Here is a 44,848-nt window from a genome sequence, read left to right as displayed (position 1 = left end):
GGGTGTGAATGTTGACCACACCACAATTTATCGTTGGGTTCAGCGTTATGGGTAATCCCCCCTAAAAATAAAAGGATCTAAAAGTAGAATTTTCTCTTAAGATACGAGCAGGAGATTCTGCATGAAAACATCTAAATTTACTGACAGCCAGATCATGTCCATTTTAAAACAGGCGGAGTCTGGCACACCTGTAGCCACCCTTTGTCGTGAACATGGCATGAGTAATGCCACGTTTTATAAATGGCGTGCCAGATATGGCGGTATGGATACCTCATTGATGGCTCGACTGAAAGAGCTGGAAGCAGAAAATACCAGACTAAAAAAAATGTATGCTGAAGAGCGATTAAAGGCAGAGATTGTTCAGGAAGCAATGTCAAAAAAGTGGTGAAGCCATCTTGCCGACGTCAGATGGCTCAACAAGCCGTTGCCCTGCATGCGGTTAGTATCCGTTTAGCTTGCTCTGCATTTGGCATTAGTGAAACCTGCTACCGTTATCAGGCTAAACTTTGCGATGACAATGCATTAATTGCTAAACAGCTCATTGAACTCACTGAGGCAAATTCCGATTGGGGATTTGGTCTGTGCTTCTCATATTTACGACATGTTGAGAATCACTGCTGGAATCACAAGCGGGTTTACCGCATTTACTGTGAGTTGGCACTAAATCTGCGTATTAAACCGAGAAGAAGACTAAAACGGCACGCGCCTGAACCATTGAAAGAATCAATCCGAGAAAATCAGGTCTGGTCATTAGATTTTATGCATGATCAGCTGATCGATGGTCGAAAGTTCCGATTATTAAATGTGATTGATGACTACCGTCGAGAAGGCTTAGCGATTGAAGCAGGATTCTCATTACCTACAATCCGAGTTATTCGTACGTTGAATCAGTTGCTGGAGTGGCGAGAAAAGCCGTTAGTTATTCGGTGTGACAATGGCCCGGAGTTTATCAGTCATGAATTTGTACGCTGGGCTACTGAGCACGGTATTCGTATTGAATATATTCAACCAGGTAAGCCACAGCAGAATGCGTATATTGAACGTTATAATCGGACTATACGTTATAGCTGGCTAAGCAAGCATCTATTTGACACACTGGAAGAAGTACAAGATTATGCAACAAACTGGTTGTGGCATTACAACCATGAAAGACCACATCAAGCTAACAAAGGAAAGCCACCTCTAAGGGCTGCTTAACCTCTACTTTTAACTTCGGTTATTTATGGGAGGATTACCATAACTTAAAGCAGAATAGGGAGGCTTTAAGGATGTAAATAAGATATGTGAAGGAATTTCTTTTCGGATTTCATTTATATAGATTTGAAGAATTCTGTAGTCTCGTTCCTGCAGTTTAATTACTCGGTACGAATATTCATTTTTGATTTTTGGCTTTTTTGATCGATCATCGAACTCATCATCTGTATTTGTAATAATTAAACTAAAACTATGATTTTGAATTGATTTTTTAATAGAGTTGGTTGTTAGTAGCATAAGCTCACCAATTCTAAGACCATAGTTGAGCATGAGATGTATGATCAGAAAGTTTCTGAGTTGTACATTTTTAGATCTAAAAGGATTTAATTCATTGTATTTATTAGAGTTACTTGGTGAAATGACTGAATACAATCCTTTAATCATTTCCTGATTCATGCTCTTAAAATTATGATTTATCTCACTTTTAATTGTCTTATTGGCTTTTGAAAAATTATTTATAATTTTTTTCTTTATTGTCATATATTTATTCAAGTTTTCTTTAATTTTTTGAATTTCCTTCAACGTAAGTTGTGGCTGTGATTGCATGCTTAAGTATTCATTAATCAAGAAGTTGTAAAACTTTAAGAAGGATCTAACTCTATGACCAATTGTTGTGTAATTAATATGTTCTGAATTGCTTAGCCGTATAAGATTACTTTCAAGTTTTTTATTATTTTCTAAGTAAACAATGAAATTATCAATTTCACATTGAATGATCTCAAAATTATAGGATGTCGAATAGAACGACTCACAAAAGGACGTGGCAAACTTTTCAAACCAAAATTCATACCAAAATTTTATTGCGATTAAATCTGCATGCTGCGTAGAGATACTTTGAAATCTAAGAAATTTCATGGTGTACAGCATAGGGTACATACATGGACAGAATGAATCTAAATCAAATAAAAGAATAATTTGATTTTCGTTTGAGACTTTCTTTTCTAAATGAATTGTTTTTAAAGCAAACATAGTAAAGTTTATGAATTATTCTTAAGGTCAACATATCATATTTTATGATTGAAATAGAAATTAGTTAAGTTATTGAATCTTAGTTCAAGAAAGAAAAATATGAAGTTATTGTTAGGTGTATCGGATTTAACATAATATACATTATGCGAAATCAATATGGTTAAATAATTGTATTTAAAAATAATATTATTTTAAATTTCATTAAAATTATTTAAATTAATATTATGTTTAAGACTTTAAGGATATTAATAAAAAACCCTTAAAAATGAATCTTATCTCGATGAAGATCCACGATATTTAACCAAGCTTTGGTTGCCGGACTCATCGCTACAGTTGTATTCCACGCCATACTTAAAGTCCAATTGAGTTGAGGCTCATCCAATACTGCCCAACAAAATTTATCCCTATCGAGCTGTTCACAATAAATTTTAGGTAAAATGGCGATCCCCATATTAAATTCAACCATTTTTGCAATGAAGTCCCACTGGCTACTTTTACACACCACTTTTGGGTCAAAACCAACTGAGTTTGCCGCTTGAATAATCATCTTATTCAAAGTAAATGAATCTGCATAAAGCAAGAATGTTTCCTCACTTAACTCAATTAAATCAACCGAGTCTCGATAATCCCAATGAGAATTTCTCTTTGCTAACAAGCACATTGGAGAATCTAACACAGGAATTGCTGCAAAATTAGGTCTTAAATTTCCCAATAAAATCCCAACATCAATGCTTTTATCTGCAATCGATTCCTCAATACCATTTGCACCAACTTCTAAAAATTTTAGTTGAATATCGGGATAGTTTTGATGAAATAACGCAATCAAAGGGCTGAGTAATACAGAGCCTAATGGTGGTAAGCCTATAATTAATTGACCTTTTTTTAAATTTTTAACTTGATCTAAGCTCTCTAAAAGTTGTTTTTGTTCGTTTAGCATTTTTAAAGCATGTTGATAAATGAGTTCTCCCTCATAAGTCAGTGCGACTTCCCTTTTTCGTCCGGCTTCACCTTTTTTAAATAACGCCGTGCTTAAATCTTCTTCTAAGTTTTTGATTGTTTTACTAATCGTGGGTTGTGTCATGAACAAGTGTTCCGCAGCCAAAGTGAAGCTTTTACAATTCACAATTTCAACAAAGACTTTTAGTGCTTTAATATCCATAAACATTCCCAAAAAGCATAATTTAAAATTTATTATTCATAATTTAGCATGAGAATTATCATTAAAATATCCCATCTCCTGAAAAAATCAGTCATTCATGTCTACATCCGTACACAGCTTCCAATTGAAATCTATTTTCACCAACTGTCTACAAGTTATATTTTTAATCCTAATTTGGTGGATCGGTTCAATCATTCAAACCCGTTTTAATTTACCTGTTTCAGCAGCTGTGATTGGATTATTTATGCTATTGATCGGGCTAATGACTGGTCTATTAAAACTTGGTTGGATTAAATCTGGATCAGACTTTATTCTTGGTGAATTGGTTTTATTCTTCATTCCTTGTTTTATTGGTTTGATGAAATATAAAACTTTATTTATGACTGAGGGCTGGCAATTAATTATCGTTGTTGTACTTGGCACAATTTGTGTGATGGTGTTTACAGCATATAGCGTGCATTTGGGTTTTAAAATTGAGCATAAATTAAAACAGCATCAGTCAAATAAAACGATGCATGTCATGCATGGAGATAAATAATGTCTATTATTTCAATCCTTTGTTTTATGGGTACATTGATCGCCTATGTTTTAGTTAAACAACTGTATCGTAAATATCCTTATCTTGTTTTATCTCCAGCCATTTTTGTACCAACAATTTTAATCATTATTTTACTGTGCACACATGTATCTTATGATACTTATATGCTTGATAGTCAATGGATTATCTGGATGTTAGGTCCTGCAACTGTGGCTTTTGCGATTCCGATTTATGAATATCGTGCCATTATTAAAGAACATCTAATTTCAATCAGCATGGGGGTTGTGATTGGTATGCTTGCAGGTATGATCAGTGCTTTTTATTTGGCGAAATTATTTCATTTCGACCAAACTACGACTTATAGTTTAATGGCTCGTTCCATTTCCACACCATTTGCAATGGAACTCAGTACACATATTGGCGGTTCTGTCGAATTGGTGATTTTATTCACTATGATTACAGGTGTGACTGGGATGCTAATCGGAGATTTGGTTTTAGGTGGTTTAAAACTTAAGTCACGTTTTGCACAAGGTGCTTCTTTGGGCAATGCAGCGCATGGTTTTGGAACCAGTAAAGCGTATATGCGTGATAAAGAAGAAGGTGTAATTGCAAGTTTAACCATGGTATTAGCAGGAATTTTTATGGTTTTAGTTGGACCATTTATTGTCCATTTGATTGTGAAAATCTTTGGTTAATCACTCATTTTCTGTTGAATAAAAACCTTCTCGATACTTGAGAAGGTTTTTTTATATTCTGAATACTTTTATCTAGCAGGTGTTTGAATAGTTTTTGGTAGGAAATTCACCAACAATAAACCGATTAGTGCAGATAAACCTGCAATGATAAAGACCGATTCACCACTGAATTGTTCCCAATATTGTCCTGCTAAAATACTGCCCGAAGCCACACCCAATCCCCACATGGTGCTATACAGTGCTTGCCCTCTGCCCTGTTGTTTTGCATTGAAGTTTTGTAGGATGATACGCATGGCAATAATATGAAATAAGCCAAAACTAAATGCATGAAATGTTTGGGAAATAAATTGTATGGCGAAGCTTTCATGAAAATAGCCCGCCAATAGAAAGCGAATGCAGGTCATCACGAGGCAAAGCGCCACTAAATTACGCCAAGAAAAACGGCTTAAAAAGAAATTGGCATAGTTAAACATGATTATTTCTGCAATCACACCAACTGACCATAAAAAGCCAATTTCAGTTGTACTAAAACCGCCTAATTTTAAGTAGTTACTATAAAAGCTATAAAATGGTGCTTGTGCAAAAAGCATAATAAATTCAATTGCAAAGAATGCAACAACCACTGGTTTTTTTAAGATGGGCAATAAGGGTTCTAATATTTTTTGTGAACTTGGTGCAGTGCTAGGTTCTTTGATGGTAAATGACCAAATAAATGCGGTAAATGCAATACATAACAGCATGATCGGTAAATAGTGAATATCGACGACATCCAATAATGCACCAATGCTGAATACCCCGACAATAAATCCGATTGAGCCCCATTTTCGTATTTTTCCATAAGATTCAGTGTGTTTGTCACCCAACCAAAATAGTGTGACGCCTTCAAATTGTGCAAGAATCGCATTTTGGAAGAAGCTAAAAATCAGCATGAGTAATGCAATAGATTGCATATTATTGGGAATGATAAAAATCAGGAACCAAATGGTGGCTTCCATCCATGTGGCGATCCGAACCAGTAGCATTCGTTTGCCTGTTTTATCTGCGATAAAACCCCAGATAAACGGTGCAAAAATCCGTGTCAGGATGGCAATGGATGATAGTAATCCAATTTCTTTGTAGTTAAAGCCTTGATCTTGTAGGTATAAACTCCAATACGGCAAAAACGTCCCAACGATTGAATAGTACCAAAAGTAGAATCCACCAAGTTTAGTTTGGATTGTAAGAGGTCGCATAGAGTTGCATTAGCTTGTATTTTCAACATGTTAACATATTCAAAGGTTGTATGTATTTGTACTGAATTGCTTACACTTATAATACAACAGTCTACAAATAAAAATTATTGATAAAAAAGGCCTAACCTTAGCTAGGTATTGCTAATTATCCATTTTTGGGATATTGTAGTAACAATCTCAACTAGGACAATTCATGAGAGTAATTGCTAAGCGTTCTTTATGCCAATTTTGGGAACAAGTAGGTTATGAAGACTCACAAACACCTTTAGAATTGTGGTATCACGATGTAATAAAAGCAACATGGACAACACCACATGATGTCAAGCAATATGCAGGTAATGCCAGTATTTGTGGTAGCAATAGAGTTGTCTTTAATATTGGTGGTAACAAATACCGCTTAGTCGTAGAAATCCAATATCAAGCCAGTATTGTATGGGTTAAATTCATAGGTACTCATACCCAATACGATAAAATAGATGTGGAGACAGTAAATGAATATTAAGCCCATTCGTAATGATGATGATTTAACAGCAACATTTATTCGTTTAGAAAGTATATTCCAAGCTGAAAATGGTACACCCGAAGCAGACGAACGAGAAGTGCTTGTTACACTCATCGAAGCTTACGAGAACAAACATTATCCAATTGCTCAACCCGACCCAATCGAAGCAATCAAGTGTCGAATGATAGAACGAAATATGACCCCAAAAGATTTAGAACCATATCTAGGTGGGCAAAGTCGAGTATCAGAGGTATTAAATCGTAAACGCGGTTTAAGTTTACGCATGATGAAACAGTTACATCACAATCTTAATATTTCATACGATACTTTAATGGCAGCAACCTTATAAATAGCCACCTTTCGGTGGCGACCATTAACTCATCCTTGACGAAAAATGCATACAGTCACGTGCATCAAGATGATTTAAAACCTCACCTTTCAAAAGATGAGGTTTTTAAAATTTTATTATCCAATAAAACCCTTAATCAACCCATTCACTTCCGCTGGCTTCTCCGCATGTAACCAATGCCCTACGCCCTCAACGGTTTCAATTTGAAGATTGCTAAACTGTGTATTGACCGCTTCAAAATGCTCAGGCTTAGAAAGATAAGGTGAATTTCCACCTTTAATAAATAAAGTTGGCACAGCATTTTCAGGCTGAATATCCCAACTCAAAATATCAGCATAATGATGATAAAGTGCCTTCACATTAAACAACCACTGTCCTTTATTCCATGATTTCAACAAGAACTGAATCACCATTTCTTCATTTAAAAACTGACGCATGATTTCAGTCGCTTCTTTACGAGATTCAACTTGTGCTTCTTCAACAGCAAATAAAGCCTTAAAGATTTGATCATGGTGATTTTCTTGATAAGCAAAAGGCGTCATATCTAAAACGATTAATTTTTCTAAGCGATCTGAAGCTGTGTGTTGCATTAAATTAGCCAATTTCATGGCAATTTTTCCACCCATCGAGTGACCAATCACAATGAAATTTTGAATATTTAAATGATCAATGGTTTCTAAAACATCATTCGCCATCAAATTATAATTCATCTCATCAGAATGACCTGAATGCCCATGATTACGCACATCTATTTGTAAAATATTGAATTTACCCTGAAAAGCACGTGTAATAATGCCCAAATTACTCAAACTACCAAATAAACCATGAATCAGAACCAAAGTTTGGGTTTCAACTGTAGATTCAATACAATCAAATTGATAATTGAGGAGCATGAACAAACCATCCATTGGGAAATTTAAACTTTATTCAATGATGACAAGAAGTTGCTAGATGAACAATGCTTTTATGTATATAAAATGATGAATTATTTTTTGTATAAGATGAAACTATAACCTAAAGTTGATCAATTAAACAAAATTGGCGAAGAAGTACCTAAAATCTCCCCTAACCCCTCTTTAATAAAGAGGGGGAACTAATCCAAACTAAAAATATTTTAGTAATGAAAAATCCCCTCCTTTGGAAAAGGTGAGGAACATTTTCCGCAAGAGGGAGGATTTAAATTATTTCAACTGACCCACAGTCAACTCTTGATTGAGAAGTTTCTTAATCTTTTCATCCATTTGCTGTTTAGTTGCTTTTTTATCTGCAAACTCTTTGGCTTGATTCATAAACTGAATGTAATGCGCTTTTTTATCATCATCTTTTTGACGCGTGAATTTCAAACCTAAAGTTTCATTTTGTTGGAACGCTTTATCCCAAGCAGCACGAACTTCTGCCCAGTATGCTTTATTTTTTTCCCAATATTCATACGCAGGTTTAAAGTCAGTTTTGCTGACACGCTCGTATTGGTTCAAGCCAAGTTCACGTGCTAAAGGCTTTTGAGTCTTTGTATCAAACTTAATGTTATTTTGCTCATGTACCCAACCATCAGCGGTGATCGCTTGGCGGTTGATGCCTGAAATAATGTCATAATCATCACGTGTAGTCAGCTCACGACGCGGTAAAGGACGATAAGTTTCCGCAGAAGTCCAAGCTTCTATACCATGATCACTTGTCCAATCGCCTAAAGCTGCATAACGTGGAGAATCATCAACTTGCCATACGGTTTGTAACCATTTACCTTTACTTTGCTCTTTAGTCAGTTGAACTTTTTTCCACTGATAATTCCCCACATAGCTCCACATACTGGTTGGTTCATATTCCCAGTCTTGACGCCAATGTTTAACGACATGCTCACCCGCTAAAAGCAAATGTTGTAGAGATACTTTATTCGGCGTGTCTTCAATCACAAAAACAGTTTCAAAACCTTTAGAAATGTCTGGTGGCAAAATATCATAGCCATTTTTTACCGAATAAATTTCCTCAAAACGGAATGTTACTTGGTACTCGCCCACCATTTTTAAAATCGCTTGGTGCGCTTGAGCTTGACTTAAATTCTGAATGAAATCTTGCTGTTGTGTAGTAGGCTGAGTTGTGATTACTGTTTTTTCTTGAGCATGCACACTCGTCCCCCCGAGTACGATTAACGTCAGTAAAGTAGGTATAAAACGTAAATTCATAAAAACAAATCCATATTGTAATAAAACACGCATTTATTTCAGTTGCACTGTTCTTTTGTGGAGAACAAGTTGCTTTTTTGAAATAAAAATCGAGGGTATTGTAAATAATAAAGATAATGATTACTATTTATAAATGATAATTATTTTCATTGATGAAATTTTAACGTGAATATCTGCTCCCTCTACCCGCTACATTTCAAACGTAATCTTTTGCTTCTTAGCCTTTTTGCAAATGGATGCACCATCCATCAATCAGCTTTTGCTGAGATGGCAACAGAAGAATCAGTAAAATTAAATACCATCGTCGTCACAGCCACACGTTCAGAAAAGAAATTGGTCGATAGCCCAATTCGTACTGAGATTGTGGATGAGCAAGAATTGATTCGTACCAATGCCATTACCCTAAAGGATGCTTTAGAAAATATTCCGGGTATTCTGTTACGTGAAATTCATGGAAAATCAGGTTATGAAATTTCTCTGCAAGGCTTAACCAGTGATCAAGTTTTGGTGCTGATTGATGGGCTTCCTTTGGCAGCAAGTACCAGTTCTACTGTTGATTTAGATCAATATTTAGTGTCAGGTATAGATCATATTGAAGTGGTCAAAGGCGCAGCTTCAGCACAATACGGTTCTTCTGCAATGGGCGGTGTAATCAACATCATTACCAAAAAAGTCAGTGATGGTTTTTCAGCTTCTGGGCAAGTAGATATTGGTTCTTATGGTAAACAGAATGCTAATGGAAAATCAGTTTCGATTAATAATCATCATGAAAAAGTCCAACTCGAAGCAAAACAAGGCAGTTTTCAAGGACGTTTGATTGCAGACCAATTTAAAAGTGACGGTTTTGCAGTAAATCCTGACAATTATCCCTTACAGGGCGATATTCAAAAACGCCAACAATATGCTTTATATGGTGCGTGGCAACCTTCAGATCAGTTCTCGATATGGGCAGATTTCAATGATTATCAAGAAAAAGATCATCAACGGAGTTTAGTGTTTATTTCCCCATCCAATCGTGAACAAGCCAAAGTTGAAGATATTGAACGTCAACGTTTCAGTGCTGGTGGTCAATATAAAACTGCCAATCAAATTGCTTTCGATGTCAAAGCAGTACATGAAACTTATGACACCACATCGACGCAAACAACTGATGGATATTTATCGGCTTTACGAAACTCAAATCAAGAAAATAACCATTTTAGTTCGCAAGTTTCATTACCGACATGGCTTAAACAAAACTGGCAATTGGGCTATGACTGGCACGAAGAACAATTAGAACAAAGCAATAATGGCAAATTTGAAATGCAAGGTGGCAAAGTTTCACGCGATCGCCATGAATTTTATCTCCAAAATGATGCTGCACTGACGGACAAAATAGATGCAGTCTTCGGTTGGCGTTTCCAAGATGACCAAGATTTTGGTGATCACAATGCATTTAAATTCAGTACAAAATATCGTTTTTATCAAGAGAATGATCTATTTGCAGATTTAAGATTGAGTTATGGTCAGGGCTATCGTGTACCAAACTTAAAAGAACGCTTTTATTCATTTGATCATAGTCATTTAGGTTATATCGTCATTGGTAATCCAAATTTAAAACCTGAATCTTCAGATAGTTATCAATTGGGTTTAAGTCTAGTTAAAAATGAGCTTTGGAACGCTGATTTCAATCTATTTTGGAATGACCTCAAAGATCTAATTCAGACTGATTATGACAATGCCATGGTATCGAATGGCATTACGCAATATTCATATAGCAATGTTGCAAAGGCTGAAACTAAAGGTTTTGAAACATCTGCACAATGGAATATCACGCCCTATTTGGCTTTAAACGGTTCATATACTTATGCAGAAGCAACCGATAAAACTACAAGTTTAGATTTGACGCGCCGTCCTAAGCACATTGCACGTTTAGGCAGTAATTATTCCGTTAATGATCAATTGGATGTGACCCTGCGTGCGCGTTATCAAAGCAAAGAATATGGTGACAGTGCCAATCAATATTCATCACCAGATTGGTTCACCTTAGATAGTCAACTGGACTACAAAATTTCCCCTTATGTCAGTGCCTTTGTTGGTATGGACAATATTTTTAATGAACAACGTGATTTCTCTGCTTTATTCGATTATCGCCCGATTTCAGGACGATATAGCTATATGGGCTTACGTTTTAATTGGAATAAAAAAGCTTCATAACCCTTTATTTACGATCAATTTAGTGATCAATCTAAATCATCAATTCAGTCATAGACTTAATCAACAAAAGGATTATTCACACTCATGTTAAATACGAATTTAACTCGACTTTTTGCCGTTTCAACGTTGGGACTTTTGCTGACTGCTTGCGGTGGAGGCGGTGGCGATAGTAGCACTGGCGGTTCAACGACGACTCCACCTGTAACCAATACAGATTTATTCACCATCAAAAACAAGGAATGGGTTATTCAGCCTGCTTCAAATAGTTCATATTGCTATGATATTGATACCCAAGCTCAAATTACTTGTGAAGGTACAGATTGGGATCTTAAATTTGCAATGGGTACACGTACACCGATGCTATTTACCAACAGTGGTGTCAGTGGTTCAGGACAAGGAGGTGCATTATATTCACCGTTTGATGGACAATGGGATACCCTTTCAAAAGAATTAGACGCAACACAAAAAGGAAGTTTACCAAGTGCGGCTTGGTTGGTAGATAGCTATAGTAATGCCTTTATGGATACCACAAATGGTGGTTTCAATAGTTTCTTTGAATATGATTTATTTGGTGATCACCGTATGTCACCAAACTTTAAGACTTATTTACTCACTACTGATAAGAGTAAAATCGATACGATTGGCACAACGGACAAACCAGTTTTTGCCTTGCAAATTGTCGATTATTATAAAGGGACAGCTTCTGGGAATATCACTTTACGCTATTTAAATACACTGGATAATAATGTTAAAACCTTATCTGTTGATGCAACTCAAGGTTGGACTTATGTCAATTTAATCACTGGACAAGTCAGCAACAATAGCACTGGTACATGGCAAATTGCCTTTAACCGCTATAATGTACAATTAAATAGTGATATTGGTGCTACTGTCGCATCACAACCTGCTGGTTTCTATGATGTAAATGGTAAAGTGATCTTAGAAAAATTTAAAGATACCAATGCTGTAACAGCAACATTAACTGATTTACAAAATGCAGTTTCAGCAAAAGGGTTTAAATGGGGTTCAAATACTGTAACTTCGGTATTAAATCCGAGTTTCCAAGGTACTTATCCAAGTAAATTGAGTTATGGATGGTATTACTATTATCCAACACTGGCATCAGCTCAAGCAGATGGATTACAAGCTCAACATGTATTAGGCGCGAATCCAAATGGTGCAAGTATGATTCGTGGTAATAAAGGCAATAGCTATGCACGCATGCATTTAAAATCCATTGCCTATGCAGATCCAACCAATAATGCTAGTGCAACCACATGGACCTTTGAATTTGATATTCAACCTACAAAATAAGTGCATTGAAATAAGTTAAATTTACCTGTTAAAACGGAGTTCCCGCTCCGTTTTATCGTTTCTCCCTTCTCACTTATAGTTTTAAGCGCTAAGTTCAGGACTCAGCGGCTTTATATAAGCTAAAGTTGAATGAATTATTCAAATTATTCTTCAATCTGCTGTTGAGTGAACCTTTAAAATACATATATGATCAAGGCTCAATAACTTCGTTTGATTTAGGACTTTGAACCATGTTTCAACATGTAGATCCTTATGCAGGTGATCCAATCCTGTCCCTGATGGAAGCTTATGGTAAGGATGAACGAACCAATAAAGTAAATTTAAGTATTGGTCTTTATTATAATGAGGATACGATCGTTCCTCAGTTAAACTCAGTCCGTGCTGCTTTAAAAAATATCGAACCAACAAATGATAAAGTAAAACTTTATTTACCTATGGATGGTTCAAAGTCTTATAACGAAGCGACCCAAAAGTTAGTTTTAGGTGAAAATAGCCAAGCGCGTAAAGATGGTCGTGCAGTCACGATTCAAACTTTAGGTGGTTCTGGTGCGCTGAAAGTTGGTGCTGATTTTCTTAAAAAATATTTCCCTGAATCAGATGTTTGGGTAAGCCAACCAACTTGGGAAAACCATATTGCGATCTTTAATGGTGCAGGTGTGAACTCGCATTTTTACCGTTATTTCGATTCAGCGACCAATGGCGTAGATATTGAAGGTATGCTTGCGGATTTAAAAACAATTCCAGCAAAAGGTATTGTACTGCTCCACCCTTGTTGTCATAACCCAACAGGTGCAGATTTAACGCCTGCTGAATGGGATCGTGTGATTGAGGTATTAAAAGCACGTGACTTGATTCCTTTCTTGGATATTGCTTATCAAGGTTTTGGTCAAGGTTTAGAAGAAGATGCGTATGCAATTCGTGCTTTAGACCAATCAGGCATGAACTTTATTGTCAGCAATTCATTCTCTAAAATCTTCTCGCTTTATGGTGAGCGTGTCGGTGGTTTGTCATTCATTTGTGATGATAAAGAAACTGCGCAAAAAGTTTTAGGTCAATTAAAAGCAACTGTGCGCCGTATCTACTCTAGCCCACCTACCACAGGTGCTTTAGTTGTTGATAATGTATTGAACAATGCAGATTTGACTGAACAATGGCATGCTGAATTAAAAGAAATGCGTGAGCGTATTATTCAGATGCGTGAGTTGTTTAAAGCTAAATTATCAGCTGCTTTACCTGAGCGTAATTTTGATTATTTAACCGCACAACAAGGCATGTTCAGCTATACAGGTCTAACTGCTGAGCAAGTGGATATTTTGAAAGATAAATATGCAATTTACTTAGTGCGTAGTGGTCGTATGTGTGCTGCTGGCTTAAATCTTAAAAATATTGATTATGTGGCTGATTCTGTTGCAGAAGTGATTAAAGCGACATCTTAATCATTGATCAATAAATTTCAAAAGACCCAAGTTCACTTGGGTTTTTTATTCATAAAATCAAAAGTCATCTTGCGCAATTTTATTGACAAATTGAGTTGATTTTATACAATACTAAATATTCCCTCCTCATATAAAAGAGTAACGCCAATGAAGTAAGTCATTTTCCCATCAAATTATTTGTTCTTTTTTGATGTGTAAAATAGACCACACTTTATGCTTTGCTTACTCATGCTCTACAAAAATATCTTTAAACTTTTGTTATTTACGGCATTCATTTTACTATTTTGCACATCCTGTTTTTTATAAGGATGCGTGTATATGACTCAACAAGCGTGTATCGTTTCAAATCTAAGTTTAGCTTTCCCTACTCAAAGTATGTTTGAACAATTGAATTTTGTGCTGCATGCGGGGAAAACTTCAGCTTTGATCGGTCGTAATGGTTTAGGTAAATCATTACTTTTTAAAATTTTAAATTCTCCATCACAAGCTGAAATTCCTTATTCAGGACAAGTGTCGTGGAATATGCCACATGAATATTTAGCGCAAATTCAAAGACTAAATGCAGAAAATATCGCTCAAGCCTTAGAAGTAGATGTTTTATATGATGCTTTTCAACGTATAGAAAATAATACTGCAAACTTTTCAGATTTTGATTTGGTTGAAAATCATTGGGATGCACCACAACAGTGGCAGCAGATATTGTCCAATGCCAATTTACCGACCGATTTAAAATTTCCAATTCAGCAACTGAGTGAGGGTCAAAAAACTAAGCTAGCATTATGTCGCTTATTTTTAAAGCAAGAATATTATCTGCTTTTAGATGAACCAAGTAACCATTTAGATATGGAATCAAGGCAATGGCTTATTCAATCTATTCATGCACATAAAGCAGGTGTCTGTGTGATTAGTCATGATCAGAGATTATTGAACGAAGTTGAGTATATTTATGCTTTGAGTGAGTTGGGTTTGCAGCAGATCACTGGAAACTATGAAGTATATGCTGTGCAACATCAGCAACAATTGAATGCTTTAAGTAAATCTGTTGAGCAAGAGAAACGTGATATTCAACACCTGAAACAGCAACAACATGAAAGTTTGATGAAAGCTCAAAAGCGTCAACGTAAAGGCAATCAATTACGTGACTCAAATTCTCAAGCAAAAATCTTACTCGATTTTAATAAAGAACAAGCCAGTCAAAGTCTTGGGAAATTAAAAAATCAACAGATCAGACAGCATGAAGATAGCCAAGCTCAACTTTCGGAAAAGAAAAGTCGCTTAGAAAAAATCAAGCCACAAAAGTTTGATTTTCAATTTAAAACGACTAAACATGGTGAAATTTTAAGAATTAATGATTTGAAATTGCCCTACGCTTCGCAACAAAAGATAAAACTTTCGCTTCAAGCGGGTGAAAAAATTCATCTTAAAGGTGCGAATGGGATTGGTAAATCAACTTTGCTTAAGCACATTGTTCAGCACGTAAATAATTTTGAAGTTTCACCAGAAATTTACATCTCCGGAAATGTGCTGTATTTGGATCAGAATTTTAGCTTATTGAATGATGAGCTTTCTGTTCTGGAAAATTTAGCGCATTTTAATTCGACTTTACTAGAAGTTGAATGGCGAAATTTACTTGGACAATTACGAATTCGTCGTGAAAAATCATTGCTCAAATTGGCACAACTGAGTGGTGGTGAAAAACTGAAAGTTGCGTTATTGGCAATCAGTCATAGTCAGGAAAATATTGATTTATTGCTGTTGGATGAACCTGAAAATCATTTAGATTTGGAGTCCAAACAACTGTTGGCTCAAGCCATTCAACAATTTCAAGGTGCAATAATTCTAGTTTCACATGATGAATATTTTGTTGAGCAATGTGGAATCAGCAGAGAGTATAAAATGCTGTAAAAGCATATAAAAAGATGATTGAATACTTGATTCAATCATCTTTCATTCTCGTGCTATACGTGATGTTCTAAATTCACTACTTTTAAATTAACCACATGAAGCATTAGTAATTTTTTTCGTTGCAGGATCTACAGTAACCGTAACACGTTCAATACGATAGTCCATCGTCATTGGTTGATTTGGCGCTAACTTACGAACAATAGTCGCTTTGGTCAATTGTTTAATTTTAGCTTCTGATAAATCATTTTGGCCAACAAGTTTCGCAGCCTCTGCTGCAACACATTCTGTCGGTTTACTTGGTGTTGAGTTTGTTGGCTCACTTGATGGTACAGATGAACAAGCAGAAACAGCAAAAGCCATACAACCTAAAAGTGCAATTTTTTTAATCATAATTTGTATCCCCAAAAATTGTATCAACTACACCATAACAAAAATATTCTGAATCGTAAAATTTATATATAAAACTCATATTCTTGCGATTAAAACCAGTGCAGAAAAACTAAACACTGGCTTTATATCGTTTTAAAAATTAGAAGTGAATCACAGTACGAATTGATTTGCCTTCATGCATTAAATCAAAAGCTTCATTGATTTTATCGAGGCTCATAGTATGAGTGACAAATGGCGCAAGTTGAATATCACCTTTCATGGCATCTTCAACCATACCTGGAAGTTGTGTACGTCCTTTCACGCCACCAAATGCAGTTCCCATCCACTTACGACCTGTGACCAATTGGAATGGACGAGTTGAAATTTCTTGTCCTGCACCAGCAACACCAATAATCACAGATTGTCCCCAACCACGGTGCGCACACTCAAGTGCCGAACGCATGACATTGGTATTTCCAATACATTCAAATGAATGGTCTACGCCCCAGCCTGTCATTTCTACAATGACTTGTTGGATTGGTTGATCATAATCTTTTGGATTTAAGAAATCAGTCGCACCAAATTCTTTGGCAAGTTCAAATTTATCTGGGTTAGTGTCGATGACGATGATGCGTCCTGCCTTTGCTTGGCGAGCGCCTTGAACAACAGCCAAACCGATTCCGCCTAAACCAAATACTGCGACAGAATCACCTTCCTGAACTTTAGCAGTATTGTGAACAGCACCAATACCTGTAGTTACACCGCAACCCAATAAGCAGACATGTTCAGGATTCGCTTCAGGATTAATTTTTGCCAAAGACACTTCTGCAACGACGGTATATTCACTAAATGTTGAACAGCCCATGTAGTGGTAAATCGGTTCACCATTGTATGAAAAACGTGTTGTGCCATCTGGCATTACACCTTTGCCTTGTGTTGCACGTACAGATGTACACAAGTTGGTTTTACCAGATTTACAGAATAAACATTCACCACATTCAGCAGTATATAAAGGAATCACGTGATCGCCTGGTTGAACTGAAGTGACACCCTCACCCACTTCAACCACAATTCCTGCACCTTCGTGTCCTAGTACTGCTGGAAATACACCCTCAGGATCATCACCAGATAAAGTAAAAGCATCCGTATGACATACGCCTGTGTGGGTGATTTTTACAAGGACTTCACCTTTTTGAGGTGGAGCGACATCAAGTTCTACAATTTCTAAAGGTTTCCCTGGACCAAATGCAACAGCAGCACGTGATTTCATAGCTCAATATCCTAATGAGTTTGCTTTTTAACAGTTGGACTACATTAACCTTTTTTGCTTTACAGATTCAACCATTAACGAGATGATATGATTTAGTATATTTTAAAGTACTCATTTCAAAAAAATGAATTATTTGAAGCCTACACTCGTAATAATGCTATGCACATTTATCATTTCTGGATGTAGCCTACCTATGAATCAATCAACAGAAGTACAACAAATTGCAGAACATCCAGAACAATGGATCAATGAACCACAAGTAAAAAATATGCTTACTCAAGGGCTAACTGCATATCTTGCTATGAATGATGCCTATCAGAGTATTGCATCTCGTATTCACTTAATTCGTAAAGCTAAACATAATCTTGATTTGCAATACTATATTTGGGCTGATGATTTTATTGGCAATCTTATGTTGCATGAATTACTTAAAGCGGCTGATCGCGGTGTTAAAGTCAGACTGCTGATCGATGATCAAAATGGTACTAAAATTGATGATCAACTAAGTGCATTACTCAGCCATCCCAATATTTCGATCAAACTCTATAACCCTTATAAATATCGAAAATTCCGTGTGATGGATTATTTGCTCCGTATGAATCAAGTTAACCATCGTATGCATAATAAATTGATTATTGCCGATGGTGCGATTGCTGTGACAGGTGGGCGTAATATCAGTAGCGAATATTTTGATGCCAGTGAATCTTTTCAATTTACTGATATGGATATTTTATTTTTTGGTCATGCAGTGCATCGTGCCAATGAGGTTTTTACAGATTTTTGGAACTTTGAACTAAGTTATCCAGTTGAACAATTTATTCCGAAAGGTACAACACAAGACCTTCTGCGATTACGTGGTCATTTTGAACAATTAGAACAGAAAGACAAAGCGACCGATGAAAAAGTTGATCTTGAACAAAAAGAACTTGCGAATGAATTGAATCAAAATAAAGTCAGTTGGGCAAAAGCAGAGTTTCTTGCAGATTCACCAAAGAAAAGTTTAGGGCATGCCCAAGGAAGTGAATTGATTTCTCATCAAATTCGAGAACATCTTGGCGATCCTAAAGAAGAAATGGACTTGATTGCTGCTTATTTTGTCCCGACAAAAAACGGGGTAAATTTTATCAATCAATTTCCCAAACAGAATGTAAATGTCAGAATATTAACCAATTCTTTTGTGGCAAATGATGTTGCTTTGGTACATGCTTTTTATCAAAAATATCGTGTGGATCTACTTAAAGGCGGTGCAAAGCTTTATGAATTTAAGCCTTATATAGAGCGTAAGCGCCGTACTTGGTATGAAGTTGTTACGGGTAATGTGATTCCCAAGAAAGGGAAAAATAAATCGAGCTTACATGCGAAATTTATAGAAATAGATAATAAAGTTTTTATTGGTTCATTTAATCTCGACCCAAGATCTTTCAATATCAATACTGAGGTGGGTTTGGTTGTTGAATCCGACCCATTACAAGAACAGATTTCGCATTTATTAGATCGTACGTTGTTGACGGTTGCTTATGAACTTAAACTTGATCCCAAAGGGCAAATCATTTGGCGAGATCATCGTTCAGATGGAAAAGTCGTTGAATATAAAGTTGATCCTGAAACAACAAGATTCCAAAGATTCATGATGTATAGTGTGTCATATTTACCCATTGAATGGATGATGTAATATGTATTAGTTCCGACTTGATCTGACACAGGTCTTGAAAAAGAGAAAGTTACCCGTTTTGATAAAGGTGTCGAATCTTAACAAAACAAAGGTAACTTTCTATGATGCATACTAACAATCAAATCATTAAACACAAAGTAGGCTTACTCAATTTAGCTGAAGAACTTCCAAATGTTTCCAGAGCTTGTAAAGTGATGGGTGTATCTAGAGATACATTTTATCGCTATCAAGAACTCACCGAATCAGGTGATATGGATGCTTTGATCAATAAATCCAAGCGTGTACCTAATTTAAAAAATCGAGTCGATGATCATATTGAAAAGGCTGTTATGGATTATGCCATTCAATACCCTGCATATGGACAACACAGAACAAGCAATGAACTACGTAAACAAGGCATATTTGTATCAGGTAGTGGAGTTCGATCTATATGGCTTCGCCATGATCTAGAGAACTTTAAGAAAAGGCTCAAAGCATTAGAAGCGAAAGTTGCTCAAGAAGGTATTCAGCTGAATGATCAGCAAATAGCCGCATTAGAACGTAAACATGAAGACGATGTTGCATGTGGTGAAATTGAAACAGCTCATCCAGGCTATTTAGGCTCACAAGACACTTTCTATGTTGGAAATTTAAAAGGCGTTGGTCGTATTTATCAACAGACTTTTATTGATACCTATAGCAAAGTTGTACACTGTAAACTCTATACAACTAAAACACCGATTACTTGTGCTGATTTATTGAATGATCGTGTACTGCCTTTTTATCAATCACAAGACTTACCAATGCTACGTATCCTAACAGATAGAGGAACTGAATATTGCGGAAAGATAGAACATCATGATTATGAATTATATTTAGCAGTCAATGATATAGACCATACAAAGACGAAAGCTGCATCTCCACAAACCAATGGTATATGTGAACGCTTTCATAAGACAATTTTACAGGAGTTTTATCAAATCACTTTCAGGAAGAAACTTTATAGTTCATTGGAAGACTTACAAATAGACCTAGACGAATGGTTAAAGTTTTATAATACTGAACGAACCCATCAGGGCAAAATGTGCAATGGTCGAACACCATTTGAAACATTACTTGATGGAAAACGAATTTGGGCTGAGAAGAATTTAGCTCAAATTTAAACTGACAGTCACCATTAAAAAATGGGTAACTGTCAGATCAGGTCTGAGCTAGTACATGTAATATGAATGTCATTACATTAAACTTACTCATAAAAATGACTATACATAACATTCAAATAAACATAAGCCTTTAATTTCTTTAACTAAAGCTACATCATTGAATCCCGCATTCTTTAATGCCTGAAAATGTTCATGTTGAGACATATAAAGTTCGTTATTTTTCATCGCGTCTGGTGCAAAGATATGGTCACAAACAAAATACACAGCTTGCGGTTTCAAAAGTGATTTCACCTCTTGATGAAATTGAGTTGCATAATGCTTATGTCTCAGTTCGTGTAAAGCTTGATGAATAATCACCACATCATATTGAGCTAACCGCGCTCTCCATTCAGCTGTTTTAAAATCACAAAGAATATATTCAGTTCTCTGTAACTCATTGGCTGATAACTTGCTTTTAGAAAGTGCATGCATAGTTTCTGAAAAGTCAGCTGCTGTGTATTGAATATCACCACACTGAGTTAATAAATGTTTGGCTAAAAATCCAGGTCCTGAACCAATTTCAAGCAAATGGATTGCCCTATTTTCATTATTCATTTTTTGACTGATCTTTTTTGCAAAATCGACATAATAGTCAAAGAATTCATAACGCCACGGTCGTTTCTCATTGACTTCATTTGCCCACACTAAAGCATCTTGCGGATTCTTTAAATCAATCGGACTTGGTACTTCTTTTACATCCATAACTTGATCCTACATTTATTTTCTTCAAGATAAGTTGAATCTTACGATCATTATTCGCTTCCTGTTTATACATATTTTGAATCAATAAGGTGAATCGTTTTACTCAACTTTGTAAATGTTTTATTATGCCGTCCTATTCTTTTGCTCCTCTTTTATTTGTTTAAGTTTCTCCCTACATGCAATTTTTTGATTTAAGTAAACAGTTCAATCTTGAAGATATTTTAACGCCCCGTAAAACATTAGATGATTTAAAAGGTCAACACTGGCATCTCAGTAAAGTTCGTGTGGAATATGATTGCTTAGCAGATCAAGATATTTTGCAGGGTCAAGCTGTACTCAAATCTGATGAAAACATTCAAATCGAATTGGAATGGCTCATTTTAGATACAGGTCATGAATTACAAGTGTTGTTTAAAGGGATTGAAACGACAACTCCTGAAGAAACCTTATTGATGATAAAAGGCGCTCAACTGGTTGATGCAGATAACAATAAAATCAATACTCAAGCACTCAGCTTATGGATTGATGGCACATTATTACCGCTGATTCCAAATATACGTAAAGAAATTAAATCACGTTTAAACCTGTGGGATTATGTCGAATATGATGGATAAATGATTCAATATTAAAGTCATATCATTTAATTACTTTGAAACCACAGACTGAATTTGTGATGTTGAATAACTAAGTTTTAATTGCTGTATTGCCTGATCAAGTACATCAAAAACTTTTTTATCAATACATTGTGCGACATTAAATCTCATATATTGCCCTGCGTTTTCAGCTTGGCTAAATGAATTTCCTGGTGCCAAAATTACATCGCTTTTAAGACATAATTTGGATAACTCGGCTGCTTGAATTCCTATCGGCAATTTACACCATAAAAAAATTCCAGCAGTCGGAACATTTAATGGATGAATATCTAAAAGAGCGAGTTTTTGAATCGTATCATTCATGGCTTTATTAAGTTGTTTTTTGAGCCAGTCTAAATGCTTTGGATAACTTCCATCAATCAAGGCTTGATAAACAATCTCTGCATTCAAATGGCTATTGCTAAAATTGGTCGCAATTCTCAAATCAATGAGTTGATCAATCAGTTTTGACTCGGCAATGATATAGCCACAGCGGACGGCTGCTGAAAGTGTTTTGGTAAAACTACCAATTTGAATGACATGCTTTAAACCCGCTAAAGCTGCATAACGTGGCGCTGGTGTGTATTCAAAATCTGAAAAAATTTCATCTTCGACGATTAGCATATTGGCTTGTTCAACCAATTTTGAAATTTGATAAACCGTTTGTAATGAAATCGAAGTGCCTGTTGGATTATGAATCCCTGAATTCGTTAAATAAATTTTAGGTTTAAGTGTTAAAGCTTGTTCAAACTTTTCAACATCTGGACCATTAGCAGTAAATGGAATTGGCACAGCTTTTAAATGATGCGCTTGAATTAATGCTCTAAAGTTAAAATAACAAGGATCATCAATCAGAATTACATCACCTGCTTGTAGTAAGTGCCTAAAAATAAGGTCTATCGATTGTGTTGCAGAATCCGTAATAAAAATTTGGTTCAGTTGAGTTTTTAAATCAAGAGCCTCTTTTTTCCTAGCGATCAATTGACGTAATTCTAAATGCCCATGCGGTGTTGCATAGTCTGTTAAGGGTATATTTTCAGATTTCGCAACTTGTTTTAATGCTTTACGAATAGACTGCTCAGGCATCCAATTACTGGGTAACCAACCACATCCAGGTTTAAGCACATCTGACTTTGCATCTAAAGATTGTCTTGAAATCCATAAAGGATCTACTTCACGTTGATACTGCACTTCTGTTTCGACAATGGTAAATGTTTTTGTCTTACCCAATACATAGTAGCCAGAGCCTAAACGAGATTCTAAAACACCTTCCGCCACTAATCTTGCATAAGCTTCAACCACGGTCGAAACTGAGCAGTTTAAACGTATCGCAAATTGGCGTACTGAGGGTAAGCGTGAACCTACAATCAAACTTTTATTGGCAATTTGATCTCGAATTATTTGCATGGTTTGATCTATTTTTGTTTTTGCCATGACATACCTTCCAATTAAATTTGCCTAAAACCTAAATTGTACTGCTTTAAAATACATAACAGTTATTTAAAACTGTATTGTAGTGTATCTATTCATTTATTTGCCAGTGCAGTTAAATCATTTTAACTCCACTGAGTAATAAAAAATGAATAAGTCAAATATTGGCTGGATCAATGGTTTTATTGGCGTAACCATTTTTGCAGGTTCACTGCCTGCGACACGTATCGCCGTGATGGGTTTTAACCCAGAATTTCTCACCACTGCGCGTGCAGCGATTGCAGGTATGATCGCATTGCTTTGTTTATATGCTTTTAAGCAAATCAAGCCAAATAGGCTTCAGTTCAAATCATTGATTATTGTTGCTTTTGGTGTAGTCATCGGCTTTCCGCTATTTACAGCACTGGCTCTACAAACGGTGACTTCAGCACATGCAATTGTATTTGTGGGTTTATTACCACTATCTACAGCAATATTTGCAGTGTTGCGTGGCGGTGAAAAACCATCTTTACCCTTTTGGTTGTTTGCTTTGATTGGTAGCACGATTGTTGTCGCTTACATGTTTTATGAAAATCAGCATCTAAAATTGAGTTCAGGTGATTTATATATGTTTGTTGCAATTATCACTTGTGGTTTGGGTTATGCGGAAGGTGGAAAACTCTCAAGAGAACTCGGCGGTTGGCAAGTGATTTGTTGGGCTTTGGTTATCGCTTTACCCTTGATGCTCATTATGAGTGTTTATTATTTTCCTGAAAATTTTGACCATATTCATCTCGCTGAAATTGCTGGGCTTATTTACGTATCACTTTTTAGCATGCTCATTGGTTTTGTTTTTTGGTACAAAGGTTTAGCACTTGGTGGTATTGCTCAAGTGGGACAAATTCAATTGGTACAACCCTTTATCGGTTTAATGTTATCCGCACTTTTATTGGGTGAAAAAATTAGTCTAGCGATGATTGTTGTATGTTTTGCAGTGGTTGTATGTGTCACTATTGCAAAAAAATATGCTTAATCTAAATTACTGATTAAAACTTACTTAAAGTAAGCCTATTTCTTTAAATAAGCTATTATAAGCTTCGGCTTTTTTATCTAAAGCCAGTGGATAAGCACGTGATGATGATGGCATACGAAATAAAGTCACCGCACGATCATCAAATACTGTTTGTACTGAATGCCCGATTTGTGGTTTTTCAGTTCCATCTGGCATTGAAAGCATTAAAGTATCTGTCGCTTTATCCCCCGTAGTCATGATGCTATGGCATTCAGGCATTTGATCTAAAAGTAATTTTAGATTTGTCGGTGTTTCAATCTGTAGAAATTTATCAGATGCATTTCCTTTTAAACGGATCACTTGATACGCCGTGTCAAAAAATGCAATGCCCTTTTGATTTAAAAAGTCCCGAATCAATTGTTCTTTAAAGTTTTTATTGGTTAAATCTAAAAAATAGTCTTTGTTATTAAAAAAAATCAAACCAAAAATTCGCCACATGTCATTTTGATAATTCGGATAATAGAAATCCATTTTCCAACGTGTTTTAGGTGGCGGAAAACTTCCAAGCATTAACAGTTTGGCATTCTGAGGTAGGAATGGTTGTAATGGGTGGGTTTCGATAATTTGATCTGACATTTCATCATTCAAAATGTGAAGAAAACTTATCTTAACCGCTATAAATAGATTTGCAATCCATAGAGCTATTATTTTATTAAAATAGATAAATAGATGCTTTATTTCTGATATAAATCTACTATAATAAAATTATGAATAATTATTGTACGATACAGATTTTTAATCAACAACAATGGCAAGACTGTGCAATTGTAGAGTTGATGGAGGCTTCAAACTTAGGTTGGGAAGCACAAACACGTACATCTTATTTATTTGAATATGCCATCTCATATATGGATCAACGAGATGCACATGCATTAAGTTTTAACTTTCCTGTAAACGTGCAAAGTATTCATTGTGATACTTGGCCTGCATTTTTAATGGATTTATTACCACAAGGTTTTGGGCGGAAAGAACTATTACATCAACTTAACTTTCCAGAAAATACCCAACAACATGCTGATTGGGCATTACTCAATGCAGGTGCAAGTAATCCTATTGGAAATTTGAGGATTAAGGAAGCCAATGAATGGCTCACTAAGAATTATCCGAATAAAATTCATGGCTTTACACTGCAAGAAATTACCGACAGAGATGAAAAATTTATTGAGTCATTAGCGTCGTTTGGTTTATTTGTAGGTGGTTCTTCTGGTGTTCAAGGAGAATGGCCAAAGTTATTATTGACACAAGCGCATGATGGTCTGTTCTATCTCGATCATACACTTGAAGATAGTCATGCAAAAAAACATTGGCTGGTAAAGTTTAGTCGCGGGCAAGATTCGCGCCTTGAGAAAATCTTATCTCAAGAAGCTTTATATATGAAAGTTGCGCAGTATCTTGAATTAAATGTATTTCAAGATATAGAAATGCACGGACGTACCCTATTTATCCCTAGATTCGATCGAATTATTCAGAATGATCAAGTTATTCGTTTGGCGCAGGAAAGTATTGCTTCACTGAGTCAACGTGCTGGATTTGGTGTTAAATTATCACATAATCAGATTTGCCGTCTCATTGCAGAGAGTTGCACACATCCTGAAATTGAAATTTTTGAGTACCTAAAGCGTGATCTTGCCAATGTTGCTTTAGGAAATAAGGATAACCATACTCGTAATACTGCGATTCAACGCAATTTTGATGGCACTATTCAGTTAACGCCATTGTACGACTTTGCTCCAATGTGGTTGCATCCCGATGGGATCGCCCGAACAACTCGTTGGGAATTGAAAGATCAAGGTGGTTCACCCAATTGGAAATCTGTTATTGAACAAGTTTCAGCAAGCTGTGATATAGATCAACAAGTACTTCTCGATATGTTCAAAGCGCAATTACCTCTTTATTCCGGTTTAATGGCTTTTATGCAACAGATTGGAATTGATCAAGATATTATTAAAAATAGTCATTATCGAATAGAAAATATTTGCCAACAATTAAGCGAGTTATAAAATGGATAAACGCTTTAAATCTCTTAGCCCAATTGAGCAAATGCAAAAAAGGCAGCATGTCTTAGACACGATTGAACAACATCCTGAATGGCAAATTTATCAAGTCGCTAAGTATTTACGCACTGAATTACGGCTTACATTACCTGAAATGTCAAAAATCACAAAAATTGCGCCGCAAACTTTACAAAAAATTGAGCAAGAAGACTCTAATCCTACATTGCAATCTATTTTAAAACTATTTAACGCCTTTGGATTAGATTTAACTGTGAAAAAACGATAAGGTTCTATTTTAAATAAGCCCTTATTTTGTTTGCTAATTCCCCTGCCCAAAGCTGATAAATCTCTTTACTTGGATGAAAACCATCCTCCGCCATGTCTAAATCTAAAGCATTAAAATGGGCTAAATCAAATTGAATCAATTGATAATTAGATTTACTTTTTACAAACTGCGCTAATTTTTGATTCATTTCACTCGAATACTGTCCAAACAGCCATCCAAGCGGATTGGGTAATGCTGGAAATAGATTCATTGGTGGTACACCCGTGACCAATACCAATTTGGGTGTAAATTTATTCTCAATTTCTTTATAGAAGTTTTGTTGTTGTTGAATCCATTTTTTCGGTGAGCTTAATTTGGTTACATCATTAACACCAACAGATGTAATCACCACATCAAAATCATGACTCTCAAGTAACTGAGTTCTTTCTAAAACTTGTAACGTGGTATCGCCTGTTTTTGCTTCCAGTTGATAACTGATTTCAAAATCTTGTTTTAATTCATCTAAAACAGCACCCAATAATGCATCTGATTGTGTTTCTACACCGACACCCGCCGCAGCAGAATCACCCAAAATTAAAATAGATAATGGTTTTCCTTGACCAACTTTTCCATAACGAATACCTATTGCTTCTGGTAAACGAAGCGTATTCTTTTTTACATGATAGCCTTGAATCAATAATGCAGGGATTAAAGCAACAGTAGAAATTTTTAAAAACATTGAATACCATTCAAAAGAATATTTACCAGTATAAGCATATCGAAAAATGTTACTGACTAAAATCTATTAAAAAGGATGTTTATCCCAAATTTAAAAAATTCAAGGCGAAAGCAAATATAAATGTCCCAATAAATTCAAAAATTAATATTGAATTTTTCTTACCCTTTGAGATCAAATGTGCATTATAAGATCCGATTAAAATAACACCGACATACATCACTTTTTGGGTTTCGGAAAGTTGTAAAAGGCACAGTTGAATTTCACAGGATTTATCAAAGAAAAATAAATAACTCACTCGCGCAATGATGACCAAAACACTACTGACAATAAAACCTAAAATTGCGTACATATAATTGAACCTTTTATTTTGATTATTGTTTTTATTGAGTGATAAAACATATTTTATCACTCATCACATTTCTTTTGATCAATTAGCTCGTTAATTAGCCCAATTTATTGACAATTTTTAAAGGCAATACTTTCATTGCAAGACCTAATGGTAACCATGGCCATTGTGGAACATAAGCTTTAACAGGTTGTTTTTCAATGGCTTTGACTAATAAATGTGAGCCTGTTTCCACATCAACCTCGAAAGGTAGTTTTTTAGCACCTTCATTGATTTCAGTACGAATATAACCAGGATAAATTGTTGAAACTTTAATCTTAGTATCAATCAATTCCGCACGAATACCTTCAGCCAATGCTGCAACACCTGCTTTACTTGCGCCGTAAGCGGTTAAATGTTTTGGCATACCACGAATCGCACTCATGGATGAGATCACCACGAGATGACCAAACTTTTGTTCACGGAAAATTTCCACCGCAGCTTCGCACTGTGCTAAAGCAGAAATAAAATTGGTTTCTACCGTTGCACGGTTAATTTCAAATTTACCATTCCCAATACGACGTCCATCACCTACGCCCGCATTGACAATAATTCGATCAATCGAGCCAAAATCTTGTTTAAAATCACGAAAGACTTGAAATACTTGTTCGTAATGGGTCACGTCCAAAGTTTTAGCAATAACTTTTACGCCGTATTTTGACTCCAGTTCTTGTTTGAGCGTTTCAAGACGCTCTAAACGACGTGCGCAAATCGCCAAGTTATAACCTTTTTGTGCAAATTCACGTGCCATTCCTGCACCGATACCCGAACTTGCACCTGTAATTAAAATCGTTTTTGCCATGACAATACCCTTAATCCTTTGAATTTCTCGTTTGTTTTTCTCTCTTTAACCTAAATCCAAGTCAATAATTGTGGATCTTCAGCTTTGATAAAATGATGTTCATTTAAACTGAGCAATTGCGGTTCATTTCCAACCAAACGCAATGTCGTTAAACTGGTATTTGCGATCGCCCAATTTAAAGCAAAAGTTTTATTTGGATTCAGTTCTAAAAGCTTACCTGCAACCACAGAAATGACACCGCCAGAAGTAAATACCACCGCATAACGTGGCTTTGTTTTTGCCAATTCATCACACAAATTCTGTAATGCATTTTCAACACGATTCTTAAAATCTGGCCAAGCTTCATCATATTCATGATGAAATTCTCCACCTGTCCAGCGCTCAATCGCCCCTTCAAAAATCTTGGCGAGATATGCGCGTGGACTACTTTCTTTAGCCACTTCCTGTTTAAGCAAATGCGGTTCATTAAAACGTGGATCATACTGCGCAAAAACTTGTTGATGATTAAACTCATTCCAAGCACTATCGGTCACGATTTTTGCTTCAGGAAAACATTCCGCTAAAGCAAAATTGGCCGTTTGCTGATGTCGTTGCATTGAACCTGCAACGACATCAGGTTCTTCTTTCAAAATCTTATCGAAATATTGACCGAGTATTTTGGCTTGCAATTCGCCATTGGGAGAAAGTTTGTCATAACTTTCTGCACCAAAAGATGCCTGTCCATGACGAACCAGATAGATTGTGGTCATTTTCCTAATATTTCCTTAAATTTTTCAATATATTTATGTGCTACTTCATTGGCTTCAATTTTTTGCATACCAATCAATTTCAAAGCACGAATATGTAAGGCATGTATCACAATCCAAAAATCCTTAAATGCAGGATTATCGGTTTGTTTATGATAATAACGATAGTAAATTTGTTGTGCGATTACCGCCAAACGGAAAATTCCAAATACTTCGTAAAATGTCCAATTCTCAGGTTTTAAACCTGTTTTTTCTAGATAATAATCAACCACTTCTTTACGCGTGAACATCCCTTTTAAGTTGGTCGGTTGGCGACGAGTGGCTTTGAAAATTTGGTTATCGGTATCTTCAACCCAATACGCCAAAGCAGAACCTAAATCCATCAATGGATCACCGATCGTTGCCATTTCCCAATCCAATACGCCAATTACTTGAGTTGGATTGTTTGGATCAAGAATCACATTATCAAACCGCCAGTCATTATGAATTACACAACTGGTCGAATCAGCAGGAATATTTTCACTCAACCATTTACGAACATATTTAAAACTTGGCACATTGATGGTATGGGCTTTCTCGTAACGACTATCCCAACCTTCAACTTGACGACGGCAATAACCATCCCCTTTTCCGAGTTGTTCTAACTTAGTCCCTTGATACGGAACTTGATGTAATTCAATTAGTTTATCTAAAACATTGATACACAATTCACGAACTTGTTCTTCATTAAAATTCAATTCAGCAGGTAGCTTGGCACGAGGAATAATGCCTTCAATGCGCTTCATCACATAGAAATCACAACCAATCACTGATTCATCTTGGCATAAGGCAACCATTTCAGGAAGCACTGGATAATAAGGTGCAAGCCAATTTTGTACATTAAATTCACGCGCCATGTCATGTGCAGATTTGGCTTTTGTGCCTTTCGGTGGGCGGCGTAAAATTAAATCAGCATTGTCGTACTTTAAGCGATAAGTCCAATTTGAAGCACCACCAGAATATTGAGTGACTTCGACATTCCCCGAAATTTCTGAACCATTTTCAATGAGCCAATTCCCTACTGCACGAATATCCAGTTCCTCACCTTCACGTACATTTCCACCAACATCAATCACCGACATGTTTTTTCCCTGAATTAATTCTCTGACATTTCAAACGCGCATCACTTTGGTTGAGATATGTCTGAAATGTCATCTTTTTAAAGCCCTTAGTTGCAAAATATATACTTTTAAAAAGATCACTCTATTTATATAACATCTTGAATCAAATAAGGACTTTATTCACTAAAATTCACAAACTTTAATAAGCTTATTTTTTACGTGATCCATAACCACGTTTTTTAAGTTCAAGTTTTGCAATCATGCCTTTATGAACTTCATCAGGCCCATCGGCTAAACGTAGCGAACGTGCTTGTGCAAAGAAACCTGTCAATGGTGTATCGCGTGAAACGCCCATACCACCATGCAGTTGGATTGCCATATCCACCACTTTTTCGAGCACAGATGGTGCAACCACTTTAATCGCTGAAATTTCTGTCAGTGCTGCCATATTGCCTTGTGTATCCATTTTATAAGCAGCATATAAGGTCAATAAACGAGCTTGGTCAATTGCAACGCGTGCTTCAGCAACGCGTTCTAAGTTTCCACCGAGTTTTAAAATTTCTTTACCAAAAGCTGTACGGCTCATGCCACGGTCAATCATTAACTCTAATGATTTTTCAGCAGCGCCAATGCAACGCATACAATGGTGAATACGACCTGGTCCTAAACGCCCCTGTGCAATTTCAAAACCTTGCCCTGCACCGCCAATAAAATTCGCTACAGGTACACGTACATTATCAAAGCTAATTTCACCGTGACCATGTGGTGCATCATAATCACCAAACACAGGGAGCATACGTTCAATCGTCACCCCAACAGCATCCACAGGAACTAAAACCATCGAATGCTGATGATGACGGTCTTTGGTTTCATCTGGGGTATGCGCCATAAAAATAATGATTTTTGCATTTGGATCGCCTAAACCTGAAGACCACCATTTACGACCATTGAGAACAATGTCATCACCATCGACCACAGCAGTGGCTTGCATATTGGTGGCATCGGATGAGGCAACCGCTGGTTCAGTCATACAAAATACAGAGCGAATTTTTCCTGCTAATAAGGGTTTCAACCATCGTTCTTTTTGTGCTTCTGAACCATAGCGCCACAAAACTTCCATATTGCCACTGTCAGGTGCATTGCAGTTAAATACGGTTGGTGCAATCAAACTGCGTCCTGAAAGTTCTGCGATATGGGCATATTCCTGCACAGATAAGCCAGCCCCCAATACTGGATCTGGCAAGAACATGTTCCAAAGCCCAGCGTCTTTCGCTTTATTTTTTAATACTTCAAGTTGTGCAGGCCATTGCCATTTGGTCCAATCACCACCTTGATTCAAATGATGTACTTCATTCCAAAATTCTGTTTCTACGGGCTCGATTTCATTTTTGATAAAAGCTTTTGTGCGTTCTACAAAATCCTGTGCGCGTGCTGAAAGTTCAAACATCCTGCTCTTCCTGTCAAATGATTGAAAAAATAAATTAAAAAAAATAATCTGTTTTCATAAATATTGGTGCTTTACTTACATTAGCTGAAAAACTAATATGAACAAAATGATTTAATTCCATATATATCTATGAATAGTATTCATAACAAATCTCATCTCGATATGGCAATTTTTCACCATATTGACATTAATTTATATCCACTTTTTATTACGATTTATGAGCAAAAAAGTATTTCTAAAGCGGCTCAAATTTTGTGCATTACCCAATCAGCAGCCAGTCATGCTTTACAACGACTTAGACAACATTTAAAAGATGATTTGTTTGTACGTGCTGGCAGTAAAATGTTGCCTACACCGTTTGCAGAGCAAATTTATCAACCTGTGCAAGATGCACTCTTGGCTTTTCAAAGTATTTCTAAGCAAAAACAGATGTTTGATCCAAGTATGGTACAGACTTTAAAAATTGCCGTACATGATGAAATTGAACCGATTATCTTTCCTAAACTGATTCAACATTTTCAAAAGCTTAATTTAGGGATTCATTTTCAAAGTTGTAAATTAGATCGTAAAAATGTTGTTGCTGATTTAGCATCGCAACAAATAGATTTTGTTATTGATCTTGAACAAAATTATGGCGAGAAGATTCTCTATCAAAACTTAGAGCAAGACCAGTTTGTCATCTGTACCCAACAAAGTGAAATGAATAGCGAATTGTATTTTTCAGCACCACATATTGGTGTTTCATCACGGCGCACTGGGGTTCTCTTAGAGGATATGTATTTGAATAAAAAACAATATGTTCGAGAGATTTTTATGCGCTGTCAGCATTATTCAACTGCACTACAAGTCCTTGCTCAATCTCCTGAAGTGATGCTCACCATTCCTAGACAAATATTGTCTCATTTAAATATTGCTGAGAATATTCATATTTTTGAACATCCAATTGAATTGCCTATGTTAAATATGGGAATTTATTGGCATCGAGATTTAAAAGAAAATTCGAGACATGCTTATTTGAGAAACCAAATTTTTAAAATATTTGCTTAGGCTATTTTAAAAGATTATTTATTGTTCAACAATCTACGCTGTTTTTGATTGTTTATCGGCTCTTTTTTGCATAGTATGTGCACGATAATTTTAACATTCTTTATAAAAACAAAGTTCAGGAACTATCATGAACCCTCTAGAAACACAAACTACAGCAGCTTTAACAAATCCATCATCTTATTCACAGGATAAAGATAATCCATTTTCACCCAAGGGGCGTTTTAGTCGACTGTCTTATCTTGCGTGGATGTTTATCGTCGGAATGCTTTATACATGTACCCTCTTCATCGTCGCTGGTATCGCTAGTGTTGCTTTTTTGAAGTCTGGTGCATTTACCTTTGAAATATTATTTCAATCTGGCTTAGGCTATTTTGTTATATTTCTCTTTTCAGCAGTTATCCTTGCTTTCGCCATTATTTCTACTTGTATTTCAATCCGTCGTATCCATGATTTAGACAAAAGTGGTTGGTTATGGCTATTGTTCTTAATTCCTTTGATCAATGTTATTTTTGGAATCTATATCATGTGTGCCAAAGGTACAGATGGGGACAATAAATACGGACCACAACGTGCTACAGAACAAACTGAAAAACTGCTTGGCACTCTCTACGCTGTTTTCCTCGCTATTTTCATCGTTGCTTATGGATCAATCGCAGTATGGATGCTATCTATGCAAAATAGTCTAAATCAACAGATGAATACGATAGAAATGGCTGAGCAAGATGATTCTAATCTAGCACAACAGCTTGAAAATATGGAACAAGAAATAGAACATTCCACTGATGAAATTGAACAGCAAGCAGAAGTAATTGAAGAAAGTAGTGAAGCGGTAAATCAATCAGCAGAAGATGCTGTTGAAGCGGCAAATGCTGCAGCAGAGGCTACAGAAAGTCAAATTGTTCAAGAAGCCAATCAAAGATAAAAAGGATATTCATCTACCTTTTTCATTAAGTTTCTACTTCATAATCGTGAGTCATTCAAAAAATGAGGAACTTAGTTCCTCATTTTTTGAACATCATAATGTTTAATCAATATGCCAATTGAATCAACATCCTAAAAAATCCTGCAATCACAGCAAGTGTTAGAAAACCACCTAGCCATAAAACGATAAACCATTGAGTTTGAGATAATTTCAATGTCGTCACCTCTATTTCTATGTTCAATATGCCAATGAAGTATCAAAATTGCTTAGGCTATTTACACCGCCTAAGCAAACCGATTGGCTTAAAACTTAATGATAACCTTCATCACCCACACGGACTTTGTCACGGAATACCCAATATGACAGCCCTGTATAGATCAAAATGATTGGAATCAAAATCAATGCACCAATTAAAGCAAATAATTGACTGCTTTGTGGAGCTGCAGCGTCCCAAATCGTAATTGATGGCGGAATGATGTATGGCCATAGGCTGATCATAAAGCCTGTATAAGCAAGGAAAACCAAAGCCAAAGTATAGATAAATGGGCTCAATTCAGCGCGATTCTTACATGCACGTAGAACAAGCCATGTAAAAATCACCACCAAAATTGGTACAGGGCTAAAATACATCAACTGCGGTTGGCTGAACCAACGTGTCGCAATTTCAGGATGCGCCATCGGTGTATAAATACTCACTGCCCCAAAGATCACGAATAGAGCAATGATCATTTTCGGCATGAGTTTATACATACGATCTTGCAAGTCATGATCCGTTTTAAAGATCAACCAACCACATCCCAAAGCGGCATAAAGTACAACCACCCCAATCCCTGTAAATACAGTAAATGGAGTCAGCCAATCTAGCCCCCCACCCGCATACATGTGATTTTCAACTTTAATGCCTTGGATATATGCACCCAAGATCATGCCTTGGAAAAAACTCGCAAGAATAGAACCACCAATAAATGCTTTATCCCATAAATGCTTGGTACGATTGGCTTTAAAGCGGAATTCAAAAGCCACCCCACGGAAGATTAAAGCGATGACCATGAAAATAATCGGTAAATATAAAGCGGATAATACAGTGGCATAGACCATCGGGAATGCTGCATATAATGCAGCACCACCAAGTACCATCCATGTTTCATTTCCATCCCACACAGGTGCGACAGTATTCATCATTACATCGCGTTCATGTTGATCTTTGAAGAATGGAAATAAAATCCCGATTCCCAAATCAAAACCATCCAACACCACGTAGATAAATACGCCAATGGCAATAATAACAATCCAAATCAGAGATAAATCAATCATTATTTACGCTCCTGTTCATTGCTATTTTGAGTATTCGCATCAACATCCAGGCTTTCTTCTACTGTACTGAGTGGGCGTTTAGAAGCAAGGATCACCGCTTCTTCGCTATGGACAATTCCCTCAGGGCTTGCATGGATAAACTCAGGACCTTTATGCATCAGTTTCAGCATGTAATAAATCCCGATTCCGAATACCACGCAGTACACCACCACGAAAATAATCAAAGTCAAACCGACTTGTTCCGCAGATACAGGCGACAAGGCATCTTTAGTGCGCATTACACCATAGACCACCCACGGCTGACGACCGACTTCAGTGGTAAACCAACCTGCAAGTAAGGCAATGAAACCAGAAGGTCCCATCACAAAGGCAAAACGATGTAACCATTTATTTTCATACAGCTTGCCACCTTTGCGTAATACCAATGCAAATAGTGCCAACAGAATCATTAGTACGCCTAATCCGACCATGATGCGGAAGCTCCAAAACACCACCAATGAGTTTGGACGATCTTCTTTGGCAAATTCTTTTAAGCCTTTCACCTCTCCATCCATACTATGGGTCATGATCAAGCTGCCCAAGTTTGGAATACCAATCGCATATTTCGTTTCTTCTGCTTCCATATCAGGAATACCGAATAAATATAACGGCATACCTTCGCCTTTATTGGTTTCCCAATGCCCTTCAATGGCAGCCAATTTGGCAGGTTGATGTTTCAAGGTATTCAAACCGTGATTATCACCAATGATCACTTGTAAAGGTGCAAGGATGAGAATCATCCACATTGCCATGGAAAATGACTTTTTCACCAAAGCATCACGGCGACCCTTGAGCAAATGCCAACCTGCTGTTGATGCAACTAAAAGTGCTGAAACAAGGAATGCTGCTGCAGCCATGTGGGCTAAACGATATGGAAATGATGGGTTAAATACGATTGCAAACCAATCTTGCGGCACGATGATGCCATTTTCAATACTAAAGCCTTGCGGGGTTTGCATCCAACTGTTAGAGGACAAAATCCAAAACATCGAAATACAGGTTCCGACTGCTACCATGGCTGTAGCAAAGAAATGCGCCCGAGGTCCTACACGCCCCCAACCAAACAGCATGATACCGAGGAAGCCTGCCTCTAAGAAAAATGCACTTAAAACTTCATAAGTTAATAGTGGACCTGTTACAGAACCTGCAACACGGGAAAATTCACTCCAATTGGTACCGAACTGATAACTCATCACCACACCGGATACCACGCCCATACCAAAAGCCACGGCGAAAATTTTGACCCAAAACTTAAATAAGTCTTGATATACAGGGTCTTTGGTTTTTAACCAACGCCATTCCAACACAGCAAGAAAGCTCGCTAAACCAATTGAAATTGCAGGGAAAATAATGTGAAAAGACACAGTAAAAGCAAACTGAATGCGTGCCAATTCTAAAGCAGTAAATCCTAAACTCATGGCATCACCTTTTTCATCAAGAAAAGTTGAATTTTGTTTTCATACATGAACAAATTTTGCTGTATTTTTTCAGTATACATCCACACTTTTACTGAGATCTGTTGCTTTAATTTTGCAGAATTTTTAAACAATCCTAAAAAAAGCATGCAAGTCTCTTTTCCTTCAAATCTAAGGAAATTTTGATTAATCATCATCTGTCTCTATAAAAACGATTTTCGAATACAGCCAACGATTGAGAACACGTTATCGTTCAAGATCGCTGACCGATGAATATGTTTATGCGAAGACAGTGGGTGGGGCTCGCCCTTGAGGAATGAGGAATAGACGTTGTAATAGAAAATAGACATGTTGAAAGGCTTCAACAAATGCCATTAACTTGACTTGAATACGAACCAGAATCTCTTGTACACCAACTTCAGGTGGCATCACTAAGTTGCCATAGACCACACAATATTGGCATTGATGGTTCATGTCATGATGATTATGCCCTGTTGTAGAGCGTTGTTCATCTTGATCCGCATGTAAATAGTGATGAATAAAACTGCTTTCAGGCTGTTTTGAAAAATCTTGTAAATGATGATGAGAGAAGTCTTGAGATTCTGAGTTTAAATTATGCGAATGAGACGGACGCAATAAAGACTGAGTAATGTCTTCACAGACCGGAGCAATTTGATATTGCTCTGGTAATAGCGGTTGTAAGAATACCGCAAGCTGTAAAAATACTGTTGCAAAAGCCAGCAACAGACCACTACGTCTTAGCACATGCATTGCTCATATTGGGAGAGAGATAAAAAGTTTTTGCTTTGGTTACTATAGAAATATTTAACAAGATTAAATAATCAATAGAATAAAAACCAAGCGCATTACTCGACTTTTCAATCTTTACTATAGTCTATTTAAAATTTAATTCAAAGCATCTTTAGCATTTTTTTAGCAATACTTTTCTTTTTTATTCATTAAGGATTTTTCTTACTTAAGGTGAATAAAATCACCACACGAGAAGATTACGAGTTAAATGATGATGGACTTTGCTTAATTGTCTGTTGAATGAAGTCTGTTAAATACTCAGGCATTTGTTGTACATAGCGTCCAATCGCATAAATTACACGAGATTTATTTATTAAATCTAAAATATCATTCGATTTTTTTGAAAAACCTTAGATATATCCTCGGGAAAAACCGATACATCAGAAAATATTACATAGATATTCTAATTAATACTTTTAAATTAAATGATCAGAATCTAAGGTGTTAAAACAAAAAAAGTAGATACGAATATCTACTTTTTTATAAGCTTTTTTAAAATTATGATTTAATTCTTTTGAATAAATTATTTAAACACACGGAAACGTTGCGCACGATCCATATATTCTTTTTCACCAGCTGATGCTTCGATTGAACCAAAGACCAATTGTGCACGAAGTTTCCAGTTTGCAGGTAGATTCCACTGTGCAGCAACTTTTTCATCAACGAGCGGATTGTAGTGTTGCAGTGATGCGCCAATACCTTGCTCTGCTAATGCCGTCCACACTGCAAATTGTGCAATCCCTGTAGACTGCTCTGACCAAATTGGGAAATTGTCTGCATAACCTGGAAATTGATCTTGCAAGGTTTTCACCACATCTTGATCTTCAAAGAACAACGCTGTTCCAAAACCTGCTGCAAAACTATCAATTTTAGCATTAGTCGCTGCAGCAGCTTCTTCATTCGGTGCAAATGGTTTAAGCACTTCTTTAACAATATCCCAATATTTTTGATGCTCTTGATTAAACAAAATCACCACACGTGAAGTTTGTGAGTTAAAAGCTGAAGGACTATTGGCAACTGTGGTTTGAATGAGTTCAGCGACTTCGTCTGCGCTAAACTTTACATTTTTACCAATGGCATAAATAGAACGACGATTTTTAATTAAATCATTAAAATCTTTTGACATTTTAACTCCACTTTTAAATACGTGACTGATATAACTTTTTATCATTTAAACATGGAATGTCACGACTTCTATGATATTTACGTTAAAACTGTGTAATTTTTAGATTCCAATCGACAACATTTTTTTACTTTTCATAAGTTATAAATATAACAACAAATACTCCACGACTATTTTCATTTAGAAATAAAAAGGGGCAAAAGCCCCTAATTTTAATCTAAGTAATAATCAAAAATTTGCATTCAATACTTTTGCTGAAACTGTATTTTTCCAAAGATCTCGCAACGTCGGTAAATAAAATTTTTCACCTAATTCAACAAGTTCGGCATCAATCAAAGCATGCGTTTCATGCATCAATAAATAATCCAGCTCTACTGTCAATAACTGCTGTTGCTTTTTAGCAAACTCCTTGCGTTTTGCCTGCGCTTGCTTAAGCAATTGATCTGCAAAATTCTTATTTTTATATTGGCTAATGGCTTGTAAGCGTAGTTCAATCACACCCCAACCCGTTAAAAACTTCTTAAATGTTTCAAAATCTTCAGTTGTCGATTCCCAAGTCATTTTATCCAAATCTTCATCTTCTGGAAGTACAGGCAATAGAAGCTCCATCACACTTGGAAATATTTTTTTGAAATTTAAAATAAATTTAACAGGATGCTCACCTGGATAATCTTTGAATTGAACATTTTCCTGAACATCCGTTAAATATATAGAGAGCATTAATATAACCTTTGATAACTAGCTGTATTTTAATGATTAATTACCACCTTGCAAAACAAATACAAAGTGAGTTTAAAACATTAACAAAATTAAAAATGCATTTTATCAACTATGACAGTGAATTCAATGCAAAGGTTCTCACCAAGATTGTTAATGGTTAGATTTGATGCGTTTAAGATTGGAGATCATTTCAAATGGAATGTCTTCGATACATTCTACATTTAAAACGCGGATGTATGTGCTTTTTAAATAATTCTTAGGGCTAAGATCTATCTTTGAGGCAATGTAAGTCAAATTTAAAAACCATTAAGAAAATCACATTAAATAATGCGCTATTTAGCAAAGTTCTATTCAACAAATTTTCTTTCACAATATTTATAATTTTCCTCTTTACTGACATGTCCATTAGCATGCACACAGGAACAAAACAAAATTGCCTTGTTATAGGGAATCCTTTCTGGAACATCCACGCCATAACACTTCGTGTCAATATCAGACAACCGATTCGCAACGAACCACTCTCCAGAATAAAATGGATAGGCGAAACCACCAACAACGATCAAAAATAGAATAATAATGGGGAGATTGCTTTTAATATAATGAATCATTTGGCTTAAAATTTTGTACGAAGGTTTACTTTGAAAACGTAATGATAAAGTAACATTTATTAACGACCAATAAAAAAGATGTCCAAGCGCCCTACTTCATTGCTTTAAATCTGCTTAAACTCTATTTTGGGTGATCAACTAAGCAATCCGCTCATATTGCTGCATGGTTATATGCCACGTTTGAAATATATCCACATGACGTCTTAAAAAGACAGTGTTTTATTTGAAAATATTGTCAATCATTTTGTTGGCAGTTTAAATCAGCATACAATTTTGAACACGATCAAAAAATATAATTATTATTTTCACATTATACCCACTATAAAATGAAAGCCCACTCATGTGAGCTTCTTTTATACGACTTTACTCTAACACTATCTACGCATATATGATTTCCACTACATATAAGGCAGATATGCATAAGAGTAAAAATACGATCAATTATGCAACTGAATGATTATTTAACATTTGGATGAACCATTTTTTCAGGTTGTACCACTTCATCAAATTGCTCAGGAGTGACAAAGCCCAACTCGACCGCCACTTCTTTTAAAGTTTTACCTTGTTTATAAGCTGTTTTTGCAACCTTCGCTGCATTTTCATAGCCAATCACAGGATTTAAAGCTGTCACGAGCATCAACGAGTTATGTAAGAAATAATCAATTTTCTCACGATTTGGTTCAATCCCTACCGCACAATGCTCATCAAAGCTATTACATGCATCACCAAGCAATTGAATCGATTGAACAATGTTATAAGCCATCACAGGCATGAATACATTTAGTTCAAAATTTCCAGAGGCCCCAGCAATATTAATGGTCGTATCATTGCCCATTACTTGTGCAACCACCATGGTCATCGCTTCACATTGGGTTGGATTCACTTTACCTGGCATAATGCTTGAACCAGGTTCATTTTCTGGAATAAGCAATTCACCCAAACCGCAACGTGGGCCACTCGCCAACCAACGCACATCATTGGCGATTTTATTCAGACTCGCGGCTAAAGTTTTTAAGGCACCTGAAGCAAAAACTACAGCATCACGACCTGCAAGCGCTTCAAATTTATTTGGATTGGTAATGAATGGTAAGCCTGTCAAATTTGCCAATTGTTCAGCCGCTTTTTCAGCATAATCAGGATGCGCATTTAAACCTGTGCCCACAGCTGTCCCGCCTAATGGCAACTCATAGATCCAGACCAGTGCTTGCTTTAAGCGCTTTAAACCATGGTCAAGTTGTGCCACATAACCACTAAATTCTTGCCCTAGCGTTAATGGCGTTGCATCTTGTAAATGGGTACGCCCAATTTTGACAATATCATTAAACTCTTCAGACTTACGCTGCAAAGTGTCACGCAGTCGTTCTACTGCTGGAATGAGTAATTCATTGATCTGAATCGCTGTAGCAACATGAATTGCTGTAGGAAATGAATCATTGGTAGATTGCGCACGATTGACATGATCATTTGGATGAACAGGTTTTTGTGAACCTAAAGGATTTCCTAGTTTTTGATTGGCAATATTGGCGATCACCTCATTACAGTTCATGTTACTTTGCGTACCCGAACCTGTTTGCCAAACCACTAAAGGAAATTGTGAATCCCATTTTCCTGAGATCACTTCATCGGCAGCATCTACAATGTATTGAGATAAATCTTGAGGAATTTGATTGAGTTCAGCATTGGTGATTGCAGCGGCTTTTTTCACTAAACCCATTGCACGAATCATCGGACGTGGCATGTGTTCTGTGCCGATCTTGAAATTCTGTACACTACGTTGAGTCTGCGCGCCCCACAATGCCTCACTTGGAACTTCTACATCGCCCATGGTGTCATGTTCAATACGTGTTTGCATTTTCAACCTCTTATTTATCCATGTTTTAGTTTCAAGAAAAGCTTGGTTACAATCGTTGTACTGTCTTGAAAAAATAATGCACAGATTAGCTTTGATACATTATTTTGAATACAAACAGCCATTCGTACTTTTGCCTTGATCAATTCATGCTAAACAAATCGGCAGAAAATGTAAATGATAATTATTTTCAATAAAATATCATCTGTTGCATATTTATCGATTATTTAACGTGTTTTGATAAAAACGCCATTCATCCTCAATCATTTGGTTAATTGAACGTTGCGCTTTCCAATTTAAAACTTTAAATGCTTTCTCACTGGTTGATGCCACTTGTTCTAATTCATTGATTTTGTAAGTCGCATCAATATGATGAATCTTAGACTGGGTGACTTCTTCAACACTTTGCGTCAATTCTTGGATTGATGCAACTGTTCCAGCAATATCAAAACTTTCCAATATATTGTCTTGTTCATTTAACCAATGCAGACTCGATTTAACAGCTTCACACACATCTAATACATGCACAAAACTACGTTCCACGGTTTGATCTTTAGTATTGGCAAAACGTTGTAGCTCAATTAAATCACGCTGTTGTGCAGCAACTTGTAATAACACAGGCAACACATTTTTAGGCAAAGGCACCACAAATTCACCTAATACACCGTGTTCAAAAGCACCGCCCACATTGGCAACTCGCAAAATTGCCATTTTCCATTCTTGATCGGTTTTAAACGTATCTCGAATGATTTCTTCAATCATTTGTTGTGATTTTATATAAGGATTTGGATATGAATAATTAATTTCCGTTTGTTCATTTAAATACAAACTGGACTGACCATAGACCATTAAACTGGAAATGTGAATAAATTTGCGTACACCTGTTCGTTGCATAGCTCGCAATAAACTCATGATACAACTGAGATTATCGTTATAATATTCAAGCGGTTTTAAGTTTGACTCTTCAACAGATTTAAAACCTGCACAATGAACAACCGCATCGATTGAATATTGTTCAAATACTTTATTTAAAGCAGGTGTATTGCGAATATCAATTTTTACGAATGGAATGTACATTCGTGAAATAAATTCAAGTCGTTCCAATGACTGTAGATTTGCATTGGCGAGATTATCTACAATAACAACCTCTTGCCCCTGAGCCAGCAAACTTAAAACCACATGCGAGCCTATAAAGCCTAAACCACCAGTCACTAAAATCATTTATACTACCTATGATGATCAATTTCGAAAGTTATCGGGTTCGAAAATCTCAAATTTGAAAATTACCCAGTCTGGATGTTAGAAACGCTCCATTCTCTGATCCTCTACGTGAATCAAACTAAATGAGTACTCTATTACTAATCACGGCTGCACCAACGTCAATTCATGCATGGCATGCTTTGGGTTTGGCGCAAGCTTTAAAAGCAAAGAATCAAACCTTTCGTGTTTTTTTCTATCAGGATGCGGTGCAAGTGGCGAACAGCTTGCAGTGGGTTCCTGATGATCAACGTAATTTGTCTGTAGAATGGCAAAAACTCGCAATCCGACTTCCTGTCTGTGTGAGTGCTGCGCTTACGCGGGGAATTACAGATCAAGAGAATGCTAAACGTCATCAAATTCAAACCCATAATCTAGCTGATGGCTTTGAACTTGTAGGATTAGGTGAACTTGCAGATGCAGTCCAGTCTACAGAGCGTCTCATTCAATTCTAAGTGGATAATTCCATTAGACTGTTGCATTTAAAAGGTAATTTGTGTGAATACTGTACTTGTTGTTTTAACCCAAGCGAATTTGAATAGCTTAAATGTTCATGAAAGTCTATCTGCGACGATGGTACTCGCCACTTTTGGATGTGAAATCAAAGTTTTACTTAAAGATGCTGGATTAAGCCTGTTAAAATCTGAACTGAACTTTAATGGTCTTCAGCAAGCTTTTAAGTTGGCTTCAAATATGGTTGATAGTTTTGAATTCTATGATTTAACTCCAATTTTAGTAGAAAATGTGAATAAAAAATCGTGCTTTGTTACACAATCACAACAGGAAATTGAGTTTGTGGATTTTAATGCTGAATTGATCCAATCTTTTGATCATGTGTTGTATTGGTAAGTTTAATTTTCTGATTTTTTAGTATTGAATAGGTCGCCTAATATGACAACACAGACACTTTTTTTAATTCAATCTGATTATGCTCATACAGATCAGGTTTTGGATCAGTTAGAACAGATTCATAGTATCAATGATCATATTGTACTCACTGGTGATGCTGTTCTTTTTGCCCATGATATTCGTTTACAAAGTAAACAGAATCTTTATGTTTTGGAAAATGACGCAGAAATTTTGTCTGAATCGCTTCCAAGTCAGATTAAATTGATTTCATATGATCAATTTGCAGACTTGGTTTTAGACTTTACGCGTTGTATGAGTTTAAAATAGCTAACTAACTGGCACTTTTTTATCTTTTTATTTTTCGGTTGTATCGGGTTATTTATGAGTTTTGAATTAGACCAAGATGGTCATTTGGTTGATTATACGATTTGGGATGAAAATGTTGCCCAAGAACTGGCGAACACTTTAGATCTGCAATTGACACCTTGGCATTTTGAAGTTTTGCAAGCGGTGCGCCAGTTTTACGCACAGTTTGGACACTCACCCGCAACTCGCCCGTTAATTAAGTTTTTGATGAAAACGGTAAGTTCTGAGATTAATAATGCTGTATTACAAGAAAAATTTAATACAGGTTTAGTTGCTCGCCATTTGAGTCGTTTGGCGGGAGTTCCTAAACCTGCGAATTGTTTGTGATTAATTACATAAATTTGTAGTAAAACCATTTATTGAAAAATCGTAACTACTAACGATATCATCAGCAACATTAATTGAAAGTTCATGTGAACGCAACTTAATATTATAAACAAAATTATTTTGTGAATCTCCAGCACCTTCACTTTTTACTTTTATTATAGAAAATTTTGAATACAAGTCATTGATAACTTTTACCGATAATCCATTTTTCAATCCCTCAGAAGTTTTAGTATAATTATCTTCATTCATTATTTGAATCATCAAAAGATTATTATTCAACGTCCAGAAAACTTGATCCAAACCATTTGATGCATAAATTTTACAATTATTGACATCATCTATCCTAGTATAATCTGATAAATCATTCACTTGATTAAGAATATAACTTTTGTTATTAACCACTTGTGAAATATTTTTATTAAATTCATTATAATAAACTTTATTACAACCACTAACAAAACAAGTAATAAAAATCAAATTAAGTATCCGACTTAAATTCATAATCCAATCCTTTAACATGTAAATGATTATTATGCCGAGGAACGGTCATATTTTTACAATTTGGTAAAATATAATTAGTTTTCAAATCATAACGCTTCGTTAATTTAGTAGGATAATACTCACTATACATTTCTTTTGTTTTACCCCAACCAAATTTAATTAATGCATTCACAAACTTTAAAGTCG

Annotated in this window: 45 protein-coding genes and 3 pseudogenes; 21 read left to right on the top strand and 27 right to left on the bottom strand. The window is 36.0% G+C overall.

Annotation, left to right across the window (positions count from 1 at the left end; translation table 11 throughout):
• Positions 1-121: 121 nt before the first annotated feature.
• A protein-coding gene (locus EXE10_RS15065) for an IS3 family transposase (RefSeq protein ID WP_130113914.1) occupies positions 122-1,197 on the top strand; the annotation gives its coding sequence in 2 pieces (ribosomal slippage) (positions 122-374 and positions 374-1,197; 1,077 coding nt in all).
• Positions 1,198-1,230: 33 nt separating this feature from the next.
• On the opposite strand, the pseudogene EXE10_RS22105 reads toward EXE10_RS15065, so the two are convergent.
• Together EXE10_RS22105 and EXE10_RS15055 are read right to left on the bottom strand one after the other, a co-directional pair.
• A pseudogene (locus EXE10_RS22105) lies at positions 1,231-2,223 on the bottom strand (site-specific integrase); the annotation flags it as partial.
• A gap of 259 nt (positions 2,224-2,482) precedes the next feature.
• The gene (locus EXE10_RS15055; protein WP_130113913.1) at positions 2,483-3,382 is read right to left on the bottom strand and encodes a LysR substrate-binding domain-containing protein; all 900 of its coding nucleotides are present in this window, start codon (positions 3,380-3,382) and stop codon (positions 2,483-2,485) included.
• Between the two features lie 97 nt (positions 3,383-3,479).
• On the opposite strand from EXE10_RS15055, the gene EXE10_RS15050 reads away from it, so the two are divergent.
• Both EXE10_RS15050 and EXE10_RS15045 read left to right on the top strand, forming a co-directional pair.
• Complete coding sequence (locus EXE10_RS15050) at positions 3,480-3,920, top strand: CidA/LrgA family protein (protein WP_130113912.1); 441 nt, start codon at positions 3,480-3,482, stop codon at positions 3,918-3,920.
• Positions 3,920-4,615, top strand: coding sequence for an LrgB family protein (locus tag EXE10_RS15045; RefSeq protein WP_130113911.1), 696 nt, complete (start codon positions 3,920-3,922; stop codon positions 4,613-4,615). Before EXE10_RS15050 ends, EXE10_RS15045 begins: the two co-directional genes overlap by 1 nt.
• Positions 4,616-4,683: 68 nt before the next feature.
• Here EXE10_RS15045 and EXE10_RS15040 read toward each other — a convergent pair whose 3' ends face one another.
• A complete protein-coding gene (locus tag EXE10_RS15040) occupies positions 4,684-5,847 on the bottom strand; it encodes an MFS transporter (RefSeq protein ID WP_130113910.1) in 1,164 nt (387 codons plus the stop codon).
• Between the two features lie 193 nt (positions 5,848-6,040).
• Between EXE10_RS15040 and EXE10_RS15035 the strand changes: the two genes are divergently transcribed.
• Both EXE10_RS15035 and EXE10_RS15030 read left to right on the top strand, forming a co-directional pair.
• Positions 6,041-6,349, top strand: coding sequence for a type II toxin-antitoxin system HigB family toxin (locus tag EXE10_RS15035; RefSeq protein ID WP_130113909.1), 309 nt, complete (start codon positions 6,041-6,043; stop codon positions 6,347-6,349).
• Positions 6,339-6,698 (top strand): helix-turn-helix domain-containing protein, encoded by a 360-nt coding sequence (locus tag EXE10_RS15030; RefSeq protein ID WP_130113908.1) that lies wholly within the window; start codon positions 6,339-6,341, stop codon positions 6,696-6,698. Before EXE10_RS15035 ends, EXE10_RS15030 begins: the two co-directional genes overlap by 11 nt.
• Before the next feature lie 116 nt (positions 6,699-6,814).
• Here EXE10_RS15030 and EXE10_RS15025 read toward each other — a convergent pair whose 3' ends face one another.
• Both EXE10_RS15025 and EXE10_RS15020 read right to left on the bottom strand, forming a co-directional pair.
• The gene (locus EXE10_RS15025) at positions 6,815-7,591 is read right to left on the bottom strand and encodes an alpha/beta fold hydrolase (protein WP_130113907.1); all 777 of its coding nucleotides are present in this window, start codon (positions 7,589-7,591) and stop codon (positions 6,815-6,817) included.
• Between the two features lie 288 nt (positions 7,592-7,879).
• Entirely contained in the window at positions 7,880-8,878 is a 999-nt protein-coding gene (locus EXE10_RS15020; RefSeq protein WP_130113906.1) for a DUF6607 family protein, read from the bottom strand.
• A gap of 267 nt (positions 8,879-9,145) precedes the next feature.
• Between EXE10_RS15020 and EXE10_RS15015 the strand changes: the two genes are divergently transcribed.
• From EXE10_RS15015 to EXE10_RS15000, 4 genes are all read left to right on the top strand, one after another.
• Positions 9,146-11,074 carry a TonB-dependent receptor plug domain-containing protein gene (locus tag EXE10_RS15015; RefSeq protein WP_130113905.1) on the top strand — a complete coding sequence of 643 codons (1,929 nt, stop codon included), beginning with the start codon at positions 9,146-9,148 and terminating at the stop codon, positions 11,072-11,074.
• 84 nt (positions 11,075-11,158) lie between these two features.
• Positions 11,159-12,388 carry an HmuY family protein gene (locus EXE10_RS15010; RefSeq protein WP_130113904.1) on the top strand — a complete coding sequence of 410 codons (1,230 nt, stop codon included), beginning with the start codon at positions 11,159-11,161 and terminating at the stop codon, positions 12,386-12,388.
• 230 nt (positions 12,389-12,618) lie between these two features.
• Positions 12,619-13,824 (top strand): aromatic amino acid transaminase, encoded by a 1,206-nt coding sequence (locus EXE10_RS15005; RefSeq protein ID WP_130113903.1) that lies wholly within the window; start codon positions 12,619-12,621, stop codon positions 13,822-13,824.
• Between the two features lie 318 nt (positions 13,825-14,142).
• Positions 14,143-15,729: an ATP-binding cassette domain-containing protein gene (locus EXE10_RS15000; protein WP_130113902.1), complete on the top strand. Its 1,587-nt coding sequence runs from the start codon at positions 14,143-14,145 to the stop codon at positions 15,727-15,729.
• A gap of 87 nt (positions 15,730-15,816) precedes the next feature.
• Here the strand turns inward: EXE10_RS15000 and EXE10_RS22155 are convergent.
• Together EXE10_RS22155 and EXE10_RS14990 are read right to left on the bottom strand one after the other, a co-directional pair.
• Positions 15,817-16,011: pseudogene (locus EXE10_RS22155) on the bottom strand (I78 family peptidase inhibitor); the annotation flags it as partial.
• Between the two features lie 247 nt (positions 16,012-16,258).
• Positions 16,259-17,368, bottom strand: coding sequence for an S-(hydroxymethyl)glutathione dehydrogenase/class III alcohol dehydrogenase (locus tag EXE10_RS14990; protein ID WP_068975967.1), 1,110 nt, complete (start codon positions 17,366-17,368; stop codon positions 16,259-16,261).
• Positions 17,369-17,561: 193 nt separating this feature from the next.
• Here EXE10_RS14990 and EXE10_RS14985 point away from each other — a divergent pair, with 193 nt between their 5' ends.
• Together EXE10_RS14985 and EXE10_RS14980 are read left to right on the top strand one after the other, a co-directional pair.
• Positions 17,562-19,040 (top strand): phospholipase D family protein, encoded by a 1,479-nt coding sequence (locus EXE10_RS14985; RefSeq protein WP_130113900.1) that lies wholly within the window; start codon positions 17,562-17,564, stop codon positions 19,038-19,040.
• A 101-nt stretch (positions 19,041-19,141) separates the two neighbouring features.
• Complete coding sequence (locus EXE10_RS14980) at positions 19,142-20,182, top strand: IS481 family transposase (RefSeq protein WP_130113899.1); 1,041 nt, start codon at positions 19,142-19,144, stop codon at positions 20,180-20,182.
• Positions 20,183-20,281: 99 nt separating this feature from the next.
• On the opposite strand, the gene EXE10_RS14975 is transcribed toward EXE10_RS14980, so the two are convergent.
• Positions 20,282-20,923 carry a class I SAM-dependent methyltransferase gene (locus EXE10_RS14975; protein ID WP_130113898.1) on the bottom strand — a complete coding sequence of 214 codons (642 nt, stop codon included), beginning with the start codon at positions 20,921-20,923 and terminating at the stop codon, positions 20,282-20,284.
• 176 nt (positions 20,924-21,099) lie between these two features.
• Between EXE10_RS14975 and EXE10_RS14970 the strand changes: the two genes are divergently transcribed.
• Positions 21,100-21,537 (top strand): hypothetical protein, encoded by a 438-nt coding sequence (locus EXE10_RS14970; RefSeq protein ID WP_130113897.1) that lies wholly within the window; start codon positions 21,100-21,102, stop codon positions 21,535-21,537.
• Positions 21,538-21,567: 30 nt separating this feature from the next.
• Here EXE10_RS14970 and EXE10_RS14965 read toward each other — a convergent pair whose 3' ends face one another.
• Positions 21,568-22,989 (bottom strand): PLP-dependent aminotransferase family protein, encoded by a 1,422-nt coding sequence (locus tag EXE10_RS14965; protein WP_130113896.1) that lies wholly within the window; start codon positions 22,987-22,989, stop codon positions 21,568-21,570.
• A 145-nt stretch (positions 22,990-23,134) separates the two neighbouring features.
• Here EXE10_RS14965 and EXE10_RS14960 point away from each other — a divergent pair, with 145 nt between their 5' ends.
• Entirely contained in the window at positions 23,135-23,998 is an 864-nt protein-coding gene (locus EXE10_RS14960; RefSeq protein ID WP_130113895.1) for a DMT family transporter, read from the top strand.
• A 24-nt stretch (positions 23,999-24,022) separates the two neighbouring features.
• Here the strand turns inward: EXE10_RS14960 and EXE10_RS14955 are convergent, their stop codons facing one another.
• Positions 24,023-24,613, bottom strand: a complete 591-nt coding sequence (locus EXE10_RS14955) for a uracil-DNA glycosylase family protein (RefSeq protein WP_130113894.1) — start codon at positions 24,611-24,613, stop codon at positions 24,023-24,025.
• Between the two features lie 131 nt (positions 24,614-24,744).
• Here EXE10_RS14955 and EXE10_RS14950 point away from each other — a divergent pair, with 131 nt between their 5' ends.
• Together EXE10_RS14950 and EXE10_RS14945 are read left to right on the top strand one after the other, a co-directional pair.
• A complete protein-coding gene (locus EXE10_RS14950) occupies positions 24,745-26,037 on the top strand; it encodes a type II toxin-antitoxin system HipA family toxin (protein ID WP_130113893.1) in 1,293 nt (430 codons plus the stop codon).
• A gap of 1 nt (position 26,038) precedes the next feature.
• Positions 26,039-26,317, top strand: coding sequence for a helix-turn-helix domain-containing protein (locus tag EXE10_RS14945; RefSeq protein WP_087553440.1), 279 nt, complete (start codon positions 26,039-26,041; stop codon positions 26,315-26,317).
• A gap of 4 nt (positions 26,318-26,321) precedes the next feature.
• Here EXE10_RS14945 and EXE10_RS14940 read toward each other — a convergent pair whose 3' ends face one another.
• From EXE10_RS14940 to EXE10_RS14915, 6 genes are all read right to left on the bottom strand, one after another.
• A complete protein-coding gene (locus tag EXE10_RS14940) occupies positions 26,322-27,035 on the bottom strand; it encodes an SGNH/GDSL hydrolase family protein (RefSeq protein WP_130113892.1) in 714 nt (237 codons plus the stop codon).
• A gap of 79 nt (positions 27,036-27,114) precedes the next feature.
• Entirely contained in the window at positions 27,115-27,384 is a 270-nt protein-coding gene (locus tag EXE10_RS14935; RefSeq protein ID WP_130113891.1) for a hypothetical protein, read from the bottom strand.
• Between the two features lie 94 nt (positions 27,385-27,478).
• Complete coding sequence (locus tag EXE10_RS14930) at positions 27,479-28,222, bottom strand: SDR family oxidoreductase (protein WP_130113890.1); 744 nt, start codon at positions 28,220-28,222, stop codon at positions 27,479-27,481.
• 50 nt (positions 28,223-28,272) lie between these two features.
• The gene (locus EXE10_RS14925; RefSeq protein WP_130113889.1) at positions 28,273-28,971 is read right to left on the bottom strand and encodes a histidine phosphatase family protein; all 699 of its coding nucleotides are present in this window, start codon (positions 28,969-28,971) and stop codon (positions 28,273-28,275) included.
• Positions 28,968-30,089: a phosphotransferase family protein gene (locus tag EXE10_RS14920; RefSeq protein ID WP_087553444.1), complete on the bottom strand. Its 1,122-nt coding sequence runs from the start codon at positions 30,087-30,089 to the stop codon at positions 28,968-28,970. The genes EXE10_RS14925 and EXE10_RS14920 overlap by 4 nt, the downstream gene beginning before the upstream one ends.
• 187 nt (positions 30,090-30,276) lie before the next feature.
• On the bottom strand, positions 30,277-31,515 hold the full coding sequence (locus EXE10_RS14915) for an acyl-CoA dehydrogenase family protein (protein WP_130113888.1): 1,239 nt from the start codon (positions 31,513-31,515) through the stop codon (positions 30,277-30,279).
• Positions 31,516-31,644: 129 nt separating this feature from the next.
• On the opposite strand from EXE10_RS14915, the gene EXE10_RS14910 reads away from it, so the two are divergent.
• Both EXE10_RS14910 and EXE10_RS14905 read left to right on the top strand, forming a co-directional pair.
• Entirely contained in the window at positions 31,645-32,562 is a 918-nt protein-coding gene (locus EXE10_RS14910) for a LysR family transcriptional regulator (RefSeq protein WP_130113887.1), read from the top strand.
• 127 nt (positions 32,563-32,689) lie between these two features.
• Positions 32,690-33,484, top strand: coding sequence for a DUF805 domain-containing protein (locus EXE10_RS14905; RefSeq protein WP_130113886.1), 795 nt, complete (start codon positions 32,690-32,692; stop codon positions 33,482-33,484).
• 106 nt (positions 33,485-33,590) lie between these two features.
• Here EXE10_RS14905 and EXE10_RS14900 read toward each other — a convergent pair whose 3' ends face one another.
• The 9 genes and pseudogenes from EXE10_RS14900 to EXE10_RS14855 all read right to left on the bottom strand — a co-directional run bounded on the left by EXE10_RS14900 (position 33,591) and on the right by EXE10_RS14855 (position 42,583).
• Entirely contained in the window at positions 33,591-33,698 is a 108-nt protein-coding gene (locus tag EXE10_RS14900; RefSeq protein WP_087553447.1) for a DUF2474 family protein, read from the bottom strand.
• Between the two features lie 95 nt (positions 33,699-33,793).
• A complete protein-coding gene (gene cydB, locus EXE10_RS14895) occupies positions 33,794-34,798 on the bottom strand; it encodes a cytochrome d ubiquinol oxidase subunit II (RefSeq protein ID WP_130113885.1) in 1,005 nt (334 codons plus the stop codon).
• Entirely contained in the window at positions 34,798-36,255 is a 1,458-nt protein-coding gene (locus EXE10_RS14890) for a cytochrome ubiquinol oxidase subunit I (protein ID WP_068975985.1), read from the bottom strand. The genes cydB and EXE10_RS14890 overlap by 1 nt, the downstream gene beginning before the upstream one ends.
• 276 nt (positions 36,256-36,531) lie before the next feature.
• On the bottom strand, positions 36,532-37,017 hold the full coding sequence (locus EXE10_RS14885; protein ID WP_130113884.1) for a DUF2946 domain-containing protein: 486 nt from the start codon (positions 37,015-37,017) through the stop codon (positions 36,532-36,534).
• A gap of 245 nt (positions 37,018-37,262) precedes the next feature.
• Positions 37,263-37,388: pseudogene (locus EXE10_RS21940) on the bottom strand (nitroreductase); the annotation flags it as partial.
• Between the two features lie 197 nt (positions 37,389-37,585).
• Entirely contained in the window at positions 37,586-38,188 is a 603-nt protein-coding gene (locus EXE10_RS14875) for a nitroreductase family protein (protein WP_130113883.1), read from the bottom strand.
• A 225-nt stretch (positions 38,189-38,413) separates the two neighbouring features.
• Positions 38,414-38,905, bottom strand: a complete 492-nt coding sequence (locus EXE10_RS14870; RefSeq protein WP_130113882.1) for a hypothetical protein — start codon at positions 38,903-38,905, stop codon at positions 38,414-38,416.
• A gap of 1,065 nt (positions 38,906-39,970) precedes the next feature.
• A complete protein-coding gene (fumC, locus tag EXE10_RS14860; RefSeq protein ID WP_068975991.1) occupies positions 39,971-41,365 on the bottom strand; it encodes a class II fumarate hydratase in 1,395 nt (464 codons plus the stop codon).
• A gap of 213 nt (positions 41,366-41,578) precedes the next feature.
• Positions 41,579-42,583 carry an SDR family NAD(P)-dependent oxidoreductase gene (locus tag EXE10_RS14855; RefSeq protein ID WP_130113880.1) on the bottom strand — a complete coding sequence of 335 codons (1,005 nt, stop codon included), beginning with the start codon at positions 42,581-42,583 and terminating at the stop codon, positions 41,579-41,581.
• A gap of 122 nt (positions 42,584-42,705) precedes the next feature.
• Between EXE10_RS14855 and tusD the strand changes: the two genes are divergently transcribed.
• Genes tusD through EXE10_RS14835 form a run of 4 tightly spaced genes read left to right on the top strand, consistent with a single transcriptional unit; the run spans position 42,706 to position 44,161 of the window.
• Positions 42,706-43,074 carry a sulfurtransferase complex subunit TusD gene (gene tusD, locus EXE10_RS14850; RefSeq protein ID WP_068975993.1) on the top strand — a complete coding sequence of 123 codons (369 nt, stop codon included), beginning with the start codon at positions 42,706-42,708 and terminating at the stop codon, positions 43,072-43,074.
• 43 nt (positions 43,075-43,117) lie between these two features.
• Positions 43,118-43,468, top strand: a complete 351-nt coding sequence (locus EXE10_RS14845) for a hypothetical protein (protein WP_130113879.1) — start codon at positions 43,118-43,120, stop codon at positions 43,466-43,468.
• Positions 43,469-43,510: 42 nt separating this feature from the next.
• Positions 43,511-43,795 (top strand): DsrH/TusB family sulfur metabolism protein, encoded by a 285-nt coding sequence (locus EXE10_RS14840; RefSeq protein ID WP_130113878.1) that lies wholly within the window; start codon positions 43,511-43,513, stop codon positions 43,793-43,795.
• Between the two features lie 54 nt (positions 43,796-43,849).
• A complete protein-coding gene (locus EXE10_RS14835) occupies positions 43,850-44,161 on the top strand; it encodes a TusE/DsrC/DsvC family sulfur relay protein (protein WP_130113877.1) in 312 nt (103 codons plus the stop codon).
• Here EXE10_RS14835 and EXE10_RS14830 read toward each other — a convergent pair whose 3' ends face one another.
• Positions 44,162-44,662, bottom strand: a complete 501-nt coding sequence (locus tag EXE10_RS14830; protein WP_130113876.1) for a hypothetical protein — start codon at positions 44,660-44,662, stop codon at positions 44,162-44,164.
• The coding region (locus tag EXE10_RS21755; protein ID WP_213073857.1) for a hypothetical protein at positions 44,640-44,848 on the bottom strand (209 nt) is incomplete at its 5' end. The genes EXE10_RS14830 and EXE10_RS21755, both read right to left, overlap by 23 nt.

The sequence above is a fragment of the Acinetobacter sp. WCHAc060033 genome, from assembly GCF_004209125.1.
GTDB lineage: Bacteria > Pseudomonadota > Gammaproteobacteria > Pseudomonadales > Moraxellaceae > Acinetobacter > Acinetobacter wuhouensis.
This window is presented reverse-complemented; position numbering and strand designations above follow the sequence as displayed.

What these genes read in the sequence shown, in the direction of transcription:
- EXE10_RS15055 (WP_130113913.1), bottom strand. Translation starts at nt 3,382, where the DNA reads ATGGATATTAAAGCACTAAAAGTCTTTGTTGAAATTGTGAATTGTAAA.
- EXE10_RS15050 (WP_130113912.1), top strand. Translation starts at nt 3,480, where the DNA reads ATGTCTACATCCGTACACAGCTTCCAATTGAAATCTATTTTCACCAAC.
- EXE10_RS15045 (WP_130113911.1), top strand. Translation starts at nt 3,920, where the DNA reads ATGTCTATTATTTCAATCCTTTGTTTTATGGGTACATTGATCGCCTAT.
- EXE10_RS15040 (WP_130113910.1), bottom strand. Translation starts at nt 5,847, where the DNA reads ATGCGACCTCTTACAATCCAAACTAAACTTGGTGGATTCTACTTTTGG.
- EXE10_RS15035 (WP_130113909.1), top strand. Translation starts at nt 6,041, where the DNA reads ATGAGAGTAATTGCTAAGCGTTCTTTATGCCAATTTTGGGAACAAGTA.
- EXE10_RS15030 (WP_130113908.1), top strand. Translation starts at nt 6,339, where the DNA reads ATGAATATTAAGCCCATTCGTAATGATGATGATTTAACAGCAACATTT.
- EXE10_RS15025 (WP_130113907.1), bottom strand. Translation starts at nt 7,591, where the DNA reads ATGCTCCTCAATTATCAATTTGATTGTATTGAATCTACAGTTGAAACC.
- EXE10_RS15020 (WP_130113906.1), bottom strand. Translation starts at nt 8,878, where the DNA reads ATGAATTTACGTTTTATACCTACTTTACTGACGTTAATCGTACTCGGG.
- EXE10_RS15015 (WP_130113905.1), top strand. Translation starts at nt 9,146, where the DNA reads ATGGCAACAGAAGAATCAGTAAAATTAAATACCATCGTCGTCACAGCC.
- EXE10_RS15010 (WP_130113904.1), top strand. Translation starts at nt 11,159, where the DNA reads ATGTTAAATACGAATTTAACTCGACTTTTTGCCGTTTCAACGTTGGGA.
- EXE10_RS15005 (WP_130113903.1), top strand. Translation starts at nt 12,619, where the DNA reads ATGTTTCAACATGTAGATCCTTATGCAGGTGATCCAATCCTGTCCCTG.
- EXE10_RS15000 (WP_130113902.1), top strand. Translation starts at nt 14,143, where the DNA reads ATGACTCAACAAGCGTGTATCGTTTCAAATCTAAGTTTAGCTTTCCCT.
- EXE10_RS14990 (WP_068975967.1), bottom strand. Translation starts at nt 17,368, where the DNA reads ATGAAATCACGTGCTGCTGTTGCATTTGGTCCAGGGAAACCTTTAGAA.
- EXE10_RS14985 (WP_130113900.1), top strand. Translation starts at nt 17,562, where the DNA reads ATGAATCAATCAACAGAAGTACAACAAATTGCAGAACATCCAGAACAA.
- EXE10_RS14980 (WP_130113899.1), top strand. Translation starts at nt 19,142, where the DNA reads ATGATGCATACTAACAATCAAATCATTAAACACAAAGTAGGCTTACTC.
- EXE10_RS14975 (WP_130113898.1), bottom strand. Translation starts at nt 20,923, where the DNA reads ATGGATGTAAAAGAAGTACCAAGTCCGATTGATTTAAAGAATCCGCAA.
- EXE10_RS14970 (WP_130113897.1), top strand. Translation starts at nt 21,100, where the DNA reads ATGCAATTTTTTGATTTAAGTAAACAGTTCAATCTTGAAGATATTTTA.
- EXE10_RS14965 (WP_130113896.1), bottom strand. Translation starts at nt 22,989, where the DNA reads ATGGCAAAAACAAAAATAGATCAAACCATGCAAATAATTCGAGATCAA.
- EXE10_RS14960 (WP_130113895.1), top strand. Translation starts at nt 23,135, where the DNA reads ATGAATAAGTCAAATATTGGCTGGATCAATGGTTTTATTGGCGTAACC.
- EXE10_RS14955 (WP_130113894.1), bottom strand. Translation starts at nt 24,613, where the DNA reads ATGTCAGATCAAATTATCGAAACCCACCCATTACAACCATTCCTACCT.
- EXE10_RS14950 (WP_130113893.1), top strand. Translation starts at nt 24,745, where the DNA reads ATGAATAATTATTGTACGATACAGATTTTTAATCAACAACAATGGCAA.
- EXE10_RS14945 (WP_087553440.1), top strand. Translation starts at nt 26,039, where the DNA reads ATGGATAAACGCTTTAAATCTCTTAGCCCAATTGAGCAAATGCAAAAA.
- EXE10_RS14940 (WP_130113892.1), bottom strand. Translation starts at nt 27,035, where the DNA reads ATGTTTTTAAAAATTTCTACTGTTGCTTTAATCCCTGCATTATTGATT.
- EXE10_RS14935 (WP_130113891.1), bottom strand. Translation starts at nt 27,384, where the DNA reads ATGTACGCAATTTTAGGTTTTATTGTCAGTAGTGTTTTGGTCATCATT.
- EXE10_RS14930 (WP_130113890.1), bottom strand. Translation starts at nt 28,222, where the DNA reads ATGGCAAAAACGATTTTAATTACAGGTGCAAGTTCGGGTATCGGTGCA.
- EXE10_RS14925 (WP_130113889.1), bottom strand. Translation starts at nt 28,971, where the DNA reads ATGACCACAATCTATCTGGTTCGTCATGGACAGGCATCTTTTGGTGCA.
- EXE10_RS14920 (WP_087553444.1), bottom strand. Translation starts at nt 30,089, where the DNA reads ATGTCGGTGATTGATGTTGGTGGAAATGTACGTGAAGGTGAGGAACTG.
- EXE10_RS14915 (WP_130113888.1), bottom strand. Translation starts at nt 31,515, where the DNA reads ATGTTTGAACTTTCAGCACGCGCACAGGATTTTGTAGAACGCACAAAA.
- EXE10_RS14910 (WP_130113887.1), top strand. Translation starts at nt 31,645, where the DNA reads ATGAATAGTATTCATAACAAATCTCATCTCGATATGGCAATTTTTCAC.
- EXE10_RS14905 (WP_130113886.1), top strand. Translation starts at nt 32,690, where the DNA reads ATGAACCCTCTAGAAACACAAACTACAGCAGCTTTAACAAATCCATCA.
- cydB (WP_130113885.1), bottom strand. Translation starts at nt 34,798, where the DNA reads ATGATTGATTTATCTCTGATTTGGATTGTTATTATTGCCATTGGCGTA.
- EXE10_RS14890 (WP_068975985.1), bottom strand. Translation starts at nt 36,255, where the DNA reads ATGAGTTTAGGATTTACTGCTTTAGAATTGGCACGCATTCAGTTTGCT.
- EXE10_RS14875 (WP_130113883.1), bottom strand. Translation starts at nt 38,188, where the DNA reads ATGTCAAAAGATTTTAATGATTTAATTAAAAATCGTCGTTCTATTTAT.
- EXE10_RS14870 (WP_130113882.1), bottom strand. Translation starts at nt 38,905, where the DNA reads ATGCTCTCTATATATTTAACGGATGTTCAGGAAAATGTTCAATTCAAA.
- fumC (WP_068975991.1), bottom strand. Translation starts at nt 41,365, where the DNA reads ATGCAAACACGTATTGAACATGACACCATGGGCGATGTAGAAGTTCCA.
- EXE10_RS14855 (WP_130113880.1), bottom strand. Translation starts at nt 42,583, where the DNA reads ATGATTTTAGTGACTGGTGGTTTAGGCTTTATAGGCTCGCATGTGGTT.
- tusD (WP_068975993.1), top strand. Translation starts at nt 42,706, where the DNA reads ATGAGTACTCTATTACTAATCACGGCTGCACCAACGTCAATTCATGCA.
- EXE10_RS14840 (WP_130113878.1), top strand. Translation starts at nt 43,511, where the DNA reads ATGACAACACAGACACTTTTTTTAATTCAATCTGATTATGCTCATACA.
- EXE10_RS14835 (WP_130113877.1), top strand. Translation starts at nt 43,850, where the DNA reads ATGAGTTTTGAATTAGACCAAGATGGTCATTTGGTTGATTATACGATT.
- EXE10_RS14830 (WP_130113876.1), bottom strand. Translation starts at nt 44,662, where the DNA reads ATGAATTTAAGTCGGATACTTAATTTGATTTTTATTACTTGTTTTGTT.